51 protein-coding genes, 1 pseudogene and 1 riboswitch (1 of these 53 cut by a window edge) are annotated in these 56,077 nt (G+C 61.8%); of the genes and pseudogenes, 24 read left to right on the forward strand and 28 right to left on the reverse strand.

The features are described from left to right. Positions 1-66: 66 nt before the first annotated feature. Together ALTERO38_RS15135 and ALTERO38_RS15140 are read right to left on the reverse strand one after the other, a co-directional pair. Complete coding sequence (locus ALTERO38_RS15135; protein WP_159968887.1) at positions 67-549, reverse strand: glutathione peroxidase; 483 nt, start codon at positions 547-549, stop codon at positions 67-69. A 101-nt stretch (positions 550-650) separates the two neighbouring features. Further along, positions 651-1,136 carry a peptidylprolyl isomerase gene (locus tag ALTERO38_RS15140; RefSeq protein ID WP_102835650.1) on the reverse strand — a complete coding sequence of 162 codons (486 nt, stop codon included), beginning with the start codon at positions 1,134-1,136 and terminating at the stop codon, positions 651-653. A 241-nt stretch (positions 1,137-1,377) separates the two neighbouring features. Between ALTERO38_RS15140 and ALTERO38_RS15145 the strand changes: the two genes are divergently transcribed. The 3 genes from ALTERO38_RS15145 to ALTERO38_RS15155 all read left to right on the forward strand — a co-directional run bounded on the left by ALTERO38_RS15145 (position 1,378) and on the right by ALTERO38_RS15155 (position 5,807). Further along, complete coding sequence (locus ALTERO38_RS15145; RefSeq protein WP_102835649.1) at positions 1,378-2,565, forward strand: acetate kinase; 1,188 nt, start codon at positions 1,378-1,380, stop codon at positions 2,563-2,565. A 100-nt stretch (positions 2,566-2,665) separates the two neighbouring features. Then, the gene (pta, locus tag ALTERO38_RS15150) at positions 2,666-4,762 is read left to right on the forward strand and encodes a phosphate acetyltransferase (protein ID WP_102835648.1); all 2,097 of its coding nucleotides are present in this window, start codon (positions 2,666-2,668) and stop codon (positions 4,760-4,762) included. 124 nt (positions 4,763-4,886) lie between these two features. Next, on the forward strand, positions 4,887-5,807 hold the full coding sequence (locus ALTERO38_RS15155; protein WP_102835647.1) for an acyltransferase: 921 nt from the start codon (positions 4,887-4,889) through the stop codon (positions 5,805-5,807). A 15-nt stretch (positions 5,808-5,822) separates the two neighbouring features. Here ALTERO38_RS15155 and ALTERO38_RS15160 read toward each other — a convergent pair whose 3' ends face one another. The 5 genes from ALTERO38_RS15160 to ALTERO38_RS15180 all read right to left on the reverse strand — a co-directional run bounded on the left by ALTERO38_RS15160 (position 5,823) and on the right by ALTERO38_RS15180 (position 15,327). Further along, complete coding sequence (locus ALTERO38_RS15160) at positions 5,823-7,964, reverse strand: EAL domain-containing protein (protein ID WP_102835646.1); 2,142 nt, start codon at positions 7,962-7,964, stop codon at positions 5,823-5,825. Positions 7,965-8,057: 93 nt separating this feature from the next. Further along, positions 8,058-11,765, reverse strand: coding sequence for a CHASE domain-containing protein (locus ALTERO38_RS15165; RefSeq protein ID WP_159968888.1), 3,708 nt, complete (start codon positions 11,763-11,765; stop codon positions 8,058-8,060). A gap of 153 nt (positions 11,766-11,918) precedes the next feature. Further along, positions 11,919-12,575 carry an OmpA family protein gene (locus ALTERO38_RS15170; RefSeq protein ID WP_102835644.1) on the reverse strand — a complete coding sequence of 219 codons (657 nt, stop codon included), beginning with the start codon at positions 12,573-12,575 and terminating at the stop codon, positions 11,919-11,921. Positions 12,576-12,857: 282 nt separating this feature from the next. Then, positions 12,858-14,540, reverse strand: coding sequence for a fatty acid--CoA ligase (locus ALTERO38_RS15175; protein ID WP_159968889.1), 1,683 nt, complete (start codon positions 14,538-14,540; stop codon positions 12,858-12,860). A gap of 157 nt (positions 14,541-14,697) precedes the next feature. Continuing rightward, positions 14,698-15,327 carry a LysE family translocator gene (locus tag ALTERO38_RS15180; protein WP_148926718.1) on the reverse strand — a complete coding sequence of 210 codons (630 nt, stop codon included), beginning with the start codon at positions 15,325-15,327 and terminating at the stop codon, positions 14,698-14,700. 61 nt (positions 15,328-15,388) lie between these two features. Here ALTERO38_RS15180 and ALTERO38_RS15185 point away from each other — a divergent pair, with 61 nt between their 5' ends. From ALTERO38_RS15185 to ALTERO38_RS15200, 4 genes are all read left to right on the forward strand, one after another. After that, the gene (locus ALTERO38_RS15185) at positions 15,389-16,351 is read left to right on the forward strand and encodes a 2-hydroxyacid dehydrogenase (RefSeq protein ID WP_159968890.1); all 963 of its coding nucleotides are present in this window, start codon (positions 15,389-15,391) and stop codon (positions 16,349-16,351) included. Between the two features lie 57 nt (positions 16,352-16,408). Further along, entirely contained in the window at positions 16,409-17,407 is a 999-nt protein-coding gene (locus tag ALTERO38_RS15190; RefSeq protein ID WP_159968891.1) for a class I SAM-dependent methyltransferase, read from the forward strand. A 47-nt stretch (positions 17,408-17,454) separates the two neighbouring features. Further along, positions 17,455-17,580: riboswitch (yybP-ykoY riboswitch) on the forward strand. A gap of 90 nt (positions 17,581-17,670) precedes the next feature. Beyond that, positions 17,671-18,258 (forward strand): TMEM165/GDT1 family protein, encoded by a 588-nt coding sequence (locus ALTERO38_RS15195; protein ID WP_102835639.1) that lies wholly within the window; start codon positions 17,671-17,673, stop codon positions 18,256-18,258. Between the two features lie 84 nt (positions 18,259-18,342). Beyond that, a complete protein-coding gene (locus tag ALTERO38_RS15200) occupies positions 18,343-18,786 on the forward strand; it encodes an ester cyclase (RefSeq protein WP_159968892.1) in 444 nt (147 codons plus the stop codon). Positions 18,787-18,806: 20 nt separating this feature from the next. Here ALTERO38_RS15200 and ALTERO38_RS15205 read toward each other — a convergent pair whose 3' ends face one another. From ALTERO38_RS15205 to ALTERO38_RS15220, 4 genes are all read right to left on the reverse strand, one after another. Next, the gene (locus ALTERO38_RS15205; RefSeq protein ID WP_159968893.1) at positions 18,807-19,616 is read right to left on the reverse strand and encodes a M48 family metallopeptidase; all 810 of its coding nucleotides are present in this window, start codon (positions 19,614-19,616) and stop codon (positions 18,807-18,809) included. Between the two features lie 131 nt (positions 19,617-19,747). Further along, a complete protein-coding gene (locus ALTERO38_RS15210; RefSeq protein ID WP_102835636.1) occupies positions 19,748-20,368 on the reverse strand; it encodes an SOS response-associated peptidase in 621 nt (206 codons plus the stop codon). 58 nt (positions 20,369-20,426) lie between these two features. Then, complete coding sequence (locus ALTERO38_RS15215) at positions 20,427-20,687, reverse strand: DUF2007 domain-containing protein (RefSeq protein ID WP_102835635.1); 261 nt, start codon at positions 20,685-20,687, stop codon at positions 20,427-20,429. Then, positions 20,688-20,870, reverse strand: coding sequence for a CPXCG motif-containing cysteine-rich protein (locus ALTERO38_RS15220; RefSeq protein WP_148926719.1), 183 nt, complete (start codon positions 20,868-20,870; stop codon positions 20,688-20,690). Positions 20,871-21,067: 197 nt separating this feature from the next. On the opposite strand from ALTERO38_RS15220, the gene ALTERO38_RS15225 reads away from it, so the two are divergent. Then, complete coding sequence (locus tag ALTERO38_RS15225; protein WP_178114597.1) at positions 21,068-22,231, forward strand: 1-acyl-sn-glycerol-3-phosphate acyltransferase; 1,164 nt, start codon at positions 21,068-21,070, stop codon at positions 22,229-22,231. Between the two features lie 25 nt (positions 22,232-22,256). On the opposite strand, the gene ALTERO38_RS15230 is transcribed toward ALTERO38_RS15225, so the two are convergent. Next, positions 22,257-22,535 (reverse strand): hypothetical protein, encoded by a 279-nt coding sequence (locus tag ALTERO38_RS15230; protein WP_159968895.1) that lies wholly within the window; start codon positions 22,533-22,535, stop codon positions 22,257-22,259. A 427-nt stretch (positions 22,536-22,962) separates the two neighbouring features. Here ALTERO38_RS15230 and ALTERO38_RS15235 point away from each other — a divergent pair, with 427 nt between their 5' ends. Then, the gene (locus tag ALTERO38_RS15235; RefSeq protein ID WP_102835982.1) at positions 22,963-24,339 is read left to right on the forward strand and encodes a DUF1329 domain-containing protein; all 1,377 of its coding nucleotides are present in this window, start codon (positions 22,963-22,965) and stop codon (positions 24,337-24,339) included. Positions 24,340-24,641: 302 nt separating this feature from the next. On the opposite strand, the gene ALTERO38_RS15240 is transcribed toward ALTERO38_RS15235, so the two are convergent. Then, on the reverse strand, positions 24,642-25,226 hold the full coding sequence (locus tag ALTERO38_RS15240) for a YajG family lipoprotein (protein WP_102835631.1): 585 nt from the start codon (positions 25,224-25,226) through the stop codon (positions 24,642-24,644). A 162-nt stretch (positions 25,227-25,388) separates the two neighbouring features. Between ALTERO38_RS15240 and ALTERO38_RS15245 the strand changes: the two genes are divergently transcribed. Continuing rightward, positions 25,389-25,601, forward strand: a complete 213-nt coding sequence (locus ALTERO38_RS15245) for a hypothetical protein (protein ID WP_159968896.1) — start codon at positions 25,389-25,391, stop codon at positions 25,599-25,601. A gap of 54 nt (positions 25,602-25,655) precedes the next feature. On the opposite strand, the gene mqo is transcribed toward ALTERO38_RS15245, so the two are convergent. Continuing rightward, on the reverse strand, positions 25,656-27,161 hold the full coding sequence (gene mqo / locus ALTERO38_RS15250; protein ID WP_256663949.1) for a malate dehydrogenase (quinone): 1,506 nt from the start codon (positions 27,159-27,161) through the stop codon (positions 25,656-25,658). 297 nt (positions 27,162-27,458) lie between these two features. Then, positions 27,459-27,746 (reverse strand): PA4642 family protein, encoded by a 288-nt coding sequence (locus ALTERO38_RS15255; RefSeq protein WP_102835628.1) that lies wholly within the window; start codon positions 27,744-27,746, stop codon positions 27,459-27,461. Positions 27,747-27,940: 194 nt separating this feature from the next. Between ALTERO38_RS15255 and dauA the strand changes: the two genes are divergently transcribed. Further along, positions 27,941-29,659 (forward strand): C4-dicarboxylic acid transporter DauA, encoded by a 1,719-nt coding sequence (gene dauA / locus ALTERO38_RS15260; protein WP_159968898.1) that lies wholly within the window; start codon positions 27,941-27,943, stop codon positions 29,657-29,659. 63 nt (positions 29,660-29,722) lie between these two features. On the opposite strand, the gene ALTERO38_RS15265 is transcribed toward dauA, so the two are convergent. The 11 genes and pseudogenes from ALTERO38_RS15265 to ALTERO38_RS15315 form a co-directional block, all read right to left on the reverse strand. Further along, positions 29,723-30,634, reverse strand: coding sequence for an SDR family oxidoreductase (locus tag ALTERO38_RS15265; RefSeq protein ID WP_102835626.1), 912 nt, complete (start codon positions 30,632-30,634; stop codon positions 29,723-29,725). A 133-nt stretch (positions 30,635-30,767) separates the two neighbouring features. Then, positions 30,768-31,718 (reverse strand): alpha/beta fold hydrolase, encoded by a 951-nt coding sequence (locus ALTERO38_RS15270; RefSeq protein ID WP_159968899.1) that lies wholly within the window; start codon positions 31,716-31,718, stop codon positions 30,768-30,770. Between the two features lie 109 nt (positions 31,719-31,827). Next, positions 31,828-32,886: a chemotaxis response regulator protein-glutamate methylesterase gene (locus tag ALTERO38_RS15275; protein WP_159968900.1), complete on the reverse strand. Its 1,059-nt coding sequence runs from the start codon at positions 32,884-32,886 to the stop codon at positions 31,828-31,830. Continuing rightward, entirely contained in the window at positions 32,883-33,362 is a 480-nt protein-coding gene (locus tag ALTERO38_RS15280; protein WP_159968901.1) for a chemotaxis protein CheD, read from the reverse strand. The genes ALTERO38_RS15275 and ALTERO38_RS15280 overlap by 4 nt, the downstream gene beginning before the upstream one ends. After that, the gene (locus ALTERO38_RS15285; protein WP_159968902.1) at positions 33,359-34,165 is read right to left on the reverse strand and encodes a protein-glutamate O-methyltransferase CheR; all 807 of its coding nucleotides are present in this window, start codon (positions 34,163-34,165) and stop codon (positions 33,359-33,361) included. The genes ALTERO38_RS15280 and ALTERO38_RS15285 overlap by 4 nt, the downstream gene beginning before the upstream one ends. Positions 34,166-34,167: 2 nt before the next feature. Then, complete coding sequence (locus ALTERO38_RS15290) at positions 34,168-34,683, reverse strand: chemotaxis protein CheW (protein ID WP_231107967.1); 516 nt, start codon at positions 34,681-34,683, stop codon at positions 34,168-34,170. Positions 34,684-34,860: 177 nt separating this feature from the next. Next, positions 34,861-36,343, reverse strand: a pseudogene (locus ALTERO38_RS15295) (methyl-accepting chemotaxis protein); the annotation flags it as partial. 12 nt (positions 36,344-36,355) lie between these two features. Further along, complete coding sequence (locus ALTERO38_RS15300; protein WP_159968904.1) at positions 36,356-38,584, reverse strand: chemotaxis protein CheA; 2,229 nt, start codon at positions 38,582-38,584, stop codon at positions 36,356-36,358. A 12-nt stretch (positions 38,585-38,596) separates the two neighbouring features. Then, a complete protein-coding gene (locus ALTERO38_RS15305) occupies positions 38,597-38,920 on the reverse strand; it encodes an STAS domain-containing protein (protein WP_159968905.1) in 324 nt (107 codons plus the stop codon). 1 nt (position 38,921) lies between these two features. Continuing rightward, positions 38,922-39,287, reverse strand: coding sequence for a response regulator (locus ALTERO38_RS15310; RefSeq protein WP_159968906.1), 366 nt, complete (start codon positions 39,285-39,287; stop codon positions 38,922-38,924). Between the two features lie 18 nt (positions 39,288-39,305). Next, on the reverse strand, positions 39,306-40,031 hold the full coding sequence (locus tag ALTERO38_RS15315) for a methyl-accepting chemotaxis protein (protein WP_372239423.1): 726 nt from the start codon (positions 40,029-40,031) through the stop codon (positions 39,306-39,308). A 648-nt stretch (positions 40,032-40,679) separates the two neighbouring features. Here ALTERO38_RS15315 and ALTERO38_RS15320 point away from each other — a divergent pair. The 8 genes from ALTERO38_RS15320 to ALTERO38_RS15355 all read left to right on the forward strand — a co-directional run bounded on the left by ALTERO38_RS15320 (position 40,680) and on the right by ALTERO38_RS15355 (position 47,954). Then, complete coding sequence (locus tag ALTERO38_RS15320; protein WP_159968908.1) at positions 40,680-42,053, forward strand: histidine kinase; 1,374 nt, start codon at positions 40,680-40,682, stop codon at positions 42,051-42,053. Continuing rightward, positions 42,050-42,700 (forward strand): response regulator transcription factor, encoded by a 651-nt coding sequence (locus ALTERO38_RS15325; RefSeq protein WP_159968909.1) that lies wholly within the window; start codon positions 42,050-42,052, stop codon positions 42,698-42,700. The genes ALTERO38_RS15320 and ALTERO38_RS15325 overlap by 4 nt, the downstream gene beginning before the upstream one ends. A gap of 257 nt (positions 42,701-42,957) precedes the next feature. Next, positions 42,958-43,227, forward strand: a complete 270-nt coding sequence (locus tag ALTERO38_RS15330) for a hypothetical protein (protein ID WP_146030694.1) — start codon at positions 42,958-42,960, stop codon at positions 43,225-43,227. 61 nt (positions 43,228-43,288) lie between these two features. Further along, complete coding sequence (locus tag ALTERO38_RS15335) at positions 43,289-43,876, forward strand: TIGR00730 family Rossman fold protein (RefSeq protein ID WP_102835980.1); 588 nt, start codon at positions 43,289-43,291, stop codon at positions 43,874-43,876. A 475-nt stretch (positions 43,877-44,351) separates the two neighbouring features. Continuing rightward, a complete protein-coding gene (locus ALTERO38_RS15340) occupies positions 44,352-44,834 on the forward strand; it encodes a DUF2726 domain-containing protein (protein ID WP_148927000.1) in 483 nt (160 codons plus the stop codon). A 153-nt stretch (positions 44,835-44,987) separates the two neighbouring features. Further along, positions 44,988-46,010, forward strand: a complete 1,023-nt coding sequence (locus ALTERO38_RS15345; protein WP_148926736.1) for a DUF5924 family protein — start codon at positions 44,988-44,990, stop codon at positions 46,008-46,010. 63 nt (positions 46,011-46,073) lie between these two features. Next, positions 46,074-46,601 (forward strand): MgtC/SapB family protein, encoded by a 528-nt coding sequence (locus tag ALTERO38_RS15350; RefSeq protein WP_102835619.1) that lies wholly within the window; start codon positions 46,074-46,076, stop codon positions 46,599-46,601. 33 nt (positions 46,602-46,634) lie between these two features. Then, entirely contained in the window at positions 46,635-47,954 is a 1,320-nt protein-coding gene (locus ALTERO38_RS15355) for a sorbosone dehydrogenase family protein (protein ID WP_159968910.1), read from the forward strand. 45 nt (positions 47,955-47,999) lie between these two features. Here the strand turns inward: ALTERO38_RS15355 and sfsA are convergent, their stop codons facing one another. Further along, entirely contained in the window at positions 48,000-48,707 is a 708-nt protein-coding gene (gene sfsA / locus ALTERO38_RS15360) for a DNA/RNA nuclease SfsA (RefSeq protein WP_159968911.1), read from the reverse strand. Next, positions 48,707-49,879, reverse strand: coding sequence for a pyridoxal phosphate-dependent aminotransferase (locus ALTERO38_RS15365; RefSeq protein ID WP_159968912.1), 1,173 nt, complete (start codon positions 49,877-49,879; stop codon positions 48,707-48,709). The genes sfsA and ALTERO38_RS15365 overlap by 1 nt, the downstream gene beginning before the upstream one ends. A gap of 193 nt (positions 49,880-50,072) precedes the next feature. Here ALTERO38_RS15365 and dksA point away from each other — a divergent pair, with 193 nt between their 5' ends. From dksA to ALTERO38_RS15390, 5 genes are all read left to right on the forward strand, one after another. Next, on the forward strand, positions 50,073-50,516 hold the full coding sequence (dksA, locus tag ALTERO38_RS15370; protein ID WP_064481641.1) for an RNA polymerase-binding protein DksA: 444 nt from the start codon (positions 50,073-50,075) through the stop codon (positions 50,514-50,516). A 92-nt stretch (positions 50,517-50,608) separates the two neighbouring features. Further along, on the forward strand, positions 50,609-51,499 hold the full coding sequence (gene gluQRS, locus ALTERO38_RS15375; RefSeq protein WP_148926740.1) for a tRNA glutamyl-Q(34) synthetase GluQRS: 891 nt from the start codon (positions 50,609-50,611) through the stop codon (positions 51,497-51,499). Between the two features lie 119 nt (positions 51,500-51,618). Next, positions 51,619-51,795 (forward strand): hypothetical protein, encoded by a 177-nt coding sequence (locus ALTERO38_RS15380; RefSeq protein ID WP_003095129.1) that lies wholly within the window; start codon positions 51,619-51,621, stop codon positions 51,793-51,795. Then, the gene (locus tag ALTERO38_RS15385) at positions 51,779-54,733 is read left to right on the forward strand and encodes a sensor histidine kinase (RefSeq protein ID WP_148926741.1); all 2,955 of its coding nucleotides are present in this window, start codon (positions 51,779-51,781) and stop codon (positions 54,731-54,733) included. The genes ALTERO38_RS15380 and ALTERO38_RS15385 overlap by 17 nt, the downstream gene beginning before the upstream one ends. A 206-nt stretch (positions 54,734-54,939) precedes the next feature. Further along, positions 54,940-56,077: the 5' portion of a sigma-54 dependent transcriptional regulator gene (locus ALTERO38_RS15390; RefSeq protein WP_148926742.1), read on the forward strand. It continues 287 nt past the right edge of the window; only the first 1,138 of its 1,425 coding nucleotides appear in the window; its start codon is at positions 54,940-54,942; its stop codon lies off the right edge, out of view.

Consider the following 56,077-nt stretch of genomic DNA (forward strand, 5'->3'; position numbering starts at 1 on the left):
CGCGATGGTGGTTTTTCAGAAGAGCGGTCAGCGAACGCCAAACAACCCTGAACGGAGATGGCGCGCTCAGGCGAGCGCGCTTTCGATGGCCTGGATCAGCGCTGGATCATCCGGCGCCGTGCGCGGGGAGAAGCGCGCCAACACGCGTCCGTCTTTGCCCACCAGAAACTTCTCGAAATTCCAGCTGATGTCGCCAGGGAAGTCAGCGCCCTCGCCCGCCAGCAGGCGATACAACGGGTGACGCTGCGAGCCATTGACCTCGAGCTTGCTGCTGATGGGAAACGTGATGCCGTAGTTCTCATCACAGAATTTCAGGATGTCCGCGTCGCCGCCCGGCTCCTGAGCGGCGAACTGGTTGCAGGGAATGCCCAGCACGCCGAAACCCCGATCCTGATAACGTTCATGCAGTGTTTGCAGACCTGCATATTGAGGCGTGAGACCGCACTCGGAAGCCACATTGACCACCAGTGTCACCTGGGATTTCAACGGCGCCAGGGGAAGTTCCTGGCCCGCAAGGCCGGGCAGAACCAACTCGTGAAACGCGCTCATGTGTCTCTACTCCAGAGTAAAAAAGCGCTCCGGCAGAACCGAAGCGCTTCCATGGCCCGATCGAATCGGGCTTTCGCTGACCAGCCGCCTGCGGGCGCCAATCAGTGTTGGTGACCACCTTCACCATGCACATGGCCATGAGCGATTTCTTCGTCGCTGGCTTCACGTACATCAACAATCTTCACTTCAAAGTTGAGGCGCTGACCGGCCAGAGGGTGGTTACCGTCGACGATCACATCGTCGCCTTCGACATCACGAATGGTGACGATCTGCATTCCTCCGTCCGGGCCGGACGCATGGAACTGCATGCCCACTTCCAGTTCATCGACGCCTTCGAACATCGCACGATTAAGCGTAGCGACCAGCTCCGGGCTGTACTCGCCATAGGCATCCTGCGGCTCGATGGAGACCTTCACCTCGTCACCACCCTGCTTGCCCTCCAGGGCTTTTTCCAAACCGGCAATGATGTTGCCCGAACCGTGCAAATAGACCAGCGGCGCGCCGCCGGCCGAGCTGTCGATCACTTCACCCGCATCGTTGGTGAGTGTGTAGTCGATTGACACAGCCTTGTTAGCGGCAATCTGCATGAGGCGAAACCTTTGTTGAGGGGATGTAAGGCAAAGTCTAACCGCGACCTGCATTGATTGCGAACCGCCGCACGATTTAGGGGACCATCGGCAGCAAGCAAAAACAGCCTGAAGTCATGCGTAGGACGCTACCAAATACAACCTTTGGAGAGCATCGCTGCCCCATCAGGTGTGCAAGAATTCACGCCTGTAAATGTAGGCGACCTATTTCAACAATTAATTTCGCATCCAAGGAGCACCGATGTCAGCTCGAAACATCCTGGTGATTAACTGCGGCAGCTCGTCGATCAAATTCGCGCTGGTCAACGAAGCCCAAGCGACTTTCCCCCTGCAGGGCCTGGCCGAACGTCTCGGCACCCCGGAAGCCGTCGTGCACTGGCAGCTGGGGGACACCAAGCAGAGCCTGAACATTCCGGGTGCTGATCACCGTGCCGCACTCGAAAAACTCCTGCCGGTGGCTCAAGAGGCCGCAGGCGGCAAGCTGGACGGGATCGGCCATCGTGTGGTCCATGGTGGCGAACACTTCACCGGCTCCAGCCTGATCGACGAGCCGGTGCTCAAGGCAATTCGCGACAGCGCGCAGCTGGCGCCACTGCACAACCCAGCCAACTTGGTCGGAATTGATGCAGCCATGGCCCTGTTCCCGGGCCTGCCGCAGGTCAGCGTGTTCGACACCGCTTTCCACCAGACCATGCCGGAGCATGCGTTCCGCTACGCCGTGCCGGAATTCCTTTACAAAGAACACAGCGTCCGCCGCTACGGTTTCCACGGCACCAGCCACAACTACGTCAGCAAGCGTGCCGCCGAGATGACTGGACTTCCGGTCGATGACAGCTGCTGGCTGACGGCTCACCTGGGCAACGGGTGCTCGACCTGCGCCATCGTCAATGGCGAAAGCCGTGACACCAGCATGGGCCTGACCCCGCTGGAAGGCCTGGTAATGGGCACTCGTAGCGGTGATGTCGACCCTAACCTACACAGCTACCTGAACCGCACCCTGGGCTGGAGCCTGGAGCAGATCGATCGCATGCTCAATCACGACAGCGGCCTGAAAGGTCTGTCCGGACTGTCCAATGACCTGCGCACGCTGCAGGAAGCCCGGGTTGCTGGGCATCCCGGCGCCACCCTGGCGTTCGAAGTCTTCTGCTACCGCCTGGCCAAGTCCCTGGCAAGCATGGCCTGCGCGCTGCCGAAACTCGACGGACTGATTTTCACCGGCGGCATCGGTGAGAACTCGACGGCTGTGCGCACCCGCACCCTCGAACACCTGAAACTGTTCAACTTCAAGCTGGACGAAGACGCCAACGCACGCTGCACGCGGGGTGTCGGCGGGGAAATCCAGGCGGCAGGCAGCCCCCGCGTGCTGGTGGTACCGACTAACGAAGAACGTCAAATCGCGCTGGACACACTGGCGCTGCTCGACGCCTGATAGCGCGCCGACGGTTAGACGCACTGAACGAACCCGACGACCGCAAACGGCGTCGGGTTTCGTCTACTTGGCATCGCCCTTCGCCCGATAGGAGATCATCATGCATACCTTATTCCTCGCCCCCTGCGGTTTTGGCGGCGGCCTCAACTCCATCAGCCTCGGCCTGATCAGCGCACTCCAGCGCGCCGGGTTGAAGGTTGGCTTCTTCAAGCCCATCGCCCAGCCCTTCCCCCACGATCAAGGCCGTGAACGCTCTTGCGTTCTGGTAGAACGCACCCTGAATATCCTGTCGCCCGAGCCGTTGCCATTGGAGCAGGTCGAGCGTCAGCTGGCCGATGGCGAACTCGACCTGCTGCTCGAGGACGTGGTCAGCCGCTATCAGGAGGTTGCCGCGGGCAAGGACGTGGTCATTGTCGAAGGCATGGTGCCGACGCGTGAGTTCAACCACACGTCAAGAATCAACACCCATCTGGCGAAAAGCCTGGACGCGGATGTCATTCTGATTGCAGCGCAAGGCAGTGACACGCTCAAGCGTCTGGCCGAGCGCATCGAGATCCAGGCCCAACTGTTCGGTGGCGCCAAGGACCCGAAAGTGCTGGGCGTGATTCTCAACAAGGTCAAGGGTGACGACGGCGCGCCCGCCTTCATCGACGGCCTCAAGGCGCAGCTGCCCCTGCTGGGCACTGCAGATTTCCAGCTGCTTGGCGCAATTCCTTTCGCCGACAAACTCAACGCTTTGCGGACGCGCGACATCGCCGAACTGCTCGACGCCAAGGTGCTTCATGCCGGTGAAGCGGAGCAGCGTCGCGTCGACAAGATCGTACTCTGCGCCCGCGCCGTCCCCAATACGGTGCAGCTCCTGCAGCCAGGCGTTCTGGTGGTCACCCCGGGCGACCGCGACGACATCATTCTGGCCGCGAGCCTGGCTTCGCTCAACGGCGTCAAACTCGCAGGTTTGTTGCTCTGCAGCGATTTTGCCCCGGACCCGCGCATTCTCGAGCTGTGCAAAGCAGCGCTCGATGGCGGCTTGCCGGTGATGACCGTGCAGACAGGTTCCTACGATACGGCAACCAATCTCTTCGGGCTGAACAAGGAGACCCCAGCGGACGACATCGAGCGCGCCAGCCAGGTTACCGACTTCATCGCGCAGCACCTGCAACCCGAACTCCTGCATACCCGCCTCAGCGTGCCGCGCAGCGAATTGCGACTGTCGCCACCGGCATTTCGCTACCAGCTGGTCAAGCGCGCCCAGCAGGCAAACAAGCGCATCGTTCTGCCGGAAGGCAACGAGCCTCGCACCATTCGCGCCGCAGCGATCTGTCAGGAACGTGGCATAGCGCGCTGCGTGCTGCTGGCCAAGCCGGAAGAAGTCCAAGCCGTTGCGCGCGAGCAAGGCATCCAGCTGCCGGCAAGCCTGGAAATTCTCGACCCTGAACTGATCATCAACCAGTACGTCGAGCCGATGTGCGAAATGCGCAAGGCCAAGGGCCTGACTCCGGACGATGCGCGTGAGCAGCTCAAAGACACCGTGGTACTTGGCACCATGATGCTGGCGCTCGACGAAGTGGACGGCCTGGTTTCCGGCGCCGTGCACACCACTGCCAATACCATCCGCCCGGCATTGCAGCTGATCAAGACTGCACCTGGCTACAGCCTGGTTTCTTCGGTGTTCTTCATGCTGCTGCCGGATCAGGTACTGGTCTACGGTGACTGCGCGGTGAATCCGAACCCGAACGCCACCGAGCTGGCGGAGATCGCCCTGCAGAGCGCCGAATCTGCAGTCGCCTTGGGCGTAAACCCACGCGTGGCGATGATCAGTTATTCCACCGGCACGTCCGGCAGCGGCGCCGAGGTGGAAAAGGTTGCTGAAGCCACTCGCATCGCCCAGGAGCGCGCCCCCAGCCTGCCAATCGACGGTCCGCTGCAGTACGACGCTGCGTCGGTCGCCAGCGTCGGCAAGCAAAAGGCGCCCAACAGCCTGGTCGCCGGTCAGGCTACGGTGTTTATCTTCCCTGACCTCAACACGGGTAATACGACCTACAAGGCGGTTCAACGCAGTGCCAACGTGATCAGCGTCGGCCCGATGCTGCAGGGTCTGCGCAAGCCGGTCAATGACCTGTCCCGCGGTGCTCTGGTAGACGACATCGTGTTCACCATCGCGCTGACCGCTTTGCAGGCCGATAACCAAAAGGCCTGATGGCACCTCGCGCCCGGCCAGCTGGCCGGGCGCTTCGCAATCTCTAGCACTACTTTTTGGCCTTGCAGTTCAGCCCGCAATCGGTACTCTTGCCGCCTTTATTGACGGACATAAGACCCAATCGATGCTGAGCGTCCTTCCTGCCCCGCTCCGGGGCGTCCTGGCCGGCCTGACACTGGCATTGAATACCCTCTTCTGGTGCTGGCCGCTCTTTGCGCTATCACTGCTCAAGCTGGCATTGCCCATCCCGCGTATCCAGCGAGCATTGCGCTTTGGCATGCACTGGATCGCCGAGTCCTGGATGGCGGTCAACAGCTTCTGGATGGACCAGGTGCGCCGCACCGAGTGGGACGTACAGGGACTCGACAAGGTCGACCTGCAGCACTCTTATCTGGTTACCAGCAATCACCAGAGCTGGGCTGACATCCTGATGCTGCAATACCAACTGAACCGGCGAATGCCGATCCTGAAGTTCTTCCTCAAGCAGGAGCTGATCTGGGTGCCGGTTATCGGTCTGTGCTGGTGGGCGCTGGAGTTTCCCTTCATGAAACGCTTCAGCAAGGAGTACCTGACAAAGTACCCGGAAAAGCGCGGCGAGGACCTGGCGACCACCCGCAAGGCCTGCGAGCGCTACCGGACCAACCCGGTGTCGGTGTTCAACTTCCTTGAAGGCACTCGCTTCACCGAGGACAAGCACACTGAGCAGGCATCGCCCTACCGTTACCTGCTCAAACCCAGGGCCGGCGGCATAGCCTTCGTGATCGATGCCATGGGCGAGCAATTGACTTCGCTAGTCAACGTGACCATCCACTACCCGGGCGGCAATCCCAGCTTCTGGGACCTGCTCTGCGGTCGGATAGGTCAAGTCGTCATGCGCATTGGCACGCAGCCGATCCCTGCCGAGTTCCTGCACCGCAGCTACGATCAGGACGAGGCCTACCGGCTGAGCTTTCAGGAGTGGGTCAATGAGCTCTGGAGCGACAAGGATGCCGAACTCGAAAAGCTACACCGGCAATACCCGCCTCGCGATGGCGCTTCAGGCTAACCCGACCGGCCGACACTAGTCGGCCTGTCGATGTTCCAGCTGTAGCCAGTCGATTGACCGCGGAAATTCCAACGCGTCCTCTACGGCCAGTCCTGGCGCGACCAGAAAACCCTGCATCACCTGGCAGTCGTGGGCGATCAGCCACTCACGCTGAGCCAGGGTTTCAACGCCTTCGGCGATCACCTCCAGCCCCAGATTTCGGCCCAGATCGATAATGGTGCTGACCACCGCGGCATCGCGTGGCGAATCAAGCATATTGGCAATAAACAGGCGGTCGATCTTCAGCGTATCCAGATCGAAATGGCGCAGGTAGGCAAGCGATGAGTAACCGGTGCCGAAGTCATCCACCGCCACCCTCACGCCCAGCTCACGCAACTGCCGAAGCTTGTCGCAGCTTTGCTCCAGATCCTGCATCAGTGCGCCTTCGGTGACCTCCAGCTCCAACTGGCGAGGATCTAGCTGATACTCATCGAGCAGGCGTCGCAACTCGTCGATCAATCCGGCCCGGCCGAACTGCACCGGGCTGACGTTGAAGCTCAGCACCAGCTTGTCACCGAATCGCTCACGCCAGTCGCGGCACTGAGCCAGCCCCTCACGCAGTGCCCACTCGCCGACCCGATCAATCAGCCGGGTCTCTTCCAGCAAGGGGATGAACACACTCGGCTCGACCGCACCGCGCCCCGCGTAATTCCAGCGCAGCAAGGCCTCGAAGCCTCGCAACTCGCCTGTCTCGAGCACGACCTGTGGCTGGTAAGCCAAGGCGAAACCATTGCGCTCGATGGTGCTGCGCAAATTCTCTTCCATCATCAGGCGCGCATGGGCCCGCCCATTCATCTCACCGGAGAAGAAGCGATATTGCTGCCGACCGTTGCGTTTGGCCTCGTACATGGCCATATCGGCCGAGCGAAGCAGCTCCTCGACGCTCTGGCCGCAATCCGGGAAATGCGCGATGCCGATACTGGCGCCGAGCGTCACGTCGGTCCCTTCGATGGTATGTCGAACCGAAATCAGCTCAATGAGCTTCTCGGCGACCTTGGCGGCATCTTCCGGGTGGTCCAGCGAGTCCAGCAGCGCGGTGAATTCGTCTCCGCCCATCCGCGCAATGATGTCGTAGGGCCGCATGCAGGCCTCGAGCACGCGCGCCACGCGACAGAGGATCTCGTCACCGGCATCGTGGCCCAGCGAATCGTTGATGCGCTTGAAGCCATCGAGATCGATGTAGAGGATGGCCATGCGTTTGCCGTTCCGGTCGACCCTCGCCAGCGCCGAATCCAGTGCCTGATGAAAGCCACGTCTGTTGAGCAGGCCGGTCAGCGAGTCGGTTACCGCCTGGGTCTCCAGCTGCACGTGAAGACTGCGCACCACGGACATATCCAGGGCGATGACAACCATTGAGCGCTGCTGACGAGGCAATGGCGATGACGACAAGGCCACGGGCAGCGTGTCGCCGTTGGCGGTGAACAGCTGCGCTTCATGAAGACGGTAGGTGCTGCCGCTACGCCAATGCTGGTAGAAATCGGTGTCGCGCCAGGACTGAGGCATCTGCGGCGACGCCAGATGCTTGATCAGTGCGGTCCCCTGCAGATCGTCGACACTGGTGTGCAGCATTTTGGCAATCGCCGGGTTGGCGAAGTTGATGAAACCGTCCTCACCCACCACCAGAATTCCTTCGGCGGCATTGCTCAGCACCGATGCGTTGAACGCGCGGGCACTGTCGAGCTGCTGGCTGAGGACCTGCAAGTCACGCCGATTGTGCTCATGACTGAGCAGCGTATTGATCTTGTGCTTGAGCACCTGCGGATCGAACGGCTTGAGAATGAAATCAACCGCACCCGTGGCGTAACCTCGCAGTACCGACTCACGGGTGTGCGCGATGGCCGAGACAAAGATGATCGGCGTGTAGCGCGAGTGCGGACTGCCGCGCATCAGGCGCGCCACTTCGAACCCATCCATGCCGGGCATCTGCACATCCAGCAGCACCAGCTCGACATCCAGGTCGAGCAGGGCCTGAAGTGCGGCTTCGCCAGAATTAACCGTATGGACCTGCCAGTCACCGTCGCCGAGCAAGGCCTCCATGGCCACCAGGTTCGCTTCGCGATCATCGACGACCAACAATGTACGGGTCCGAGGCTGAGATTGGGGTTGCGACCACGCCATCAGCCAAGCTCCCAGTACAACGTAATGCGGCTTCCGCTACCTGCGCCGACAGGGACGCCAGCTCGGCTTGATCGATGCGTCACACACTTCTCCTTACGGACTTGCATGGGGGCCATCAGTACGCTCCAGACGCCGCAGCAGTTCGACCAGCCGGGCGCTGTCGACCGGTTTGAACAGGATGTCGTCGGCACCGGCCGGAAGCCTCTGCTCTGTCACAGCCGTATCAGAGCCGGCTGCCATTGCCACAATCGGCACCTGACAACCATAGTCGTTTCTGAGCTGATGTATCAGGGCGGGGCCGCCGTTATCCGGCATCGCCAGATCCACCAACGCAAGATCGAACGCATCTTGATCGAAGCGTTCCAGCGCCTCGGCACAGCTTGTGACGGGCACCACCTGCAACCCCTGCTCGTCAAGCAACGCACTGACGGCATAGATCGCCCGCACGTCCGAATCCACCAACAGCACCCGCTGCCCTAGCAGGGGATGTTCCAGTTCGCCTATTCCCCAAGCAGCAGCATCAACCCCGCCGGGCTTAAGTGCATCTTCCATATGCTCAATTCCTTCTGTTTTTGACAACGCAACCGCCGAATAACGCTTAAGCCGCTGCAGATTCTTTTCCGATAACGTATCTCGACTGGTCAGGATCACCCGGACGTCTTTGAGCGAGCGCAGGCGGTCAAGCGCATCGAGCAGCTCCAGCCCGCTTTCGCCTGAGAGATCGAAGTCGACGATCAGCGCTGCATATCGGTGCTCTGCATAGGCCAGTCGGGCCTCTTCACTGCGTTGGCATTCGCTGACCCGGTAACCGAGCCGCTCGAAATATTCACGCAGTTGACGGCGCCGCTCCGGATCAGTTTCCAGCAGCAACAACCGAGTCGAATTGCCTTCCTGCCGCGACAGATCGACAAACAGGCGCTCCAGCTCCGACTGGGCCACGGGCTTGAGCAAGTAGCGTGAACCGTCATCCGACCAGCCCTGCGGCTGAGGCACGCAAGAAATGATATATACCGGCGTGTCCTGATGCTTGGGGTCGGCTCGCAACGCCCGATGTATCTGCCAGCCGCTGACATCAGGAAGCAGAACATCCAGGATCACCGCCGCGAAGCTGTCGTGAGCGAGTGCATCCAGCCCCTCTTGCCCAGTACCGCATATGACACTGGAAAAACCGTGGGACTGTGCCACCTCGGCCACTACCGAGGCGAAATCGACATCGTCCTCGACAATCAGCAGACCACCACCCTGACCACGGCGCTGCATGGGCCGCAGCGTCCGAATCTCGGCTGTCGCAGACGCTTTCAAGGGCAGCTCGACGGTGAAACTGGAGCCCTGCCCCGGCGAACTTGTAAGACGGATCCCGCCACCCAGCACCTCGGCGAGCTGCCGCGCAATAGCGAGCCCCAACCCCGTGCCGCCGTATTGGCGGCTGATTGAGCCGTCGATTTGCTGAAACGCCTGAAAGATCCGTTCGTGTTGGTCCTCGGCGATGCCGATACCGGTGTCAGTCACGCAGATCTGCAGCATGTCTTCGTCGCCAGGACTTTCGGCCGGCCGGCTGCTCACGTGAATATCAACGGAGCCCTGCTCGGTGAACTTCAAGGCGTTGGTCACCAGGTTGCGCAAGATTTGCTGGAGCCGTGCACGGTCGCTGACGAGCGACGGCGGAACCTCAGGGTCGATCCGGCTAGTAAGGGATAGTCCGTTCTGATCGGCCATCGGTTGCAGTGCAGCCATAAGCTCCGCCAGCAACTCGCCGATGTCGAGCGGTTCCGACTTGATTTGCATGTGGCCAGCTTCGATCTTGGCCAGGTCAAGCACGTCATTGATCAGTTGCAGCAGATCATGACCGGCCCGATGCATGATGTCGGCGTGGCGAACCTGCTTCTCGGTCAGGTTGCTCGCCGCGTTCTGTCTCAATTGATCGCTCAGGATGAGAATACTGTTGAGCGGCGTGCGCAGCTCGTGCGACATGTTGGCGAGGAACTCGGATTTGTACCGGTTGGCGGTCATCAACTCATTTGCTTGATCCCGTAGACGCCGCTCCGCGGCTTTGCGGTGAGCGATATCGATCACCACCGCCTGCACCAGTTGCTCTTCTCCGCTGCGCAGTGGCGACAGGCCGACTTCCACGGGCAATAAATGGCCATCCCTGTGGCGGCCGAACAGTTCGCGATTCTCACCCAGGCGACGTGATTCGAGCGACTGGCCAAACCGGTGACGCACCTCGATATAGATCTTGCGCATCGATTCGGGAATCAGCATTTCAACCGGCTGACCCAACAGCTCTTGTCGGCTGTAGCCGAACAGCAACTCGGTCTGACGGTTGACCATTACGATCTGCCCTTCTTGATCGAACAGCAGAAAAGCATTCGGCGAGGCTTCGACCACATTACGGAAGCGCTCTTCGTCACGCTTGCGCTGCTGCAAGTCCACCAGATTGAGCAGGTGGTGAACGGTCTTGTCGCGCTTGAAACTGGTCAGACTGAGCGAAACAGGTACGGGAGTGCCATCTTCCCGCAGGGCTTGGCTCTCTTGCTGATTGGCGTCCAGCAGATTCCCGTCCGCCGCCTTCTGGAAAGCTGAAGGAATGTAGTGACTGAGGCGCTCACCGGCGAGCAATCCCGCACTGCTGCCCAGCAGCGCAGCGGCGCTCTGGTTGGCCAGCTCTATGCGTCCTTCATCGCTACACAACACAGTGGCTACCGGCAGCTGTTCGATCAGTTGACGAAACCACGCCTCACGCTCCTGAAGCTGGGCGCCGAGCGCCTGGCTGCTGCGCAGGGTTCGTTCGCGCAAATACAGGTAGCCGCCAATCAAGATAGAGAACAAAGCAGCTGCGGTCAGCGCCGCCGCAAGATTGAACGCCCGCCCAACCCGATTGAGGATGGCTTCGTATTCCGGTGTGCTGGCAACTTCCAACTGCCAGCTGCGGCCGTACATGTAGATATTGCGGACGCGATGGAAGCTTGCATCTTTACTCACCGGAGCGCGCCCGACCAGCAACGGCTCGTTCGGGGCAGCGGCGTCGAAGAGCTGCAATTGAAACAGCTTGCTGCGCGAGCCCAATACCCCTTCCATCAGATCGGTCAGCCGAAAAGCGCCATGAAGCGTTCCTGCAAACGATTCCTGCCGTTCCTCCAAGGTCGTAATTGGCGCCCGGGCGCGATAAAGCGGCAGATACAACAAGATCCCTACTTGGGCATTCTGCTCTGTCTCTTGCTTGAGTCGCACCGGCCCAGTGAGCATAGGGGTGCCGATATTGCGCGCCGCCATAACGGCTTCCCTGCGCGTCTCTTCACTCAGCATGTCGTAACCCAACACACGCCGATTACGCCAGTCGAGCGGATGGATGAAATCGACGATCAGGTAATCGCCGCGTTCACCTCGGGGATACATGCGGAAATCACCGCGACCGCTCTCGCGAATTTCAGCAAGGGTCGAATCGAGGTTGTCCGCGCGCGCATAGCGAGCGAGCGCAATGGCCTGGATACCGGGGTAGAAATCCTGAAGCTGAAGCTGATCGGAAGCTCGATTCCAATCCTGCAGACTGACCTCATCACTGCCGACAAAAAGCCCTGCCAGTCCGCGCAGGACCATCTCGTACGCGCGCATACGCTCACGCAGAGTGCTTTCGACGTCATTGACCGCCAGGTTGAATCGCTGGGCCTGCTCAGCGCGCACGCGCATTTCCTGAACATGCCATTGCCAGCCGACCCATCCTCCGAGCCCCGCCATCAGGGCCAGCGTCACTACCAATGGCAGCCAAGGCTTACGAGAATGGAGAGCGGAACGATCATCCATTCGACCTCCTCAGTGCCACTACATGGCTCGCTGTCACGAGCTTCAGAGTCGTGGATCGCTCAGAGGTTCAATTGAAGCGATAAAAAGCTATAAAGCTGACGCCACCAAAATGGCACAAGCAAAGCCGCGACGACCTTGCCTGTGCCGGGCCGCTTAGAGCGGTCTCAGATTGATTTCCACACGGCGGTTCTGCGCGCGACCAGAAGCGGTGTCATTGCTGGCGATCGGCTGGCTCGAGCCCGCGCCATAGGACGAGATACGCGACGCTGGCACGCCATTGCCTTCCAGGTAAGCCGCAACGCTACGGGCGCGACGATTCGAAAGGTCCTGATTGAGTTGCTGCGAGCCGGTGCTGTCGGTATGGCCGGTGATGTCGATACCGTTCTTGTTGAATTCTTTGAACACCTGAACCAACGAATTGAGCGTTGGGTAGAAGCTGCTGGAAATATCGGCCGAGTTGCTTGCGAAGGTGATGTTGCCCGGCATGATCAGTGTCAGGTTATCGCCTTGACGCTGGACCTGTACGCCAGAGCCCTGCAGCGTCTGGCGCAGCTTGGCTTCCTGAGTATCAACGTAATAACCATAGCCGCCGCCCGCAGCACCGCCGACTGTGGCTCCGATCAAGGCGCCTTTGGCGCGATCCTTTTTGCTGGAGGTGGCCGCACCGATCACTGCGCCGCTGACCGCACCAATACCGCCATAAATACCAGCCTTGCCAGCTTCTCGCTCACCGGTATAGGGATTGTTGGTACAGCCGACCAGCAGCGCAAGGGTGGCGGCGAGTGCGGTCAGGTTACTGATCTTCTTCATATCTACTTCCTTCATCTGCGGGACGCCAGCCCGTTACAACACGGACTGGAATGCGCCGTTAGGGTAACACCCGACTGCCGGCGGAACCGGAACGTCCCGACGAACCCGAAACGATTCGAGCTCCAGGCGACAGCCGCAAGTCCTTCTTTCGCTGTTGGCCTTGAAGGGAAGCCGCCGCCCCAATGACGGACTGTAGATAGTGCCTGTGCGGACCTAATGACCAAGTCACGACCTCGATGAAAGGCCGCAGCGAGATCAAACACAGGCGGGCAAAACCCTATCCTATACCGAGGAAATAACGCTATTGCCTTCCTCAACCCAGCGCGCGATGTCGACGCGGATACGTTTCTTGTCGAGCTTGCCCACACTGGTCTTGGGAATATCCTCAACCACCGCGATCTGCTGGGGGATGGCCCATTTGTTGATCTGGCCCTGCTCCACGGCGGGCTCGAGGAATGTTTGCAGCGCTCTCGCATCCACCTGCTTGCCTTCGCACAGTACCAGCAAGGCAAAGGGTCGCTCGCCCCAGCGCTCATCCGGCACACCCACCACCGCGACGTCGCGTACTGCCTCGTGCCGGCTAATGAGACCTTCCAGAGCCAAGGAAGACACCCACTCGCCGCCCGTCTTGATCACGTCCTTGATGCGGTCACGAATGTCGATATTGCCCATTTCATCAAGGGTGGCAACGTCACCGGTATGCAGCCAACCACCGGCCCACAGCTCTTCACTCTTCTCCGGATTGCCCGCGTAGCCCTGCGTCAGCCAGGGAGCCCGAAGCACCAGTTCGCCCTGGGAGGTGCCATCGGCAGGCAGAAAGCTGCCGTCCGGCGCCTGAATTGCCGCATCGACCAACACCACCGGAATCCCGGCTTTGAGCCGGTACGTGATCTGCTCATCCTCACTGGCGTTACGCAGCTCGTCGTTGATGTGAGCCCCGGAGATCAGCGGGCAGGTTTCCGACATGCCGTAGGCAGCCACCAACTGCATGCCACACGCCCGCGCCGATTCATATAGGCCCCGCGTGAGTGCACTGCCGCCGATGGTGATCTTCCAGCCATTGAAGTCCGTACCCTGCGCTGCTTTGGCTTTGAGCAGCATCTGCACGATGGTCGGCACGCAGTGGGAAAAGGTTACTTTCTCCCGACGCCACAGCTCGATCAGCAGCTCAGGATCGTAACGCCCCGGATAGACCTGTTTGAGGCCCAGCATCGTCGCCACATAGGGCAGGCCCCAGGCATGTACGTGGAACATCGGCGTGATCGGCATGTAGACGTCGCCCGCCGCCATCAACTGGGGATTCTCGCGACAGCCAACCGTTACCGCGCTGGCCAAGGTATGCAAGACCAGCTGGCGATGCGTGAAGTAGACCCCCTTGGGGTCGCCGGTGGTGCCGGTCGTATAGAAGGTGGTCGCCACCGAGTTTTCATCGAAATCGGGAAACTCGTACGTCGCCTTTGCGGCCGCCAGCAAGCTCTCATACTCGCCGATGCAGTTCGGCAACTCGCACTGCTTGTCATCAGCATCAGTGATCAGCAATGTCTTGTCGACCGTGGTCAGCTGCCCGGCAATGGCGTGGTAGAGCGGCGCGAACTCGCTGTTGACGAGGACGACGCGATCCTCGGCATGATTCATCGTGTAGAGAATCTGCTCGGGTGACAGCCGCACGTTGATGGTATGCACCACCGCCCCGATCATCGGAATCGCAAACATGCATTCCAGGTAGCGATGGCTGTCCCAGTCCATAACCGCCACGGTATCGCCCGCCTTCACCCCGGCCTCTGTCAGCACATTGGCAAGCCGAGCAATGCGCTCGCCGAGGGTGCGGTAGTCGAAACGCAGCTGATCGCGATAGACGATTTCGCGGGTACGCTCGTAGCGCTGCCCCGACAACAGCAGGCTCTTGATCAACAGGGGGTACTGGTAGGCATTCGCGGCGGGTTTGATCACTCGTGTCTGCAGCATAAGGCTTCCTGTTATTGATGTTATGAGACGCACGCTAGACGTTTACGCGGCCACCGGTGCGACGTTCAGCCGTGCCGCCTGCCTTCTTCGGACAATCGGTGCCGCCGTTGTTCAGCCTGTGAGACCTCGTGATGCAGCGGCAGCCAGGCGGGCATCATCAAGCGATCTCGCTTGCCGCCAACCTGATACCAAGACCGATCAGCACCGCGCCCGTGACGCGATCAAACCAATGCCCCATGCGGGCGAATCCGGCCCGAACACGCTCGCGGCTGAACAACCAGGCCACCAGGCAGAACCACACTCCGGTCGCGCCTGCCAGATATAACCCATAGGCTGCCTGAACGGCGAGCGGGGTATGGGGGTCGATAACCACGGTGAATAGGGACAGAAAAAACAAGGTCGCCTTGGGATTCAAGCCATTGGTGACGAAACCAACGGTAAAAGCGCGTCGTGGGCTAATCGCAACACTGGACGCGGACGATGCAAGGTTGTCCACCGCGACAGGCTTGGCACGCAGAGCCTGAAAACCCAGATAGAACAGGTAACCTGCCGCTAACCATTTGAAAAGGTTGAATAACATGATCGACTGCGAGACGATCAGACCAATCCCTAACAATGAATACCCCACGTGCAGCAAGATGCCGCTGCCGACACCGATGGCCGTCCAGCTGCCGCTGCGCTGACCGCGGGCGACACTTTCGCGCACGACTACTGCAAAGTCAGGCCCGGGACTGGCGACAGCGAGCAAGTGAACCAGCGCTACAGTGAGAAACTCCATCCAGTACATCTAGCGACTCCGTTATTTCCGGGGCGGGACGTCCGCCCGCTGATTCATACGAGTAAAGTCCATGAGCAAGTACCGCGCTGTATTCCTTGATCTATCACCGCTCGACCAGGGCGATCTTGACCTGGCCCCGTTGCAGTCAGCCTTCGCTGAATTGACCTGCCATAAGGAGACCAGCGAAACGCAAATCGTCGACCGACTGCAAGGCGCGGAAGTTGCCATCGTCAACAAGGTCACCTTGAGCGATGCCACGCTGGCCGCCTGTCCGGATCTGAAATTGATTCTGGTCGCCGCCACTGGCATCAACAACATCGACCTGGCGGCAGCCAAACAGCGCGGCATCGCCGTATGCAACTGCCAGGCTTACGGCACGGCTACGGTGGCCCAGCACACGCTAATGCTACTGCTCGCACTGGCCACGCGACTACCCGATTATCAGGCCGCCGTGGCGCGCGGCCGCTGGCAGGAAAGCGGACAGTTCTGCCTGCTGGATTTCCCCATCGTCGAGTTGGCGGGCAAGACGCTCGGCGTGCTCGGCCACGGTGAGCTGGGCGGCGCCGTAGCCAAGCTCGCCGAGGCGCTGGGCATGCGTGTGCTGACCGGCAATCTGCCCGGGCGCCCGCCTCGTCCGGACCGACTGGAACTGGACGAGTTGCTGCCGCAGATTGATGCCCTGACCCTGCACTGCCCGCTCACTGAGCAGACACGCAACCTCATCGGTGCGCGCGAACTGCAGCTGATGAAACCCGCGGCCTTCGTCATCAATACCGCTCGCGGCGGCCTGATAGACGAGCAGGCGCTGGCCGACACTCTGCGAAGCGGCCACCTGGGCGGCGCTGCCACAGATGTGCTAATCAGCGAACCACCGAGCAACGACAACCCGCTGCTGGCTGCGGACGTACCGCGCCTGATCGTGACACCCCACAGCGCCTGGGGCAGCCGCGAAGCCAGACAACGCATCGTCGGCCAGCTGTGTGAGAACGCGGAGGCGTTCTTCGCCGGCAGCCCCAAGCGTCAGGTCGGCTGACGCTTCTGCAGCCGGGGACAAGGCTGGTAAGCTCGCCAGCTTTTGTCCGGAGGCAAGATGGATCCGAGAAGCGAAGTACTGCTGCGCCAGACCGAACTGTTCAGCGGTGACTTGCTGCTTGCCGGGCTGCCCGCAGACGACCTGCTCGGCCAACTGCCTGAAGCCATCGGCTGGAGCTGGCACGCCGGGACGCAGCAACGACTGCAAGCGCGTTTCGCCGAGCGTTGCGCATTTGGTGTCGAGCCGCCCATAGCCTCGTTCGACAGCGCCGTTCTGTTCCTACCCAAGTCTCGGGAACTGACTGATTACCTGCTGAGCGCGCTGGCCGCCAGATTGCCGGGCCGTCTGCTGTATCTGGTGGGTGAGAAGCGTGCCGGCGTGGAGCGTGCCGCGAAACAACTGGCTCCCTTCGGCGAAGCGAAAAAACTCGACAGCGCCCGGCATTGCCAGCTCTGGCAGGTCAGGGTCACAAATAGCCCACCGGCTCCAGAATTACAGACCCTGGCTCAGCACTTCGAGCTCCCACTCGTGGACGGCCCGCTGCGCATCGTCAGCCTGCCTGGCGTGTTCAGCCATGGCCGCCTTGATCGCGGTACCGCACTGCTGCTAGACCAGCTCGATGGGCTGCCAGCTGGCCGGCTGCTGGATTTCGGCTGCGGCGCGGGCATCATTGGGGCATCACTGAAAAGACGGTATCCGGACAGTGAAGTGGTGCTGCTGGACGTCGACGCTTTTGCAGTCGAAAGCAGCCGCATGACCCTCGCAGCCAATGGTTTACAGGCTCAGGTGATCGCCGGGGACGGCATCGATGCTGCCCCGCAAGACTGCACCGCCATCATCAGCAACCCACCGTTTCATCAGGGCGTCCACACGCACTACGAGGCCAGCGAAACGTTACTGCAACGCGCGGCCAGTCATCTCCGGCCGGGTGGCGAGCTACGACTGGTAGCCAATGCGTTTCTCAAGTATCCGCCCCTGATCGAAACCCATCTGGGTCGTTGCGAAACACTGATCAGCGCGGACGGCTTCCGCATCTACCGTGCGCAACGCCCCTGATCCGGTAACGTCCCGACTTGCGCAACGCGCCACGCTTGGGCAAACTCGCGCCCGTCCTGGGGGAGTAGTCTCCGGCAAGCGCCCAGCTTGCCTGGCATGCGTCAACATACTTGGTCCACAGACCATGGTGCATGCGACCCGCGCGGCTTGTCTCGGCAGCCAGCGCTCGGTTTGACAAGACCCATGACACGTACACCTGACCCGGGGCGGGCAGGCGGTGCGTGTCATGGTGATTAGTCGACCCGCCCCCGCAAGGAAGTACGTTGGAATCGTTCTACATCCCCACCCTGATCGTCGCACTCGCTGAGATTGGCGACAAAACGCAATTGCTCGCCCTCTTGCTGGCCGCCCGCTACCGGCGTCCAATGCCCATCATCTGGGGCATTGTGGTGGCCACGCTGGCCAACCATGCCGCTGCTGGGGCCATCGGCAATTGGGTTTCGTCGCTGGTCTCGCCTGCCATTCTCAGCTGGATTCTGGCCGCCTCTTTCGCCGCCGTTGCCCTGTGGACGCTGGTACCAGACAAGCTCGAGGAGGAAGAAGCTTCGCGTGGTCGACGCTTCGGCCCCTTCGTGGCGACACTGATTGCGTTCTTCCTTGCTGAAATGGGCGACAAAACGCAGGTGGCTACCGTCATGCTTGCCGCTCAGTATCCTGACTTCATCCTGGTGATCATTGGCACGACCCTTGGCATGCTGATCGCCAATGTGCCGGTGGTGCTGGCCGGTAATTTTGCCGCCGACCGCATGCCACTCACGCTGATTCGCCGAATCGCCGCCGTCGGCTTTGCCGGTTTGGCGCTGTACGCCGTCTATCAGGCCCTGAGCTTGAGCGGCATGCTTCCAGTCTGATACCCAGCGCAAATTGCCTCGCCACGGGTGCTGTTAGAGTGCGGGTTCACCGCATTCTGGCGGCACTTGAGGGGAGCAGGCGGCATGTCACCGGAGGAACGAAAACGGCGGGTTCGGCTGCATATCGACCTGAGCTGGATCAAGGGTCGACTGGCATTGGCTGAACAGCTGCAGAGCCGGTACTTCAGCTACAAGAGCTCGTTCATCTCACAGCCGGTCAACAGTGCCGGTTTCGGTCTGATCGTAAGGGAAATCCGTCAGGCCATTCCGGATCTGGAAGTTGCGGTAGATGAATGCCTCAGCGAAGGCAACCGCGTGGTGACCTCCAGCACCCTGTTCGGCACCCTGGAGAAACCCGTATTCGGCGTCGCCCCGAGCGGCAAAATCCTCACTGTCGCCGCGATGTCGATCTGGACGCTCAATCCGAGCGGCGATATCGAGGAGATCAGTACCCTCTTTGACCTGGAAAGCGCTCGTAGTCAGCTAGGCTTGGAAAGCCCTCTCCCAATCAAGGTGCCGCCGACCTGAGAGCGCCGGCGGCATCTGCATCAGCGGCCCTGTTTATACAGTGGCATCACCTTTGGAATGTTTTCCTGCAGTGCCTGCGTACGGCTGCCTGAAGAGGGATGGGTGCTGAGGAATTCCGGCGGAGCGGAGCCGCCAGCCGCGGCCATCTTCTGCCACAGACTGACCGCTGCGCTCGGGTTGTACCCGGCCCGCGCGGCCAGCTCCAGACCGATCAGGTCAGCCTCGTTTTCATTGCTGCGGCTGTTGGGCAGCGTCATCAGATACTGCACCCCCATGTTGGCCAGCTGCAGGCTGCCATCACCAATCCCGACCGCCGAGCCAATTTGAGTGGCCATCTGCACACCGTACGCCTTGGACATGGCCTCACGACCGTGTTCACGCAACGCATGGGCTATCTCATGCCCCATGACGGCGGCAATCTCGTCATCGGTCAGGTTGAGCTTCTCGATCAGCCCGGTGTAGAAGATGATCTTGCCGCCCGGGCCGGCATTTGCGTTCAGCTCGGGGCTGTCGATGACGTTCACGTCCCAGTCCCACTCCGCCGCATCAGGCCGGAAAGCCTTGACCTCGGCGATCAGCCTGCTGGCGATCCGGTTGACCCGCTGAGCGACCGGTGAGTTGTTTTCGAGCACACCTTTGCTCTTCGCTTGAGACACCGTCTGCTGATACGACTGCGCATACATCTGATTGACCTGCTCGGTCGACAGCATGCTGAACATGTATTGCTTGCGGTCGACGCCAACGGCACCGCTGCTGGTCGTGTTGACGGCCTGACAACCGGCCAGCGTGGCGGCCGCCAGAAAGAGGCTGATTGAATGCGGCTTGAACATGTCGCGTCTCCCGTGAATTCTGCGCCGTATGCTAGAGCGTGCCAGCGCACCGGGCAACCGACTAGCCGCCCATCGCTTCGGCGCAAGCCTGATAGCGCCTTGACTCCCCTTTCGAGGGTTACTGCCAGTGCCTAGTTCACTGGCGTCAGGCACTCCGGCGCGTCCAGCTTGGGATCATTGACGAAGGTTGCCAGGGGTCGCTCACGCAACGCAGGTTGTGGTGCAGCCAGCAGCAGCTGCAGCGTTTCCAGCGGGGTCTGGGGATCGAGCCAGGCGGTCATGCCAGCCTGATCCAGCAACAGTGGTCGCCGTTGGTTTGAGGCTGGCCGCGTCACGACGGCCGCACTGAGATAACTGTGACCTTCTACCGGATAGGCCTCCCAGACCGCCGCGAAATACATCAGCGAGTCTTCCGCCGTCATCCAGTAGGGTCGCTTGCGTGCCGTGCCTCGCCACTCATAGAAACCATTCGCCGGCAGGACGCCTCGGCGCTGACGAAAGGCGTCGCGAAACATTGGCTGTTCAGCCAGCGTTTCCGCCCGCGCCTGCGCAGGCGTGCGGGTGAAGTCGCTCAACCATGCCGGGGTCAATCCCCAGCGCACGCGACTCAATTGCAGCGCTTCGTCCACCTGTCGCAGCAGAAGCACCGAAGCGCCAGGCGCCAGGCTCCAGTGCGGCTGCTGATCAGACGGGAAACCAGGCAACGCAGCAAAAGCGGCATTCCAGCGAAACAGGGCATAGCGGCCACACATGTACAAAACTCGATGGGAAAGGGGGCAGCGGCCAGGGCAATGCCTTCACTCTGAGGCATCAGCAGATGAGCTCACCCGGATAACTTTCCGGCTCGTCGCCGGGCAGCGGTTCGGCGACATTGTACTCAGCGATCAACTGCCGCGCGCGCTCGGCCTCATCATCGGCGACCATCAAGCCGAGCAGACCGGCAACAGGCAGCTCGCCTACAGCTCCGATCAGATGCCGGCCATTCAGGTAGACCTCGATACCTTCGGCGTCCAACATGCCACGCAGCATTTCCGCTTCGAGCAGATCACGCGGCTCGTATACCCGCTGCATCTATTCATCCTCCCGCCGTACGTCGAGCTGCCAATCGCTACCATCGGTACGCAGATCGAACACAATCGGCCTGCAGCAGACTGAGCAGTCTTCGATGTACTGCTGATCGCCGCCACTCAGATCGAGCAGCGCCTCAACCACTTCGCCACAATATGGGCATTGATAGTCCTGTGATTCCAGCATCAGCGTCTCCTGCGTGACTTGCCGCTATAATCGCCGTCCTGAGTCTGTTGAGATGCCCCGATGCGCACTTGTGGCGGACCCGACCGGTGCCACGTGGCATTGCCCGAGCCCGCTGTCATCGCGTCCAAGCAACTACAGACCTAACTTTGACCCTTGAGCGACTGGGTTATTCAGTAGTTACCCTTACAGAGATCATGATGGACGAATTCGAAGCCATCCGACCCTACGCCGATGCTGAAGTCCCCGCCGTCATGGCACGGCTGTTCGCCGACCGGGAATTTCTCGACATACTGGCGCATTTTCGCTTTCCGCGGCTGGCCGGCCCAATGGGCTGGATGCTCAAACCACTTATAGCGCAACGACTGCGGCGTGAGTTCGCCACTATTCATTCGATCGACACGCTGCAGGCGCGGATCGAGATGTACCTCGACCGCACCATCGAGCGCGCCACAGATGGCATTACTTATTCCGGCCTGGAAAAGTTGCGGCCGGGCTGCGCCTATCTGTTCATCGCCAATCACCGCGACATCGTGATGGACCCCGCTTTCGTCAACTATGCGGTGTTCCAGGCCAAGATGCGCACGCCGCGCATCGCCATTGGCGACAATCTGCTGCAACGGCCGTTTGTCAGCGATCTGATGCGACTCAACAAGAGCTTCATCGTGCGTCGCTCGGTCACCGGGCGACGCGAAAAGCTCGCGGCTTATCAGCTGCTTTCTGCCTATATCAACCACTCTATCCGTAACGACGGTGAGTCGATCTGGATTGCCCAGGCCGAAGGGCGGGCAAAGGACGGTGACGACCGTACCGATTCGGCCATTTTGAAAATGCTGCACATGAGCCGCAAGGACGAGCCCTTTGCCGAAGCATTGTCGACCCTGCGGCCGACGCCGGTGTCGATCAGCTATGAGTACGACCCCTGCGATCAGGCCAAGGCGCGAGAGCTCTATATACGTGCCACCACCGGCAGTTACACCAAGGCCCCGGGCGAGGATGACACCAGCATCGCCCTCGGCATTACCGGCTACAAAGGTCGGGTGCATGTCAGCTTCGGCACGCCCATCAGCGAAGTCCCGGAGGATGCCAAACAGCTGGCGGCCGAAATCGACCAGCAGATCCTGGGTGATTACCGTCTATTTCCGGTGAATTTTTTGGCGCATCGGATGTGGGAGAATCGCGACAAGGCACTGGCGATACCCGAGCTCAGCGAGCTGTTCAGCCAGGCGGAAATCGAACGTGCCGAGGCCGAATGGGGCAAGCGCCTCGCAGCCTGCCCAAGCGTGCAGCAGCCCTTCCTCATCCAGCAATACGCCATGCCGGTGCGTAATCAGTACCGCTTGAAAGCTGGCTTGAGCCTCTAGGGCTCCACGCTTACGCGACTGGCCGTCAGGTCAGTCGCGTAAGCGAAGAAAGCAGGCAGGCCAGTCCCAGACTGCTGAAACCAAAGCCATAGAAAAATCGGTCGAGACGCCGGGTCGCCGCCACGGCACCCTGCTCAACGGCCGAGAGGCGAGAATCTGCAAGAGACGTTGAGGTGTTCGACAGCTGCCGACGCCAGCGTGTCGCCAGCAACAGCCAGGCGCCGCCGAGCGCGATCAGCAAGGCCAGTGAGTTGACCAGAGGCGCGACCCGCGCCAGCGTCGAGTAATCGAAATCGAGCAACAACCCTTATCTCCGTTGGCCTTGAACATACAGGCCTGAGCGGCCCGAACTGGGGCAGCGGAGTCTACCGAAACGGCGTTGTCGGCTCAGCCAGTTTCCGACAGAAAGGAACATAACCAAGCGATGGCAATTTGCCGGGTATTTGCGCCATTTATGCAGATAGGTGCCGTCTCGATTGTTGACTTATAGTCCCTTCCAGCTTCACCCTCATCTCGCCCCGAACAACCGAAATAGAGCGTGCGCCTGGCTTGAGCAACCAGACGGGACTGCCGCGGGATCGGGCAAATGGCAACTTGTGATCGCTGCGTCTCTGACGTCAGTACCAGGCGTTCATCCCGCCACCGCCTTTGTGGAAGTCGCCATCTGCAAGCGCCGCGCTTACGGCATCGCTTGCAGCGAATCAGTTACCGAGAATCAACAGGACCAAACAATGAACAAGAACAGGTTTAAGACGGGGGCCCTCACACTCTCCTTGCTGGCAAGCGCTGTGCTGGCAAGTGGAGCCATGGCTGCAGTATCCGAATCCGAAGCGGCAAAGCTGGGTAACAGCCTGACGCCGATGGGTGCCGAGAAAGCCGGCAACGCGGCCGGCACCATTCCCGCCTGGACCGGCGGCTTGGCAACCGACGCAGCGGCAGTCGGCGAGGATGGCTTCGTCAGCGATCCTTACCCGAACGACAAGCCAAAGTTCACTATCACTGCGCAGAACTTCGAGCAGTACAAGGACAACCTGAGCCCTGGCCAGATCGCCATGCTCAAGCGCTACCCAGACACCTATCGCCTGCCGGTTTTCGAAACCCATCGCAGTGCAGCCGTACCTCAGCGGATCTATGACGCCGCGCAGAAGAACGCGACCCAGACCAAGCTGGTGCGCGGCGGCAACGGGCTGGAAGATTTCGACACTGCGGTTGCCTTTCCGATTCCTCAGGACGGCCTGGAAGTAATCTGGAACCACATCACTCGCTATCGCGGCGGCTCGGCCCGCCGCACCGTGGCGCAGGCCACTCCCCAGGTGAACGGTAGCTACAGCCTGGTCAAGTTCGTCGACGAAGTCGTCTACACCGATACCCTGACCGACTACAACGCCGAGAAACACGGCAACGTACTGTTCTACTTCAAACAGCAGGTGACTGAGCCTTCACGCCTGGCCGGCAACGTGCTGCTGGTGCACGAGACCCTGGACCAGGTCAAAGAGCCGCGCATGGCATGGATCTATAACGCCGGTCAGCGCCGCGTGCGCCGCGCCCCTCAGGTCGCCTACGACGGCCCGGGCACTGCCGCCGATGGCCTGCGCACCTCCGACAACCTGGACATGTTCAACGGCGCGCCGGACCGCTACGACTGGAAGCTGGTGGGCAAGAAGGAAATGTACATCCCCTACAACGCTTATCGCCTGGACTCACCGCAGCTCAAGTACGATGACATCATCAAGGCCGGCCACATCAATCAGGATCTGACCCGCTACGAGCTGCACCGTGTATGGGAAGTCGAGGCTACGCTGAAGCCCGGTGAGCGTCACATCTATGCCAAGCGTACGTTCTTCATTGATGAAGACACCTGGCAGGCCGCAGTGATCGACCATTACGACGGCCGCGATACGCTTTGGCGCGTTGCCGAGGCGCATGCCGAGTACATCTACAACGACCAGGTCCCGCTGTACGCCATGGAGACGCTGTATGACCTGGTCTCCGGTCGTTACCTGGTGATGGGCATGAAGAACGAGGAAAAGAACCCCTACGTCTACAACTACAAGGCCAACTCCAACCAGTACACCCCGGCCGCGCTGCGTAACTCCGGCGTACGCTAAGCCACACCGCTAAGCCAAACCGAAAAGAGAAACGCCCCGACATGCTCGGGGCGTTTTTTTTCGCACTTATATAAACGCAATGGCTGGTATGGGTTAGCGGCGTCGGTGTCCGCTATCGCGCAAACGACAGTACGCATCGGGCACCTCACTTGGCTCGCTCCTTGCGCTTGCTCCGCGTCCTGCACCTGGGCGACACGATTCGAGCACATTGCCGAAGAGCAACAGTTACGCCTAAAACAAAAACCCCGCCGAAAAGGCGGGGTTCTGATCTGTCGCTCGCAACCGCCTGGGCTAGTTGCAACTCACTGTGCCAGCACCTGACCGATGTTCTGATCGCGGAATGTGCGGGTCAGCGCATCGCTCAGCACATCGGTTACCAGCTTGGTGTTGGTCTGCTCATTGGGGGCCATGCCGAAACGCTGGTTCAGAGAAGCGCCGTAGCGACCGGTATAGCGACGACCACCGTTCTGTACTTCTACGCGAAACGTAGCGCCAATCGTGGCCTCGGTGACATACAGCCCTTCCTTTGGCGACTGATATTTCAGCTCGGCCAGGGTCAAGGTCAGCTGCGGTGCGTTGTAGGCGTTGGCCGAGGGCGTAAAGCCCAGCAGGCGGACCGCTGCTTCAGCCTGAGCCTGCAGCTTTGGAACGACCTTTTCTTTCGGCACGATCACCGCACTGGTTTCCGGATACAGGCCGCCACGAGTGCCCAGGGTTGCCGAAGGGCGACCGTCTACTACACGCACCACTACCGGTTGACCTTGGCCGACCGGGTTGATGGTGTCGGTGAGTTTGGGGTTGGGATCGAGCTGTTGGGGGCTGTGGGCGCAGCCGGCAAGCACCAGTGCTGACGCGGCGGCGAGACTGAACAACAGGCGTTTCAGCATGCTGCTTACTCCAGGTTAGGGATGAATGGCGCGCAGTATAACCAGCACCGCAACCGCCTGACAGTGATGCGCTAAAGACCGCCTGCAGGCCGGCCGCGTTCCATTCATTCAACCGTAACGTCCAACTGCGATAACAGCGCGAAGCCCAACGAGCGCTCGATCATGTCCTTATTCAAAACCCTGTTTCGACATCGTCCACCGCGTCACTACGCCCTGCTGGACGAGCAGGATCGCTGCCGCATGCTGCTGACCGCCAAAGAGCGCCCTCATGGTGAACGTTGGGTCGAAATAGCGGAAATTCGTCTTGGCTGGATCGGCAAGCCGCTGCCTGGAGCTGGCCTTCAGCAACACCGCGCACCCAGTCGGCACGCATAAAAAACCGCGCGGCCCTGAGGGGCAGCGCGGCTTGCTTACATGGCGTTGTAGTGGCTAGTCGGCCAACCCCAGATGCTTGTCGACCTTCGCGACAACGTCGCGATAGACCGCCGCATCGGCCTCGAGAACCTTCTCCCGCGCGGGGAAAATCTCGGCGAGCTTGCTGCTCCAGGCTTCGCTCTTGGCCTGCTCCGGAAAGCAGCGCTCGATGAGGTCAAGCATGATCGACACGGTGACCGAGGCACCCGGCGAGGCGCCCAGCAGTGCGGCGATGGAACCGTCCTTGGCCGACACCAACTCGGTGCCAAACTGCAGGATGCCGCCCTTCTTCGGGTCCTTCTTGATGATCTGGACGCGCTGACCGGCCACTTCCAGGCGCCAGTCTTCGGCCTTGGCCTCGGGATAGAAGCCGCGCAGCGTTTCCAGACGGTCGTCCATCGACTGCCGGACTTCCTTGATCAGATAGCGAGTCAGATCCATGTTGTCGCGCGCGACAGCCAGCATCGGCTTGAGGTTACCCGGACGGATCGACATCGGCAGATCGAGCGGCGAGCCATGCTTGAGGAACTTGGTGGTAAAGCCGGCATACGGCCCGAACAGCAGCGACGTCTTGCCGTCCACGACGCGTGTATCCAGGTGCGGAACCGACATGGGCGGCGCGCCTACCGCGGCCAGACTGTAGACCTTGGCCTGATGCTGCTTGACGATTTCCGGCTTGTCGCAGCGCAGCCACTGGCCACTGACCGGGAAGCCGCCGTAGCCCTTGCCTTCTTCGATATCGGACATCTGCAGCAACGGCAGTGCTGCGCCGCCAGCACCGAGGAAGACGAAGCCGGCCGTGATCTCACGATTGCTGCCGTCACGGGTGTTCTTGATCTCTACGCGCCAGCCCTTGCCGTCGCGAGCCAGGCCGGTGACCTTCTGGAAGTAGGACATCGTCACGCCGGGCTTGGCCGCCAGATACTGCAGCATCTGCCGGGTCAGCTCACCGAAGTTGACGTCGGTGCCATTCATTGCGCGGGTCGCGGCGATCGGCTCGTCCAGCGGACGGCCCGGCATCATAAGCGGCATCCACTCTTCCATGGTCGCGCGATCTTCGCTGTAGACCATGTCTTCAAAGGCGTGATGGGTCTTCAACGCATTGAAGCGGCGCTTGAGGTAATCGATATTTTTCGTGCCGCGGACAAAGCTCAGATGCGGCACTGCATTGAGGAAGTCGCGTGGGCTGCCGAAGCCTTCACGGCCGGTCAGGTAGGCCCAGAACTGCTTCGAGACTTCGAACTGGGTATTGATGGTGACGGCTTTCTTGATGTCGATCGAGCCGTCTTTGCTGTCCGGTGTATAGTTCAACTCACAGAGACCGGCGTGACCGGTGCCGGCATTGTTCCAGGGATTCGAGCTTTCAACGGCCCCGGATTCCTGCAGTTCGACAATCTCCAGCCTGATGTTGGGATCGAGTTCCTTGAGCAGTACTGCCAGAGTCGCACTCATGATGCCGGCTCCCACCAGCACCAAATCCACGGCTTCGCTATCGTGTTGCGTCATTAACGCGTTCTCCAGAATCACAGCATTAAACTGTCACGACCGCAGTACGCGATCGCGTAGAACCACCAGCCTGGCGGCTAGAAACGGAGGAGGTTTCTATACCGCTGCTCGGGCTTGTGCCCGAAGGCAGGAACTCGAAAGCACCTACCCGCTGTCGGGAGAGCGGCTTTTGGCCTCCTCCCTCTCGCGCCTCTACTTCCCGGAGCGGGGCGACAAGCCAGGGCTCTACGGGACGCATGCAGCGAGAAAATCTATTGCGGCTGCTGGTTGCTCAGCCAGGTCATGCTTGAAGCTCGACGGTTACAGACGAACTCAGCCGCGCGCGGCCTTGATCAGCTCGATATAGGGCTCGGCCTGGCGCTGATCCGCGATCAAGGCAACGAAGTCCTGCCCATTGGCATCCTTCGCATTCAGGTCGTATCCCGCTTCGACAAAGAATCCGAGAAAACGCTCGAAATCATCGACGCGCAAACCGCGATAAGCCTTGATCAGCTTGTGCAACGAAGGCGGCGTGTCGTCAGCCGGTTCCGGCTCGAGAAACAATTTGATCGACTCGTCGCTGACTTCCTCGCCGATCACCTTCTTCTTGTCTTTGCGCATGGTTTCTCCGGTTCGACGGGGCCTTTCGGGGGCGGCAGTTTACTCTGCGAGAACGACGCACTCAACGCGCCAAAGGCCGATAAGACCAAGGTCGTACACGAAAATCCGCGATTTGACCCCGATGTTGCACTGCTACAGGCCCAGCGCTATTGCCAGTGCTTATACTGCCGCTTTGCGCACATGGAGTGTCTGGGATGAAGCTTCCGCCGTTGTTCGCTGCCTGGCGTCAAACCCTGCGTTCGGGCTATGGAGTCCCGGCACTGCGCGGCGACGTCACCGCCGGTTTGACGGTCGGGATCATCGCCATCCCCTTGGCCATGGCACTGGCAATTGCGGTAGGTGTAGCGCCACAGCACGGCCTGTATACGGTGCTGGTTGCTGCACCATTGATCGCGTTGACGGGCGGGTCCCGGTTCAACGTATCCGGTCCAACCGCAGCCTTTGTAGTCATCCTGCTGCCCATCACCCAGCAGTTCGGCCTCGGCGGGCTGCTGCTCTGCACCATGCTCGCTGGGCTGATCCTGATCCTGCTCGGCCTGTTGCGCGCCGGCAGACTGATCGCGTTTGTGCCCTACCCGGTCACGCTGGGTTTCACCGCGGGCATCGGCATCGTCATCGCGACCCTCCAGCTCAAGGACATGCTCGGACTGAGCTTGAGCGAACAGCCTCAACATTACGTCGAACAACTCAGCCTGCTGGTGAGTGCACTGCCCAGTGCCCAATGGGGAGACGCCCTTGTCGGCCTGATCAGCCTTGGCGTCCTCATCGTCTGGCCGCGCCTGGTGCCCAAGGTGCCGGGCCATCTGATCGCCCTCGTTGTTGGCGCACTGGCCGCCATGGCGCTGGAGTCGCTCGGACTGACCGTCGCCACGCTTGGCGAACGTTTCAGCTACGTGGTCGATGATGTGCAGTATCCCGGCATTCCACCATTTCTTCCGGATTTTGCATGGCCATGGTTATTGCCTGGCCCCGACGGCCGACCGCTGGTGCTGAGCTTCGAGCTGTTTCACCAACTGTTGGCGCCAGCCTTCGCCATCGCCATGCTCGGTGCCATCGAGTCCTTGATCTGCGCAGTGGTGGCCGATGGCATGGGCGGTGGCAACCACGATCCGAACGCCGAGCTTCTTGGTCAAGGCCTTGGCAACCTGGTCGCCCCGTTGTTTGGCGGCATCACGGCGACCGCCGCTATTGCTCGCACCGCCACCAACGTGCGCGCCGGCGCCTTCTCACCACTGGCGGCGATCATTCATGCCGGTGTGGTCCTGGTGGCGATTCTCTGGCTGGCACCGCTGTTCAGTTACCTGCCGATGGCTGCCCTGGCAGCGCTGCTATTAATGGTGGCCTGGAACATGAGCGAAGCACCCCACGTAGTCAAAACACTGCGCATAGCACCGCGCAGCGATGTGCTGGTGCTGCTGACCTGCCTGAGCCTGACGGTCCTGTTCGACATGGTGCTGGCGGTGGGCGTGGGTTTGCTGCTCGCGGCCGGGCTGTTCATCAAACGCATGAGCGAGCTGACCGATACCACGCCTCTTAACCTTGGGCAGAGCCCGATGCTCAAGGACCTGCCCGAGCACGTCGCCGCTTACGCGATTCGTGGCCCGCTGTTCTTCGGCGCCGCCGAAAAGGCCTTGAGCGTGCTGCGAAAATTCAATCCAGAGGTGAAGGTTGTCATCGTCGACATCAGCGACGTGCCGATGATGGACATGACCGCCCTGGCTGCGCTGGAAAACGTCCTACTGGACTACCGCAAGCAGGGCATTGCGTTGATTCTGTCCGGGAGTAATGCGCGATTGCGGCTCAAGCTGCGCCGCGCCGGCATTCACGCGCTCGAAGGACAGCTGTATCACGTGAGAGATCTGGGACAGGCCCGGGCCAAGGCCTTGCGCCTGTTACCCGAGCCAGCCGTCTGAGGGAAAAAAGCCGCTTGAGCTGAAGCGTGAAACGCTTATGCAGCTCGAGCGGCCACTGGTGGTTTAACCGGCGTGCTTTTGCAGGTTGGCCATCATTTCCTTCAGCGCTTCCATGTTGTCGGCCGGATGCGCCGCGTTCTCGAAATCGCAGATCTGCTGCCAGCTGGCGGCAACGTCCTCGGCATCAAAGCCCTTCTTCGGATCGAAACCGGCACCCAGGCTGCGCTCCCAGCGCACCTTGCCCATCCAGCCGCCACCGACTTCGAACAGGCCGGAGGTTTCCTGGCATTGCTCGCTGGCGAGAAAGACCACCAGCGGGCTGACCAGCTCAGGCTTGAGCTGCTCGAAAACCTGCGGCGGGATCAGCCCCTCGGTCATGCGCGTGCCGCCAGTCGGCGCGATGGCGTTGACCAGGATGTTGTTCTTGCGCCCTTCTAGGGCCAGCGTGCGGGTCAGGCCGTACAAGCCCAGCTTGGCCATGCCGTAGTTGGATTGACCGAAGTTACCGTAGATACCGGAGGTCGACGCGGTGAAGATCACCCGGCCATAGCCCTGCTCGCGCATGTGCGGCCAGGCGGCGCGGGTCACCTTGTAGGCGCCCTCGACGTGTACGCGGTAGACCAGATCCCAGTCGGCGTCTTCCATCTTGTGAAAGGTCTTGTCGCGCAGGATGCCCGCGTTGTTCACCACCACGTCGATGCGGCCGAAGCTGTCCAGCGCATGCTGGACGATCTTTTCACCGTCGGTCACAGAGTCATGATTGGCCACCGCAGTACCGCCGGCCTGACGGATTTCCTCGACGACGCGATCAGCAGCCGAGGCGTTGGCCCCTTCGCCCTGGGCACTGCCGCCCAGGTCATTGACCACGACCTTGGCGCCATGACGGGCGAACAGCAGTGCGTGGGCACGGCCAAGGCCGCCACCAGCACCGGTCACGATGACCACCTTGTCTTCGAAGCGAATGGCGTCACTCATGGAAATTCCTCCAGCGGATTATTGTTGGATGCATTGCAAAGTCTGTGGCGAGTGTCGGCGACGCCACAGCCGGCCACAATCAAACGGCCGTGAATGAATGCCCGAACATAAGGCTGCAGGATGATTGATAGCGTCAGGGCTGTGGCAGGAACGCGCGGATTGCCTCAGCGACTCGCGACGGGGCCTCCTCCTGCGGTACATGACCGAGGTCCTCGAACATGACCAACTCACTGTCAGCGATATCACGCTGGAAGCGGCGCGCATTGAGCGGCGGAATCAAGCCGTCGCGCCCGCCCCAGATGATCAGGGTCGGGGTCTGGATGGATGCGATTCGCTCCGTGTTATCAACGGCTGGAACCTGCTTGAAGCGTTCGCGCAGGGCCTCACGATTGCCTTCACGCAAGGTCAGCTCGTAGTAGCGGTCGACCAGCTCCGGCGTCACCTTGTCGGGATAGCCATAGACGCTGCGCGTGCTGGACTCGACCAGCCGGCGCGGGAGGATGTTGGCCATCAGCGGCACCAGCCCCGGAATGCCGGCAAGCTTGAAACCGATGGGCACCGACGTCGATTGACGGGGGTAGCCTGCCGCATCGATCAGCACCAGTCTCTCGACACGCTTCGGCTGGTCCAGCGCCATTTCCCAGGCAAGCTGGCCACCGAAACTGTTGCCGATGAGCACCGCACGTTCGACGTTCAGCCTGTCCAGCAAGGTCGAGAGAAACTCGACGTAGTGACTCATGCGGTAATTGCCGTCGGGAAAGGGGCCGGTCAAACCGAACCCCGGCAGGTCCAGGCTGATCACCCGCCGCTGCGGCTTCAGCTCCTCGACCACGCCTTCCCAGGTATGCAGGCTCGCGGAGGTGCCGTGCAGCAGCACCAGCGGAACGGGGTCGTCACGCCGCCCCTCGTCGCGAACGTGCACCTGCATGCCGGACACCTCGATGAATCTGGACGGCTCCGGTGCCCAGCGTTCGGTCAAGCTTTCGACCGACCGTGGCGGCGCCCAGCTGAGCGCCACCAGCACCGCCACGGCCAGGACAAGCAATACCACTACAGCTGCCACGAGTTGCAGAACGATTTTCACCGGTTGTCCTTGTTTGCAGAATGCGTCCGTGATCTTAGGCGGAGTCACTTCACGCGGCAAAGCAGCCCTCTGATCAGCAGAGCGGTGTTTCTGCCAATCGCAACGGCCTTCACGCAAGCGATGCCCGAGCATAGTCGGTGATCAGCCGCGGCAGGTTCTCCAGCGACTCGGTGCACTGCGCGGCACCCAGCTGCAAGGCTTCTTTCGGCATACCGAACACGACACAGCTGGCTTCGTCCTGGGCGACCGTACGCGCGCCAGCTTCGCGCATGGCCAGCAGCCCACGGGCTCCGTCGTCGCCCATCCCGGTCATAATCACGCCCAAGGCGTTATGCCCGGCATGGCGGGCGACGGAGCGAAACAGCACATCCACCGACGGCTTGTGCCGGTTGACCGGTGGCCCGTCGAGCACCTCGACGAAATATTGCGCGCCACTGCGCTTGAGCTGCATGTGTTTGCCGCCCGGCGCCACCAGCGCCAGCCCGGAGCGAACCCGATCCAGATGGCGGGCCTCGCGCACCTCGATTTGGCAAAGGCTGTCGAGACGTTGGGCGAATGCGGCGGTGAATTTTTCCGGCATGTGCTGGACGATGACGATGCCCGGTGAGTCGACGCGCAGCTGCTTGAGCACCAGCTCCAGCGCCTGAGTGCCGCCGGTCGAGGTGCCCAGCGCCACGACCCGGTCGGTGGTGGTCAGGGCACTGCTGCCGGCCGGCTCCGCCGGACGCGACTGGGCCGTAATCGTCGGGGCGCGGACCGCTGCCACCCGCGGCCGGGTCGCGGCAGCCTGCTGAATCTGTTTGATCAGGTCGCTGGAGAGCTGCAAAAGACTGTCTTTGAGACCAAGCCGCGCTTTGGTGAAGACGCCGACGGCACCTGCCGCGAACGCTTCTAGCGTGATGGCCGCGCCGGCCTCGGTCAGAGTCGAACAGATGATCGTCGGGGTCGGCCGCTCGGCCATCAGTTTGCGTAGAAAGGTAATACCATCCATGCGCGGCATCTCGACATCGAGCACCAGCACATCGGGCCAGTTGCGCTGCATCTTTTCGAGCGCGAACAGCGGATCGGCGGCCTGCCCGATCACCTCGATGTTCGGGTGGTTTTCCAGGCACGCGGACAACACCTGTCGCACCAGCGCCGAGTCATCGACGATAAAGACCTTGATCATGCGGTGCCCTCCAGCAATTGAGGGGGAGTGAAGGACTGGCAGATCAGGCGCCCGTCCCGGCCGTCGGCCGTCAACCGCCGATAACCCAGGCCACCAAGATCTTGCTCGTCAGCGCTCCAACCGAGCAGCGCGAACTGCTCTCGGGCAAAAGCGATGTTCATGCGCCCGATCTGGACGGTGCCGTGCCTGCCCGGCTGCAGGCAGGAGCCGCCGCCATAAAGACCTTTGCGATACTCACCCGGCGCAGTGCGGTGACGAGCCATGTCCTGCTGCAGACGGACAAACACTGCCTCACCGCTGCGCGTGTCGTCCTGCTCGAAGGCGCCACCGGGCACCACGAAATGGCTCACGGCAAGCAGCCGACGCCGGGGATGCCAAAGCACGACGGCCACGCACGAGCCGAGCAGCGTCACCACCGGATCGGGATGCTGGCCGAACAGGTATTCACCCGGCATGAGAAAACGGGGCGCGGTCATAGACGCTGAAACACCGAAGCCGCGACGCTGCGCAACGGCAGACCGAAGCCATGCAGGCTTTCGGCATGACCGATGAACAGCAAGCCACCCGCACGCAGGCGCTGGATCAGGCGGGCCACGATGGCGCGCTTGTCCTCGGCACTGAAATAGATGAGTACATTGCGCAGAAAGATTACGTCGTAGCTGCCAATGTCGTCGGGTAATGGCCGCATCAGATTGAGTTCACGAAAGCGCACCCGCTCGCGCAAACCCTGGGCGAGGCGAAAAGCCCCTTCGTGGTCACCGATACCGCGCAGGCAATGGCGCTTCAGCCAGCCGGGCGGAAAATTGCTCGACTCATCCAGTGGATAGATCGCGGCCTCGGCCTTTTCCAACACCGTGCGACTGAGGTCGCTGCCGAGGATCGACCAGTCCGCCGGCCCATGTTCGGCCAGCACCATGGCCAGGGTGTAGGGCTCCTCGCCTGACGAACAGGCGGCGCTCCAGATGCGCAGCGGCTCGCGCCGGCCGTCCAGCCAGCGGGCAAGAAACTGGAAATGCTGCGGTTCGCGGAAAAAGTAGGTTTCGTTGGTGGTCAGCAGGTCGATCACCAGCCGCTGCTCGGCCTGCTTCGTCGGGTCCTTGAGCAGCAACAGGTAGTCGCGGTAGCTGCTCAGGTTCAGCGCGCGCAATCGGCGCATCAGGCGGCCGGCCACCAACGGCCGCTTGCTGTCGCTCAAGTGGATACCAGACGCCTCGACCATCAGCTGCTGCAGGAAGCGAAACTCCTGCTCGCCCAGCACCGGCAGGCTCGACGTCGGCATGCTCAACTCGCCTGCGCCATCGCCTGGCTGATCTGCAGGATGTCATCCAGCGACAACACCTTGCGCACGTCCAGAATGATGGTGAAGCCGCGCTCGTCACGCGCCATGCCAGCGATGAATTCGGTACGGATTCCAGCGCCGAATGCCGGTGCGGGTTCGACATCGGCGGCCTGGATGTCCAGTACCGCGTCGACTGCATCGACCACCAGGCCGATGCGTTGCAGCGATTCGTTCAGCTCCAGCTCGATGATGACGATGCAGGTCCGCTTGCTCGGCAGCGTGCGTTCCATACCGAAGCGCGCCGCCAGGTCCAGCACCGGTACTACATTGCCGCGCAGGTTGATCACCCCGTGGATGCACGCCGGCATCATCGGCACGCTGGTGATCTGCCCGTACTCGATGATCTCGCGCACCAGATCGATGGGCAGCGCGTAGCGTGCCTGGCGCACCCGGAACGACAGGTGCTGGATGTCAGCCGGTGCGGTGCTGGCAGCACCGCTAACCTGTGGAAGGTTCATCTGCGCCCCCTTATGTGAAGCTGACGAACTGGCCGTCATCAGCCATGGCGGTCGGCTTGCGGATGCTGCGCACCGAACGGTTGCCGCTGGGCTTGACGCTGGGCGCCTGTGGCTGGCGACCAAGGCCCTGAGCGGCCCCATCGCGAGCATCGAGACGGAAGAAGCCGATCAGCTCAAGCAGTTGCGAGGCCTGGGCGTTCATCTCCTCGGAAGTGGCAGCCAGCTCTTCGGACGCCGAGGCGTTCTGTTGGGTGATCTGGTTCATCTGACCCATGGCGATGTTGATCTGACCGGCGCCGGTGCTCTGCTCCTGAGACGCCGCGGTGATCTCCTGCACCAGGTCCGAGGTCTTCTGAATGTTCGGCACGATATCGTCGAGCAGGCGCCCGGCCTGCTCGGCCAGCTGCACGCTGCTGCCAGCCACGCCACCGATCTCCTGCGCGGCGACCTGACTGCGCTCGGCGAGCTTGCGCACCTCGGCAGCCACCACCGCAAAGCCCTTGCCATGATCACCGGCACGCGCCGCTTCGATGGCCGCGTTGAGCGCCAGCAGGTTGGTCTGGTAGGCGATGTCATCGATGATGCCGATCTTGTCAGCGATCTGCTTCATGGCAACGACCATGTCACGCACGGCGCGGCCACCGGCCACGGCGTCGTTGGCGGCCTTGCCGGCAATGCTGTCGGTGATCTTGGCGCTTTCGGTGTTCTGCGCAATCGACGCGGACATCTGCTCGACCGAGGCGGTGGTCTGCTCGACGCCGGCCGCCTGCTCGCTGGCCGCCTGGCTCAGCGATTGCGAAGTGGCGCTGACTTCCTCCGAGGCCGAAGACAACGAGTCGGCGGCGCTGCGCACATCGCCCATGACGCTGCGCAGACGCTCGGTCATGTTCTTCATGGCGTTGAGCAGCTGGCCAGTTTCATCCTTGCTGTCGGACTCGACCTGGATGCCGAGGTCGCCAGCGGCGAGCGAATCAGCCACCGACACCGCGCGGTTGAGCGGTCGAGTGATGCTGCGGGTCACCAGGATACCGATGCCGAAGCCGAGCACGGCGGCGATGATCACCAGCGCGATCATTTGGGTGCGCGAGTCAAGGTAGATGCCGGTAATTTGCTCGTTGGCCTCTTTAGCACGCGAAACCTTGCGCTCGACCAGCGCGGTCAGCAGGTCGTCGGCCTTGTTTCCGGTGTCACGCAGTTGCGGCAGCATCACCGTCAGTTCGTCGGCCGGGCGCACCTCGCTGGACGTCTCGCGCAACTTGAGCACCTGCTCGACGATCTGCACATAAGCGGCCATCGGCTCGCTGAGCGCCTCGAACTGGGCGATGCCCTCGGCAGTCACGAAGCTCGGGCGGGTAAGCTCAATGAACTCATACATCTTGTCGATCGCGCCGCGGGTCTGGCGAATGGCGAAATCACGCTCTTCCAGACTGGTGGCCAGCATGCTCGAGCGCAGGCCACGGCCGACATAGACCAGCTGCACATTGGCCGACTGAATGTTGTTCAACGCGATCAACTCGCGGTCATACATCTGGTCCGACAGCTCGTTGACCTGCTCGAGCTTATGGATACCCAGCGTGCCGACCGCGACGGTCATCGCCACCACGATCAGAAAGCCCGCGATCAGGCGCGTCCCTATTTTGAAGTTGCCGAATACATTCATGGGTGTTTCTCCTTACTGGCCTGCGAGGTCCTGGCGGGGTTGGCTGATGCGCTGGGCAGCAGGATTCGCGTCGACGTGGTTTTGCAGATAACGGAACAGACTGGGTATATCCAGGATCAGGGCGACCTGCCCGGTTCCCAGGATGGTGGAGCCACCAATGCCTTGCAGGTGCTGGAACAGCTGCCCGAGCGGCTTGATGACGGTTTGCAGTTCACCGTGAAGGTGATCGACGATCAGCCCGGCCTGTTGCCGGCCCTGGCTGACGACAATGACGTTGCGACGTTTGCCGTGGCTTTCCGGCAGATTGAAGTGGGCCGCGAGCGACAGGCAGGGCAACGGCTTGCCACGCAGATTGAGGTAACCGTACGCGCCTGAACTCAGCTGCTCGGCGTCCATCTCCAGGCACTCGGTGACCATGTCCAGCGGGATGACGAAATAGTCATCGCCCAGGCTGACAAGAAAGCCGTCGATGATCGCCAGGGTCAGCGGCAAGCGGATGCGGAAGGTGCAGCCCTGCCCCTCTTTTGAATCGATCTCGATGGTGCCGCGCAAGGCATCGATGGCGCTGCGCACCACATCCAGCCCCACGCCCCGACCGGACAGGTCGGACACGCTCTCGGCAGTGGAGAAACCGGCGGCGAAGATCAGCGCCTGGATATCAGCCTCGGGAAGGTTCGCCTGGGCATCGATCAGCCCACGGGCAATGGCTTTTTCGCGGATACGTGCAGTGTTGAGCCCGCGCCCGTCGTCGGCCACTTCGATCACGATCATCCCCGACTCGTGATAGGCGTCCAGGCGCAGATGACCCTCGACCGTTTTGCCGGCGGCAACACGGCCGTCGGCCGATTCGATACCGTGGTCGATGGCGTTGCGCACCAAGTGCGTCAGGGGGTCAGCCAGCTTGTCGATGACCGCCTTGTCGAGTTCGGTGTCGGCGCCACGAATCTCCAGGCGGATGTCCTTGCCCAGTTGCTGGCTGACGTCACGCACCACACGCTGGAAGCGGTTGAAGGTGTCGCCGATCTCGATCATGCGCAGCTTCAGCGCGGCCTCGCGGATCAGCTCGACGTGCTGGTTGACCGTCTGGGTGCTCTCGATGCACCCCGCGTCGCCATGCGAACGGGCGCGCAGCTGTGCGCCGGCGGCGCTGATGACCAGCTCACCGACCAGGTTGATCAGCTCGTCCAGCTTGTTGGCTGCTACACGGATCTGGCTGCTTTCCTGGCTGCGCTTGTCGCGCGCCACCTGCTGCTTGGCCAGGGCGGCGTTGACCACCTGGGGCGCGACGATGCCTTCATTGACCAACACCGTGCCCAGCGGCGGCTTGACCTCGACCGTTTCCGCGGCCTGCAGGGCCAGGCCTTCTTCCAGTTCGCGCTCGGTCAACAGACCACTGGCGACCAGAATCCGGCCGATCTGCGCGTCTGTTTCCGGCAAATCGTGGATCAGCTGCAGGTAGTCTTGCAGCTCACTGGACGGCGGCAGGATGCGCAGGGTGCAGAAGTCCTCGATGAACTCGAAGACTTCTTCGATCTCGGCCTTGCCGGCCGGGGTGCACAGCGCAATTTCCAGCCCCAGGTAGCAGCTCTCGGGCTGCAACTCGGCCAGCGACGGCAGCGATTGCGTGATCGTCTGCAGATGCAGGATGTCGCCCAGTCGGCTCAGGAAGCGGACAAACGAACTCGGCTCGAAGCCGTTGCGCAGCAGATCGGCGTGAAACCGCAAGGAAATGTGCCAGGCGCCATCGGCTTCACAGCTGGCGCAGCGCTCCAGCTGACCGCGGCTGTTGCAACTGTCCTCGGGCAGCATGACGACCGGAATGTGGTGCATCGGCGGCGGCGCGTCGGTGCAACTGGCGAGCTCGGCCAGCAGGGGTTGCTGGCGACTGTCGTCGACCAGTAGCTCGCCCTTGTCGGTGTCGATCAGCTCGATCATCGCGCTGATCTCATCCAGGCAACGCAGCATCAGCGAGATCAGTGCCGGCGACAGGCTCTGCGCGCCGTCACGCACCGCCATCAGCAGGTTTTCCAGATGATGGGTAAAGCCCACCAGCGGCCCCAGCGAAAACAGGCCCGCCGAACCCTTGAGCGTGTGCATTGCGCGGAACAGCCCGTTGATCGCCTCTTCGTCGGTCGGGCACTCGTCGAGCAGCAGTAGGTACTCTTCGGCCTGCTTGGCCAGGTCACGGGCCTCTTCGACAAAGCTCAGCAAGAGCTGGCTCCATTGTTCGCCATCAAGCATCACGGTTTCCTTTCAGCGATGGGCCAGTAGCACGTCGGGGTACAGGGTTTCCAGGCGCAACAGCTCGAGCACCTCGGTCACCGCGGCGGCCGGACCCTGCACCTTCAAACTGCCGCCGGCCGTCTCGAAATGACGCTGGGTCGCGAGCAGCAGCTGCGCCCCGGCGGTGTCGAGGTCTTCCAGCGCTTCGAGGTCGAGCAGACAGAGGCGCGCCTCCGGCGTGGCCAGCATGCTCAGCAAAGTCGTGTGAGCTTCGCCGACCTCGTAGATGGTCAGGCTGCCGGTCAGGCAGAGCCGGGTCGGCTCCACGCTGCGGTCGTAGGTGATTTCAAGCATGTCAGCCGACCAGCTTTTCGACGGCCGTCAGCAGTTGCTGCGGCTGGAACGGCTTGACGATCCAGGCTTTCGCCCCGGCCGCCTGGCCCTCGGCCTTCTTGCCCTGCTCGCTTTCGGTGGTGAGCATGACGATGGGGGTAAAGCGGTACGCCGCGTTGGCCTTGACCGCCTTCACCAGGCCGATGCCATCGAGGTTCGGCATGTTCACGTCGCTGATGATCAGGTTGATCTTCTGCCCGTTGAGCTTGGTCAGCGCGTCCTTGCCATCAACGGCTTCGATAACCTGATGGCCCGCGCCGGTGAGGGTAATCTTCACCAGCTGGCGCATGGAGAGCGAGTCGTCGACGATGAGAATGGTCTTGGCCATGTGATGCTCCTTGTTGAATCAGAAAAAGGTCACGTCGTCGCCGGAGCTCTTGCTACGGGTCTTGCCGTGGCGCTCCTCGTCGGTGGTGAAGTGCTGGTGCAGCTCGCGCAGCCAGCGCTGCGGGTCGCTCACGCTGCCATCGCCGACGCGCACGGCCTGATCCAGGCGTTGCATGTCGTGCTGCAGGTGGTCGAGCATCTGGTCGGTGCGGTCCTGGAACTGCAGGCTGACGACGATCTCCTCGATGGTCGCCTGGGTGACGCGGGTCTCCTGCTGCAGCTGCAGCGAGGTGACCGAGAGTTCGTTGAGGCTCTGTCCCAACCCCTGCATGACGTCGCCCGCCACGCTGTCGAGGTAGCTGAGGTTGTCGCGCTCGCTGGTGGTCAGTTCGCCGGCCGCGGTCACAGTGGCGCGGATCGCCTGGTTGATCTCGCTGACCTTGTTGCCCATCTGCTGGCCGGTCTCGGCCGACAGCGTCGATAACTTGCGCACCTCGTCGGCGACCACCGAGAAACCTCGGCCGTAGTCGCCGGCACGGGCCGCTTCAATAGCGGCATTGAGCGCGAGCAGGTTAGTCTGGCTGGCAATGTCCTGCACGTGCTTGGCCATCGACTGCAGCTCAGCGGCGTAGCCGTTGAGGTCGGCAATGGTGCCCAGCAGCTCAGCCTTGCGGCCGCTGGCGGCATGGAACGCCGAGGTCACTTCGTTCAAGCGGTTCTGTGCCTGACGCAGGCTGCTGGCCATGCCGTCGCCGCCGATCACGTTGTCCGACTTACTCAGGGTCTGGCTGAGCCGATCCGAGAGTCCGGCGAAGTGTTCGAACAGCTGGCGCACGCTGTTCTGCTGAATATCGCGCACCTGCCCGAGGTTCTTGTCCCAGGTCGGTAACACGGCATTGAGCAGCGGCTCCACCGCTGGGGCGGCAGCCGGCGCTGCGACCACTGGCTCGGAGTTGATCGCCGCGCGAGACGCTCGCGGCTTGAGAAAGACTGCCGCAGCCACGCAGAAAGCGCTGCCCGTGCCAGCGATCCAGGGCGAGCCCAAGGCCAGGCCAGCGAGCCCGGTGGCGATTCCAATCCAGAGTGCAGGGTAGGCAAACACAGTGCGGCCTCGCAGGGCAGAGTCGAATGACCGGCACGATAGGCAGCCGCCATCAACGGCGGTATCAGGCAAAACCCTAGGCGGCCCTAGGGTGTCCTAAGGTGTCGGAGCCCTAAAGTTTCCGCCGCCGCTGCCGGGGCATGCATACGCCGCCTTACGTCATCATCCGGCTGCACGTTTGCGAGGAATTGCGCGCGGACTAGGCTGAATAGAGCGCTCGCGCAGAAAAACAGCTACCCCTGGGGGCGCCGCACACAGCGGCACCCATCGACCACAGGTAACAGTTCTCAAATGACGGAGCGTGTATCGGACATTGCTGACCGGCTAGGCCCTTCCCCGCAGTTGTTGCGCTGGATGCCCTGGGCCATCGCTACGCTGCATGCGGCTTTTGTGCTGCTGGGCGGCTTGTTGATGGGTGCTCAGCCCTCGGTGACCATCGTCTGGAGCCTGCTGGCGCTGCTGTTGTCTTCGGCGCTGTGGTGGCTTGCCATCCAGGTCATGCTCCGTTCGATGCGGGCGCAACAGTCAGCTGTCGTCGGAGCTGCAAGCACCCGCAATGCGGACGTTGCTCCTTCGCCGCCAGCCGAGCCGACCGGCACCTATTCGCCGAGGATCTACGAACGGATGGTCGCCAGCCTACCCGACGGCGTGGTGATCATCCGCAGCGGACAGGTCCGCTTCTGCAATGCGGCGGCCGGCAGCCTGTTCGATCCGAAAGGCGAGGCTCCCTCGGTCACCGGCGAATGGCAGCCCTACATTGCCCCGCATCTGCGGGCACGCGAAACCGAGCGACTGGACCGCCTGCAGTGCGGCGTGATCAGCCCGCTGTGCTTTCGACACGTCATCCTGCTGCGCGTCGACGGCACCTCGTTTCAGGCCGAAGTATGCGAGCTGCTACTGGAAAACGACGGGTACCATGATGTGCTGCTGCTGTTGCGTGACATCAGCGAATCGGAGCGAATGCAGCGCGAGCTGGAACAGGCCAACCAGCGGCTGCAACATCTGTCGCAGCGGCTGATGGAGGTGCAGGAAAGCCAGCGCCGCCAGCTCGCCCGCGACCTGCATGACGACATCGGCCAGCAGCTGACCGCCCTCAAGCTGCACCTGCAGCGGCTGCGCTTGTCATTGGCCCATGAACCGGCGCTGGCCAAGCTGGCCGGCCAGCTCAGTGATGCCGCCGACGAGGCGCTGGGCAAGGTTCGCAGCCTGTCGCTGGCACTGCATCCCCTGCAGCTCGAGACGCTCGGGTTGCAGGCTGCCGTGCAGTGGCATCTGTCGCGCTTCCTCGAAGCTGCGCACACCCGTTGGTCGCTTAAGCTCGAGGGCAAAACGGTCGACCTTTCTCCCGATGTCGCCCTGGTGGCGTTCCGCATCGTTCAGGAAGCGGTGAACAACGTTGCCCGCCATGCCTGCGCCGGCCGTGTGGACGTGCTCATCTGCCGCACAGACGATGCCCTGCGCGTCGAAATCATTGATGACGGCGTCGGCTTCGACGTTCGAGCGGCTCGCACACGCGCTCAAAGTCTGGGCCTGACCAGCATGGAGGAACGCGCCGCGGCGTTGAGTGGAGAATTGAACATAGCTAGCCTCAGCGGGGTCGGCACACGGGTAACCATGCAGCTGCCGATCGCAGCAGCATGTCCGCATACTGGAGTAAAGGCATGAAACGGGTAGCACTGATCGACGATCATGGACTGGTCAGAGCGGGCCTGCGGGCGCTGGTGCAGGACCAGCAGGGATACGAGGTGGTGGCCGAAGGGGCCGACGGCAGCGAGGTGCACGGCATTCTTTCCCGCCTCAAGCCGGACATCCTGCTGCTGGACATCAGCATGAAGCACATGAGTGGCCTGGACGCCCTGCGTCAGTGGCGCACAGAGTTCCCGGACGTACAGATTCTGATCCTGTCGATGCACACCACGCCGGACTACGTCTTGCAGGCGCTGCGCCTGGGCGCCAGCGGTTACCTGCTCAAGGACGCCGCCGCGCAGGAACTTGAGCTGGCACTGAGGGCGCTGTCGCGCAACGAGTCCTACCTCAGCCCCGGCATCGCGCAGACCGTCATCCAGTCGGCGGTGATCGAAGGTGGCCAGCGCGCCGAGCCTGCTGCCGCGCAGCTGACGCCACGCCAGATCGAAATCCTGCGGCTGATCGTGCGCGGCGTGTCGACCCGTGAGATTGCGAGCGGCCTGGGCCTGAGCGTGAAGACCGTCGATGCGCACCGGGCGCAGATCATGGATCGGCTCAAGCTGCGCGACGTGCCTTCGCTGGTGCTGTATGCGCTGCGCAAGGGCCTGGTGAGCGAAGAGGACTGAGCCGGTGGCAACGCCAGCAGCCCAGTCGAAAGGTCTAAAAAGGCGCGGCGGGCCGATTGGTTAATTTTCAGCCACCCCGCCGCATGCCACGCGGGGCGCGGCCTGGCGTTTCGTTTCCCCACGTTATCCACAGAGCGCCCCACAAGAATACTGAACAACTCACAGCGGCATTTCGACGTGTCAGAGGAAGCGAACAGTCAAGCGAAAATGCTCATCGAACAATCACTTATAGGCGGATCGCAAATACTGATCAGTAAGTGATCAGTTACCGCAACGCCAATGCATCCGCGGCGTTCAGACATTCACCAATAGGTTATCCACAGAAAGCTGCACAGCCGTCGGGGATAAGTATTCTCCAAGCTATCGAAGCGATCAGGAAAACCTACGAGGCGGCTCCCCGCGACACGCTTAGGCTTGTCTTCACACCCCAAGGAGCCGCCGCCATGTCCAGCCTGGAAATGATTCAGACCCTGTTTGCCAACTATGCGCTGGGAATCAGCGGTGCCTGCATTGGCGAGCCCTGCTGAGACTTGGCCAGGCGGGACCATGGCGTTACGCTGCCTGCCGTTCAACCTGACGGAGTCGATGATGTCCCTGCGTTCGATATGCGTGTTCTGCGGCGCCAGTACTGGCCATGATCCAATCTACCGAGAGGCGGCCGAGAATTTGGGCCAGACGTTGGCCGAACGCGGCATCCGGCTGGTCTACGGCGGCGGTGCGGTCGGCCTGATGGGAGTGGTAGCCGATGCCGCGATGGCCGCTGGCGGTGAGGTCATCGGGATTATTCCCCAGAGCCTCAAGGACGCCGAGGTCGGCCACACCGGACTGACACGGCTGGAGGTGGTCGACGGCATGCATGCGCGCAAGGCGCGGATGGCCGAGCTCTCGGATGCCTTCATTGCGCTTCCGGGCGGCCTCGGCACGCTCGAAGAGCTGTTCGAGGTCTGGACCTGGGGACAGTTGGGCTACCACGGCAAACCGCTTGGCCTGCTCGACACGAATCAGTTCTACAGCAAGCTCAGCCACTTTCTCGACCATCTGGTGGACGAGGGCTTCGTCAAGGCTCCACACCGCGGCATGCTCCAGCGCAGCGACTCGCCCGAGGCGTTGCTGAAGCTCCTCCACGACTGGCAGCCGAGCGCCGAGACGCGCTGGGGCAAGCGCGCACCTGCGTAAGTGCTCGCCGCCCGGCCTGTACAGAAAACAACCAGATCTGTGCAGGCAGCGTGCTCCGTGGCTTGCAATGGGTTCGCCGATGGTTATCCACAGCACCCTCCACAGTAACCGGGGATAACTAGAAGAAGCCCACCAGGCGAGGCGGCAAATATGCCCAAAAAGTCTTGCACAACCTTTGCTGCCGTGCCGTCTTACAGGCCACAAGCGGTTCGGTTAAAAAACGAACAAACCGCTGCAAGCCTCGTGATTCATAGCGTACAGCCTTCAACCCAAGGCTTATCCACAGAACGCCTAACAGATATCCGGGATAACCTCATCAGCAGAAAGCTGTACCCGCGCCAACAACGAACTTCCCTGGGGACAACGCCTCCAATCGCATAGGCCTACTCAAGGAACCTCTCATGTTGTCCCGGTCAGCTGCTGCCATCCCGCGCCCTCATTCAACTCGCCTGTTGATGTCGGTGCCGCTCCAATGATGAGCTTCCTCGCCATGGTGTTGGCGGCTTTCGTCTGCTTTGCGCTGGTCTTTTACATCAAGCAACGACAGTACAACCACCCAGCCCTGCGCCTTCCCTACGCGCTGAAGCAGCCGCTGTTCCAACCCAGCGAACGCGAGCTGCTAGAGCTGTTGCAGGCGGCGATGGGCGAACGTTTCGTCATCCTTGCCAAGGTGCGCCTGGCGGACGTCGTCGACGTGACCGCCATCCCGCGCCGGTCGCACTGGTACCGGGCAGTCAACCGCATCTCGGCGGCCCGCTTCGATTTTCTGCTGTGCGACAGGACGACACTGGAGCCGCAATGCGCCATCGAAATGGAACCGGCAAACGCGGCCAACACCTTCGTCGATGAACTGTGTCAGACCATCGGCCTGCCGCTGGTTCGCCTGTCGGCAGAAACGGCGCGCGCCTATGACCGGCTGTGTGCCGCCGTCGAGCAGGCCATTGAAACTCGGCCATAGGCAGCTAGGCACGCCACGACCGGCCGCAGGGAGCTGTGATTATTCGGCTCGCCGGTGATCGAATCGCGGCGGGTTTCGCGCGACAATCGCAGGGCAGCGGCCCTACATAATTGCCGCGCCCTTTCCCGGAGACACCCCGCTCGTGAGCACCCCATGCCTTTGAAAGCCCGCCTGCAGGCGCTGTTCGGGCTTGCTTCTCGTCTGATAAGCCGTTACCCCGGCACCTTTGCACTGTTCGGTTTCTGCTCGGGCCTGGCCAGTTTCGTGCTGGTTGAACGCCAAGCCGGGTTAGCCAAGTTCATCGCCGCGCTGATGCTGGTCAGCTGGCTCTGGCTGATGCTGGAAAAAAGTCTGCGCACCGGCCTGGAACGTCGCTTCGGCTGGAAGGTGCCGCCGCCGCTGCTGCGCTACGTGACGCAGATGGTCCACCAGGAAAGCCTGTTCTTCATCATTCCCTTCTTCTTTATCACCACCACCTGGAACAGCGGCCAGGCCGCGTTCACCGTGCTGCTGGGCGTGGCAGCGCTGGTCTCGCTGGTTGACCCGCTCTATTACAAGTGGCTGGCGCCGCGACGCTGGGTCTACCTGGCTTTTCACGCGCTGACACTGTTCGCCGTTCTGCTGACGGCACTGCCGATCATCTTTCACCTGTCGACACCGCAGACCTACCTCTGGGCATTGGGCATCGCCGTGGTGCTGGCCCTGCCGAGTCTCGGCGGGTTGTTCACCTCATGGAACTGGAAAAGCGTGCTGGGAATACTGTCGCTCGCCGCCGTGGTCGGCCTGGCCGGCTGGCTGGGCCGCACCTGGGTGCCGCCGGCGACGCTCTGGCTGACGGATGTTGCAGTGACCATGACCCTCGACGATGAGTCGCGCAAGCCTGGCAATCGCCTGCGTGAACTGACCAGCCAACAGCTGCATGGCAATGGCCTCTATGCGTTTACCGCGATCAACGCGCCGCGCGGCCTGAAAGAGCGCATCTATCATGAGTGGACACACAACGGACGACGAGTCGATCGTATTCCCCTGGAGATCAGTGGCGGCCGGAATGCCGGCTACCGCGCATGGACTCACAAGCGCAACTTCCCCGCGCAGGCCCAAGGTAAATGGCGCATACGGGTGATGACCGAGGCCGGCCAGATGATCGGCATGCTGCGCTTCGAGGTCGTCGAGTGAACCGCTGAAGCCAGGCGGCACTCGAACGGCAAAGGGCGTCCGCTACTGGCAAGGGAGGAATGCATGGAATGGTGGGACATTTTGAGCCGCACCGTCGCCTCGGAATTCTCCGACATCCCTGACTTCGAACATGCGATTCGCGTCACCGTACGGCTGGTTCTGGCCGCGTTTCTGGGGGGTGTGCTCGGCTACGAACGGGAATACAAGGGCAAGGCTGCCGGCCTGCGAACCCACATGCTGGTGTCGCTCGGCGCTGCCCTTTTCGTGCTGGTGCCCCTCGAAGCAGGAATGCCCATCGAGGACCTCTCACGCGTCATGCAGGGTATTGTCACCGGCATTGGCTTTCTTGGCGCTGGCACTATTCTCAAGGGAAGCTCGGTTCAGGACGTTAAAGGCCTCACCACCGCCGCCGGCATCTGGCTGACCGCCGCCATCGGGGTTGCCACGGGGCTGGGTCACGAATCCACCGCGGTGATGACCACGGCCTTCGCACTGGTGATCTTTTTGCTGATGCCTCGCCTGGAGCAGCATGCGGCGCATAGGTCAGCCGGTGCCGAAAAGAAGGGGCGTGATCAGGATGACGCCCCATGACAACCGCCTGCGGCTTTCCTTCAGGAGTAGATCATGCATAACCGTTACGCTTACCTGACCACCGGGGCGCTTATGCTTGGCCTCGCCGGCTGCGGCGATACCGCCACACTGCCAGTCGAGGCCGGCTACGGGCCGGACCCTGCGCTGCCCGCGCCAAACAAGACGCTGATCCCGACTGTTAATATCGCCGAAGCCACCGGATGGCCTGAGGGCCGCACTCCGCAAGCGGCCGCCGGATTGCAGGTTCGAGCATTCGCCGACAATCTCGACCACCCGCGCTGGCTCTACGTGCTGCCCAATGGTGACGTGCTCGTGGCCGAAAGCAATGCGCCCGCAAAACCGGAGGACGGCCAGGGCATTCGTGGCTGGATCATGAAAAAGGTCATGGCGCGAGCAGGCTCCGGCGGTGAGAGCGCCGACCGTATTACGCTGCTGCGTGACCGCGATGGTGACGGCACGCTCGAAGACCGCTCGGTATTTCTCGAGGGATTGCACTCACCGTTCGGCATGGCGCTCATAGGCGATCAGCTGTATGTCGCCAACACGGATGCTCTGGTGCGCTTCCCCTATAAACAAGGTGCTACCCGCATCGACTCGGCGGGTGAGAAAGTCGTCGACCTGCCCGCAGGGCCGATCAATCATCACTGGACCAAGAACGTCATCGCCAGCCCGGACGGATCACGGCTGTACGTCACCAGCGGCTCCAACAGCAATGTTGCCGAGAACGGCATGGAAGCGGAAGAAAACCGCGCGGCCATTCTCGAAGTTGACCCGCAGAACAAAACGCTGCGGCTGTTCGCCTCCGGCCTGCGCAACCCCAATGGCCTGGCGTGGCAACCCGACAGCGGCAAGCTGTGGACCACGGTGAATGAGCGCGACGAAATCGGCAGCGACCTGGTGCCGGACTACATGACCTCGGTACAGGACGGAGGCTTCTACGGCTGGCCCTACAGCTATTACGGTCAGCACGTCGACGAGCGGGTCAAGCCGCAACGCCCGGATCTGGTGGCCAAAGCCATCGTGCCCGACTATGCGCTTGGCGCACACACGGCCTCTCTCGGCCTGACCTTCTATGAAGGGTCGCTGCTGCCGGAGTACTACCGACACGGTGCTTTCATCGGCCAGCATGGTTCATGGAACCGCAAGCCGCGCAGTGGCTATAAAGTGGTTTTCGTACCCTTCAACAATGGCGAGCCGGACGGCACTGCCCAAGACGTGCTGACCGGCTTTCTCAACGAGGATGAGCAGGCCATGGGTCGCCCGGTAGGCGTGGCAGTGGACAAGGCCGGCGCGCTGTTGGTGGCTGATGACGTCGGTAACGTGATCTGGCGGGTAACACCGAGCCGCCGGTAAAGGGTGCGAATCGCGACCGGGCCCTGCCGGTCGCGCCAGGCCTGGTCAGAGAATGACCGGCAACGGACGTACCAGCCGGATCTCTTCCGGTGACAGTTCGACGCCATAGGCCAGCACTTCGACGCCCGCCTCCACAGCATCCCGTAGCGCGGCGGCGTAGCACGGGTCGATCTCGCCAGCAGGGCGCACGGCCTCGATACCAGTGAGGTTGACGCAATACAGCTGTACTGCCCGTAGGCCCTGACGAGCCAGCACCGCCAGTTCGCGCAAATGGCGAGCGCCGCGGTCCGTCACCGCATCGGGAAAGGCCGCAACAGCCGTATCAGCGAACCCCAGGGTCACGCTTTTGACTTCAACGAACGCCGGCCCGGTGGGATAGTCGAGCCGAAAGTCCACGCGGCTGCTTTCGAGCCCGTAGGCCACCTCCCGCTTGAGTGCGGTGAAGCCGTTCAATTCCCCAATCACGCCTGCCAGCAGGGCTTCTTCGACCAGTCGATTGGCGCGTGCCGTGTTGACGCAGGCCAGGCGCCCCTGCGGCGTTTCCACCAGTTCCCAGGTCCCCGGCAGCTTGCGCTTGGGATCGCTGTTGCGCTGGAACCAGACGCGCGCGCCCTCGCCCATGCAATTGAGCATCGAGCCGGTGTTCGGGCAATGAATGCACAGCTCGTCACCCGCATCGGTGACCACGTCGGCAAGGAAGCGTTTGTAGCGCCGAATCAGGCGTCCCCGCTCGAGCGGCGTCGAGAACTGCATCAGCCTTTCCAGCTCTGCAAACCACGGGCAATGCGTTCCACCGCCTGCTCCAGCCGGGGCAGATCCTGGGTGTAGGCGAAACGTACATGATGACCGGCCTGGTGGCGTCCGAAATCCAGCCCGGGCGTGATGGCGACAAATTCGGTTTCCAGCATGTGCTGGCAGAAGGCATAGGCATCACCGCCGAAGGCGCTGATATCGGCGTATAGATAAAAAGCGCCTTCCGGCTCCACCGCGATACCGAAGCCCAGTTCGCGCAACGCCGGTAGCAGGAAATCGCGACGTTTGGCGAATTCGCGGCGACGCGCCTCGAGGATCTCGAGCGTGGCCGGCTCGAAACAGGCCAGAGCGGCATGCTGCGCCATGGTCGGCGCACTGATGTAGAGGTTCTGCGCGAGCTTTTCCAGTTCGCTCACCGCCTGAGGTGGCGCGATCAGCCAGCCGAGGCGCCAGCCGGTCATGCCGAAGTACTTGGAAAAGCTGTTGAGCACAAAGGCCGAGTCGTCGACTTCCAGCACACTGGCCGCATCGGTGCCATAGGTGAGGCCGTGGTAGATCTCGTCCACTACCAGATGTCCGCCACGCGACTTCAGCGCAGCGGACAACGCCGCCAGCTCGTCACGGGTCAGCAGGGTGCCGGTGGGGTTGGCCGGCGAGGCCACCAGGGCGCCAACGCTGTCCTTGTCCCAGTATCGCTCGACCAGATGGGGCGTCAGCTGATAACGCACGTCCGCCCCCACCGGCACCAGCTGCGCGGCACCTTCGATCAGGCGCAGGAAGTGCCGGTTGCATGGGTAGCCGGGATCCGCCAACAGCCAATGCTTGCCTGGATCGACCAGCAGACTGCTGGCCAGAAGAAGCGCACCGGATCCGCCGGGAGTAATCAGCACGCGTTCGGGGTCAATAGACAGTTGATAGCGCTGCTTGTAGAAACCGGCAATCGCCTCGCGCAACTGCGGCAGCCCTCGGGCAGCGGTGTAGCGGGTATGACCAGCAGCGAGGGCAGCCTGACCGGCCGCAACAATGGGCGCGGCGGTGGTGAAGTCCGGCTCTCCGATTTCCAGGTGAATGACATCATGTCCAGACGCCTGTAATTGATTGGCCCGGGCCAGCAATGCCATGACGTGAAAGGGTTCGATTGCACGGCTACGCGCGCTATATGACGAGGTCATCTGACCTTCCTGACGAGTACAAAACGTGAATTCTACCGAAGGTCCCCCTGACACCGCAGCCACCGTGATATTCGGGAGTAGCGCACCCCGATACGATCTGGTAAGTTCGCCCGCTTGCAGCCGCAGGGCCGGCACGGGCCGGCAGAGGGATTTCACTATCCTGCGCAATGGACATAGCGAGAGGCGTTCATCCATGCCCATTACTAAGACGACACCCAGCAACCAACTGATCCGCGCCTTCGTTCCCTATAAGGAGTCCAAGGGCGAGGAATACATGAGCGATGACATGCGCGCTCATTTCACCGGCATCCTCAATAAGTGGAAGCTGGAGCTGATGGAAGAAGTCGACCGCACCGTGCATCACATGCAGGACGAAGCGGCCAACTTCCCCGATCCGGCCGACCGCGCCAGCCAGGAAGAAGAGTTCAGCCTGGAACTGCGTGCCCGTGACCGCGAGCGCAAGCTGATCAAGAAGATCGACGAGACGCTGCAGCTGATCGAAGACAACGAGTACGGCTGGTGCGATTCCTGCGGCGTCGAAATCGGTATCCGTCGCCTGGAAGCCCGCCCCACCGCCACGCTGTGCATTGATTGCAAGACGCTGGCGGAGATCAAGGAAAAGCAGATCGGTTCCTGATCCCGAACGGGGCGCTACGGCGCCCCGCTTCATTTGCGCCCTCCCGCGCCCTTGCTTCATCCCGCCTCGACGCCCTTTATCCGAGCCGGCTCATGTCCACACCCTCTCCTTATATAGGCCGCTTCGCGCCCACCCCCAGTGGTTACCTGCACTTCGGCTCGCTGATTGCCGCCCTCGCGTCCTATCTCGACGCGCGTGCCGTGGGTGGTCGTTGGCTATTGCGCATGGAGGACCTCGATCCGCCGCGTGAAATGCCAGGCGCTCAGTCTGCGATTCTCCGGGCGCTGGAGGCCTACGGGTTTCAGTGGGATGGAGAGATGGTCCGCCAGAGCGATCGGCTTGATGTCTATAACACGGTGATCGAGCGGCTCAGGCAGGACGGTCATGCGTATGCCTGCACCTGTTCGCGCAAACAATTGCAGGCGTTCGCCGGACTGTACCCAGGCTTCTGCCGCGAAGCAGGACGCGACACCCACGACGCCGCCATTCGCCTGCGCGTGCCAGACCGAACCTACAGCTTCAACGACCGCGTCCAGGGCCAGGACAGCCAGGACCTGGGCCGTGAAGTTGGCGATTTCGTCATTCGCCGCAGAGACGGGCTGATCGCCTATCAGCTGGCAGTCGTGCTCGACGATGCCTGGCAAGGCATCACCGACGTTGTCCGTGGCGCCGATCTACTCGACTCCACGCCGCGCCAGCTGTTCCTGCAGGAGCTGCTTGGCCTTTCCCGCCCGCGCTATCTGCACGTGCCGCTGATCATCCAACCGGACGGCCACAAGCTGGGCAAGCGTTACCGCTCGCCGCCACTGGAGCCGGCCGAAGCCACACCGCTGTTGCTGCGCGCGTTGCGCGCGCTCGGCCAAACCACTCCGAGCGAGCTGACCGATGCCCTGCCCGATGAGGTACTGACCTGGGCAATCGCCCACTGGAATGCCGAGCGCATTCCGCGCTGTCGCACCCTCGCCGAGTCGCAGCTGCGCTGAGACTGCATCGTTGCCTTCGGCGTGAGCCAAACCGACCCGCGCCGCTCTTTTTTGCCAGCCTGTGGCCCGCCGCTTGCCGCTTCCTTTACCATCCGCCTACTTTCGACACGAGTTCCAGCATGTACATCTACCGACTGGTGCTGCTCCTGGTGGTGGGGATCTATCTGTTTTCCCCTGCCATCATGGACTGGTGGATTGACCCCAACGGCGCGTGGTACCGGCCTTATCTGTTGTGGCTGATCCTCATCGTGGTGACCTTCATTCTTCAGAGTCAACGCGATGCAGACGAGCTTTAGCCTCAGCCACCTGATTCTGATCAGTGCCGCCTACCTGCTGGTGCTGTTCGGCGTCGCCTGGGTCAGCGAGCGCGGGCTGATCCCGCGCAGCATCATTCGCCACCCGCTCACCTACACGCTGTCCCTTGGCGTCTACGCCAGCGCCTGGGCGTTCTATGGCACGGTGGGTCTGGCCTATCAGTACGGGTACGGTTTCCTCGCCACCTACCTGGGGGTGTGCGGCGCTTTTCTGCTGGCGCCGGTACTGCTTTACCCAATACTGCGCATTACCCGGACCTACCAGCTGGCGTCGCTGGCGGACCTGTTCGCCTTCCGCTTCCGTAGCACCTGGAGCGGCGCACTGACCACAGTAGTCATGCTGATTGGCATGTTGCCGCTACTCGCCCTGCAGATTCAGGCCGTCGCCGACGCCATCGGGATTCTCACCCTAGAGCCTCTGCAGGAACGGGTCGCGTTGGGTTACTGCGTGATGATCATGCTGTTCACCATCCTCTTCGGTGCCCGCCATATCGCCACGCGGGAGAAGCACGAAGGGCTGGTGTTCGCCATCGCCTTCGAATCGGTGGTCAAGCTGCTGACCTTCGGCGCCATTGGTTTGTATGCACTGTTTGTCGTGTTTGGCGGGCCGCATCAGCTGGAAATCTGGCTGCTGCAGAACCAGTCGGCGTTGCAGGCCCTGCACACGCCGCTGCAGGAAGGCCCCTGGCGCACCCTGCTGCTGGTGTTTTTCGCCTCAGCGATCGTGATGCCGCACATGTATCACATGACCTTTACCGAAAACCTCAACCCGCGCGCCTTGGTCAGTGCCAGCTGGGGCCTGCCGCTGTACTTACTGCTGATGAGTCTGGCCGTACCGCTGATTCTCTGGGCCGGACTCAAGCTTGGCGTCAGCACCAATCCCGAATACTTCACCCTTGGCCTCGGTATCACGGCGCAGAGCGAGACACTGACGCTGCTGGCTTTCGTCGGCGGTCTTTCGGCTTCCAGCGGGCTGATCATCGTCAGCACCCTGGCCTTGTCGGGCATGGCGCTCAATCACCTGGTACTGCCGCTCTACCAGCCGCCCACCGAAGGCAACATCTACCGCTGGTTGAAATGGACCCGGCGCAGCCTGATCCTCGCCATCATCATGGCCGGCTACGGCTTCTATCTGTTACTCGGTGCGGAACAGGACCTGTCGAACCTGGGCATCGTCGCTTTTGTGGCAACCCTGCAGTTTCTGCCTGGTGTGCTGTCGGTGCTGTATTGGCCGACCGCCAATCGCCGGGGCTACATCGTAGGGTTGCTGGCCGGCATCGCCGTCTGGGTTGTCACCATGCTGCTGCCGCTGGTAGGCAACCTTGATGGTTTCTATATCCCGCTGTTCAACGTGGTCTACGTGCTCGACGACACCAGCTGGCACCTGGCGGCAATCGCCTCGCTGGCGGTCAACGTGCTGGCGTTTTCGCTGTTCTCGTTGTTCACCGAGACCAGCGCCGAGGAGCAAGCCGCCGCCGAAGCCTGTGCAGTGGAAAACGTACGCCGACCGCAACGTCGTGAACTGGCAGCTGCTTCGCCGCAGGAGTTCGCCACCCAGCTGGCCAAGCCGCTGGGTGCCAAGACCGCGCAGCGTGAGGTTGAGCAGGCGCTGCGCGATCTGCAGCTACCTTTCGACGAACATCGTCCCTATGCCTTGCGCCGACTGCGCGACCGCATCGAGGCAAACCTGTCAGGCCTGATGGGTCCAAGCGTTGCCCAGGACATCGTCGAGAATTTCCTCTCGTACAAGAACGGTGCGGACAGCTACGTCACCGAAGATATCCATTTCATCGAGAGTCGCCTGGAGGATTATCACTCGCGCCTGACCGGCCTGGCCGCCGAGCTCGATGCACTGCGCCGCTATCACCGGCAGACTCTGCAGGAGCTGCCGATGGGCGTCTGCTCGCTGGCCAAGGATCAGGAGATCCTGATGTGGAACAGAGCGCTGGAAGAGCTCACCGAGATTCCTGCGCTGCAGGTGGTGGGCTCGCGCCTGTCGACCATCGCCGAGCCTTGGCAGAGTTTGCTGAGCGACTTCACTCAGCAGCGCGAAGAGCACCTGCATAAACAGCGGCTGCAACTGGACGGCCACAGCCGCTGCCTGAACTTGCACAAGGCCGCGATTGCCGAGCCATTGGCACCGGGCAGCAGCGGGCTGGTACTGCTGATCGAAGACCTCACCGAGACCCAGCAGCTTGAAGATCGGCTAGTCCACTCTGAGCGCCTGGCCAGCATTGGCCGACTGGCGGCCGGTGTCGCCCACGAAATCGGCAACCCAATCACCGGCATCGCCTGCCTGGCGCAGAACCTGCGCGAAGAGCGCGAGGCAGACCCGGAGATCATCGAGACCAGCAACCAGATCGTCGAGCAGACCAAGCGGGTCTCGCGCATCGTTCAGTCGCTGATGAGTTTCGCCCACGCCGGCGGCAGGCAGCAGGACCGGTACCCGGTAAGCCTGGCCGAGGTGGCTCAAGATGCAATTGCCCTGCTCTCACTTAACCGCCACGGTACCGAGGTGCGCTTTTTCAACCTCTGCGACCCCGGTCATGTGGCCGAGGGAGACCCGCAGCGGCTCGCTCAGGTGCTGATCAACCTGCTGTCCAATGCCCGCGACGCATCGGAACCCGGCGGCGCCATCCGAGTACGCAGCGAAGTCTCCGAACAGACCGTCTATCTCATCGTCGAAGACGAAGGCAGCGGCATTCCGCAGTCGATTCAGGATCGACTTTTCGAGCCGTTTTTTACCACCAAGGATCCAGGCGAGGGCACGGGGCTGGGCCTCGCACTGGTCTATTCGATCGTGGAAGAGCATTATGGGCAAATCAATATTGATAGCCCGGCCGACCCGGAAACCCAACGCGGCACGCGTTTCCGCATCACCCTGCCGCGTCATGCCGAGGCAACAGATTCAGGTGATTGACGAGGCGACGGCAGTTTTAGCCAGGTCTCGACCATGAGCGACCCAGCGTATAGCTGGTCCCGCCGCGACCTGGGTGAAGATGACGCTGGCGCCCCGCAGCCGCACCAAGCCGCACCGCGGCGGCTTGCACAGGTTCGTAAACGAGCCCTCTTCAGCGCCGTTTCCAGCCAATGTGTAGCCGCCTTCAGACCGTCGAGAGAGTACTGATGTCCCATATTCTGATCGTCGAAGACGAAACCATTATCCGCTCCGCCCTGCGCCGACTGCTCGAGCGCAACCAATACGAGGTCAGCGAAGCCGGCTCGGTACAGGAAGCTCAGGAGCGCTTCAGCATTCCCTCTTTCGATCTGATCGTCAGCGACCTGCGCCTGCCAGGCGCTCCCGGTACCGAGCTGATCAAGCTGGCCGAAGGCACGCCCGTGCTGATCATGACCAGCTACGCCAGCCTGCGCTCGGCAGTGGACTCGATGAAAATGGGCGCGGTGGACTACATCGCCAAGCCCTTTGATCACGACGAGATGCTGCAAACCGTGGCACGCATTCTTCATGATCGGCAGCAAGCTGCCGCAGCGCCAGCCGAGACATCACGCAACGCCACGCCCGCTGCTGACGCAACGACAGAAGACTCCATCAATGGCGATCTTGGCATCATTGGTCGCTGCGGCCCGATGCAGGACTTGTTCGGCAAGATCCGCAAGGTCGCCCCGACCGACTCCAACGTATTGATCCAAGGCGAATCGGGCACTGGCAAAGAGCTGGTTGCCCGCGCAATGCATAACCTTTCCCGTCGCGCCAAGGCGCCGATGATTTCGGTCAATTGCGCCGCCATTCCGGAAACCCTGATCGAGTCCGAACTCTTCGGCCACGAGAAAGGTGCCTTTACCGGCGCCAGTGCCGGCCGCGCCGGCCTGGTCGAGGCCGCTGATGGCGGCACCCTGTTTCTCGACGAAATCGGAGAGCTGCCGCTGGAGGCACAGGCGCGACTGTTACGCGTACTGCAGGAAGGCGAAATTCGGCGGGTGGGCTCTACCCAGTCGCAAAAAGTCAATGTGCGCCTGGTCGCTGCAACCCACCGTGATCTGAAGACGCTGGCCAAAAACGGGCAATTTCGCGAAGACCTCTACTACCGACTGCACGTCATCGCCTTGAAACTCCCGCCCCTGCGTGAACGCGGCGCTGATGTGCTGGAAATCGCCAAGGCTTTCCTGGCACGCCAGAGCGAGCGCATGGGCAGTGATGGGTTGCATTTCTCCCGCGAGGCCGAGCAGGCCGTACGGCAGTACGGCTGGCCGGGGAACGTGCGCGAACTGGAGAATGCCATCGAGCGCGCGGCAATTCTCAGTG

It is taken from the genome of Pseudomonas sp. 9Ag (genome assembly GCF_902506445.1).
Lineage (GTDB): Bacteria > Pseudomonadota > Gammaproteobacteria > Pseudomonadales > Pseudomonadaceae > Stutzerimonas > Stutzerimonas stutzeri_AB.

What these genes read in the sequence shown, in the direction of transcription:
- ALTERO38_RS15135 (WP_159968887.1), bottom strand. Translation starts at nt 549, where the DNA reads ATGAGCGCGTTTCACGAGTTGGTTCTGCCCGGCCTTGCGGGCCAGGAA.
- ALTERO38_RS15140 (WP_102835650.1), bottom strand. Translation starts at nt 1,136, where the DNA reads ATGCAGATTGCCGCTAACAAGGCTGTGTCAATCGACTACACACTCACC.
- ALTERO38_RS15145 (WP_102835649.1), top strand. Translation starts at nt 1,378, where the DNA reads ATGTCAGCTCGAAACATCCTGGTGATTAACTGCGGCAGCTCGTCGATC.
- pta (WP_102835648.1), top strand. Translation starts at nt 2,666, where the DNA reads ATGCATACCTTATTCCTCGCCCCCTGCGGTTTTGGCGGCGGCCTCAAC.
- ALTERO38_RS15155 (WP_102835647.1), top strand. Translation starts at nt 4,887, where the DNA reads ATGCTGAGCGTCCTTCCTGCCCCGCTCCGGGGCGTCCTGGCCGGCCTG.
- ALTERO38_RS15160 (WP_102835646.1), bottom strand. Translation starts at nt 7,964, where the DNA reads ATGGCGTGGTCGCAACCCCAATCTCAGCCTCGGACCCGTACATTGTTG.
- ALTERO38_RS15165 (WP_159968888.1), bottom strand. Translation starts at nt 11,765, where the DNA reads ATGGATGATCGTTCCGCTCTCCATTCTCGTAAGCCTTGGCTGCCATTG.
- ALTERO38_RS15170 (WP_102835644.1), bottom strand. Translation starts at nt 12,575, where the DNA reads ATGAAGAAGATCAGTAACCTGACCGCACTCGCCGCCACCCTTGCGCTG.
- ALTERO38_RS15175 (WP_159968889.1), bottom strand. Translation starts at nt 14,540, where the DNA reads ATGCTGCAGACACGAGTGATCAAACCCGCCGCGAATGCCTACCAGTAC.
- ALTERO38_RS15180 (WP_148926718.1), bottom strand. Translation starts at nt 15,327, where the DNA reads ATGTACTGGATGGAGTTTCTCACTGTAGCGCTGGTTCACTTGCTCGCT.
- ALTERO38_RS15185 (WP_159968890.1), top strand. Translation starts at nt 15,389, where the DNA reads ATGAGCAAGTACCGCGCTGTATTCCTTGATCTATCACCGCTCGACCAG.
- ALTERO38_RS15190 (WP_159968891.1), top strand. Translation starts at nt 16,409, where the DNA reads ATGGATCCGAGAAGCGAAGTACTGCTGCGCCAGACCGAACTGTTCAGC.
- ALTERO38_RS15200 (WP_159968892.1), top strand. Translation starts at nt 18,343, where the DNA reads ATGTCACCGGAGGAACGAAAACGGCGGGTTCGGCTGCATATCGACCTG.
- ALTERO38_RS15205 (WP_159968893.1), bottom strand. Translation starts at nt 19,616, where the DNA reads ATGTTCAAGCCGCATTCAATCAGCCTCTTTCTGGCGGCCGCCACGCTG.
- ALTERO38_RS15210 (WP_102835636.1), bottom strand. Translation starts at nt 20,368, where the DNA reads ATGTGTGGCCGCTATGCCCTGTTTCGCTGGAATGCCGCTTTTGCTGCG.
- ALTERO38_RS15215 (WP_102835635.1), bottom strand. Translation starts at nt 20,687, where the DNA reads ATGCAGCGGGTATACGAGCCGCGTGATCTGCTCGAAGCGGAAATGCTG.
- ALTERO38_RS15220 (WP_148926719.1), bottom strand. Translation starts at nt 20,870, where the DNA reads ATGCTGGAATCACAGGACTATCAATGCCCATATTGTGGCGAAGTGGTT.
- ALTERO38_RS15225 (WP_178114597.1), top strand. Translation starts at nt 21,068, where the DNA reads ATGGACGAATTCGAAGCCATCCGACCCTACGCCGATGCTGAAGTCCCC.
- ALTERO38_RS15235 (WP_102835982.1), top strand. Translation starts at nt 22,963, where the DNA reads ATGAACAAGAACAGGTTTAAGACGGGGGCCCTCACACTCTCCTTGCTG.
- ALTERO38_RS15240 (WP_102835631.1), bottom strand. Translation starts at nt 25,226, where the DNA reads ATGCTGAAACGCCTGTTGTTCAGTCTCGCCGCCGCGTCAGCACTGGTG.
- ALTERO38_RS15245 (WP_159968896.1), top strand. Translation starts at nt 25,389, where the DNA reads ATGTCCTTATTCAAAACCCTGTTTCGACATCGTCCACCGCGTCACTAC.
- ALTERO38_RS15255 (WP_102835628.1), bottom strand. Translation starts at nt 27,746, where the DNA reads ATGCGCAAAGACAAGAAGAAGGTGATCGGCGAGGAAGTCAGCGACGAG.
- dauA (WP_159968898.1), top strand. Translation starts at nt 27,941, where the DNA reads ATGAAGCTTCCGCCGTTGTTCGCTGCCTGGCGTCAAACCCTGCGTTCG.
- ALTERO38_RS15265 (WP_102835626.1), bottom strand. Translation starts at nt 30,634, where the DNA reads ATGAGTGACGCCATTCGCTTCGAAGACAAGGTGGTCATCGTGACCGGT.
- ALTERO38_RS15275 (WP_159968900.1), bottom strand. Translation starts at nt 32,886, where the DNA reads ATGATCAAGGTCTTTATCGTCGATGACTCGGCGCTGGTGCGACAGGTG.
- ALTERO38_RS15280 (WP_159968901.1), bottom strand. Translation starts at nt 33,362, where the DNA reads ATGACCGCGCCCCGTTTTCTCATGCCGGGTGAATACCTGTTCGGCCAG.
- ALTERO38_RS15285 (WP_159968902.1), bottom strand. Translation starts at nt 34,165, where the DNA reads ATGCCGACGTCGAGCCTGCCGGTGCTGGGCGAGCAGGAGTTTCGCTTC.
- ALTERO38_RS15290 (WP_231107967.1), bottom strand. Translation starts at nt 34,683, where the DNA reads ATGAACCTTCCACAGGTTAGCGGTGCTGCCAGCACCGCACCGGCTGAC.
- ALTERO38_RS15300 (WP_159968904.1), bottom strand. Translation starts at nt 38,584, where the DNA reads ATGCTTGATGGCGAACAATGGAGCCAGCTCTTGCTGAGCTTTGTCGAA.
- ALTERO38_RS15305 (WP_159968905.1), bottom strand. Translation starts at nt 38,920, where the DNA reads ATGCTTGAAATCACCTACGACCGCAGCGTGGAGCCGACCCGGCTCTGC.
- ALTERO38_RS15310 (WP_159968906.1), bottom strand. Translation starts at nt 39,287, where the DNA reads ATGGCCAAGACCATTCTCATCGTCGACGACTCGCTCTCCATGCGCCAG.
- ALTERO38_RS15315 (WP_372239423.1), bottom strand. Translation starts at nt 40,031, where the DNA reads ATGGCCAGCAGCCTGCGTCAGGCACAGAACCGCTTGAACGAAGTGACC.
- ALTERO38_RS15320 (WP_159968908.1), top strand. Translation starts at nt 40,680, where the DNA reads ATGACGGAGCGTGTATCGGACATTGCTGACCGGCTAGGCCCTTCCCCG.
- ALTERO38_RS15325 (WP_159968909.1), top strand. Translation starts at nt 42,050, where the DNA reads ATGAAACGGGTAGCACTGATCGACGATCATGGACTGGTCAGAGCGGGC.
- ALTERO38_RS15335 (WP_102835980.1), top strand. Translation starts at nt 43,289, where the DNA reads ATGTCCCTGCGTTCGATATGCGTGTTCTGCGGCGCCAGTACTGGCCAT.
- ALTERO38_RS15340 (WP_148927000.1), top strand. Translation starts at nt 44,352, where the DNA reads ATGAGCTTCCTCGCCATGGTGTTGGCGGCTTTCGTCTGCTTTGCGCTG.
- ALTERO38_RS15345 (WP_148926736.1), top strand. Translation starts at nt 44,988, where the DNA reads ATGCCTTTGAAAGCCCGCCTGCAGGCGCTGTTCGGGCTTGCTTCTCGT.
- ALTERO38_RS15350 (WP_102835619.1), top strand. Translation starts at nt 46,074, where the DNA reads ATGGAATGGTGGGACATTTTGAGCCGCACCGTCGCCTCGGAATTCTCC.
- ALTERO38_RS15355 (WP_159968910.1), top strand. Translation starts at nt 46,635, where the DNA reads ATGCATAACCGTTACGCTTACCTGACCACCGGGGCGCTTATGCTTGGC.
- sfsA (WP_159968911.1), bottom strand. Translation starts at nt 48,707, where the DNA reads ATGCAGTTCTCGACGCCGCTCGAGCGGGGACGCCTGATTCGGCGCTAC.
- ALTERO38_RS15365 (WP_159968912.1), bottom strand. Translation starts at nt 49,879, where the DNA reads ATGACCTCGTCATATAGCGCGCGTAGCCGTGCAATCGAACCCTTTCAC.
- dksA (WP_064481641.1), top strand. Translation starts at nt 50,073, where the DNA reads ATGCCCATTACTAAGACGACACCCAGCAACCAACTGATCCGCGCCTTC.
- gluQRS (WP_148926740.1), top strand. Translation starts at nt 50,609, where the DNA reads ATGTCCACACCCTCTCCTTATATAGGCCGCTTCGCGCCCACCCCCAGT.
- ALTERO38_RS15380 (WP_003095129.1), top strand. Translation starts at nt 51,619, where the DNA reads ATGTACATCTACCGACTGGTGCTGCTCCTGGTGGTGGGGATCTATCTG.
- ALTERO38_RS15385 (WP_148926741.1), top strand. Translation starts at nt 51,779, where the DNA reads ATGCAGACGAGCTTTAGCCTCAGCCACCTGATTCTGATCAGTGCCGCC.